Below are 57671 nucleotides of genomic sequence, written 5' to 3' on the forward strand. Positions count from 1 at the left end.
CCATCAATTGGCGATTTATAACGATAATTGGTTTCTGCAGGAGTTAGATATTCCAAAAACTGTCCGTCAATTTCTTCAATAAAACGAGACGGTTCACTATCAGTCAATTTTCCCCAGCGGTAACGAGACTGCGCATAAGTTAAATAAGCCTGATGCTCTGCACGAGTTAAAGCTACGTAAAATAAACGACGTTCTTCTTCTAATTCACTTCTGGTACTCATACTCATCGCACTCGGAAACAAATCTTCCTCCATACCCACAACAAAAACATGAGGAAACTCCAATCCTTTTGCTAAGTGAATCGTCATCAATGCAACACGATCTTCGTCAGTAGTATCTTTATCTAAATCAGTCGCCAGCGCAACATCTTCCATAAATTCAGCCAAAGCACCTCTCGCACCATCAATTTCTTTCTGCCCTTCGGTAAAATCTTTAATACCGTTTAAAAGCTCTTCAATATTCTGAATTTTTGCCATTCCCTCAGGAGTTGCATCTTTTTTCAATTCCTGAACCAGACCCGTTTTTTTAGCAACATGATCCGTTATATAAAAAGCATCCTGATTTTGATCAATAACCTGAAAACTCTGAATCATGGTTACAAAATCCTTCAGTTTATTCTTCGTTCCAGTATTCAGTTTCAAGTCAATTTTATCAATATTCACCATTACTTCCCAAATCGAGCGTTTGTAATGATTAGCAGCAATTGTCAGCTTTTCAACCGTTGTATCTCCAATTCCACGTGCCGGATAATTGATTACACGAATCAATGCTTCTTCGTCTTTTGGATTAATTACTAAACGCAAATAACACAAAACGTCTTTAATTTCCTTACGTTGATAGAATGACAATCCCCCATAAATTCTATACGGAATATCACGTTTTCTTAACGCATCCTCCATTGCACGCGATTGCGCATTCGTACGATATAAAATAGCGAAAGATCCGTTATGAAGCTGATGCTGCATTTTCTGTTCAAAAATCGTGCTCGCTACAAAACGGCCTTCTTCGGCATCTGTCAAACTTCTGTGCACCTTAATTCTAGGTCCAAAATCATTCGCAGTCCAAACCACTTTATCCAGTTTGGTCTTATTATGCTCCATTACCGTATTTGCTGCTTCCACAATATTTCGGGTCGAACGGTAATTTTGCTCTAAACGAAACATTATTACACCTTCATAATCCTTCTGGAAATTCAAAATATTGTTGATATTCGCTCCACGGAAAGCATAAATACTCTGTGCATCATCGCCAACCACACAAATATTCTGAAATCTATCAGATAAAGCTCTAACAATCAAATACTGAGAGTGATTTGTATCTTGGTACTCATCAACCAGAATATAGCGGAAACGATCCTGATATTTAGCTAAAACCTCAGGAAAACGAGTTAATAATTCATTGGTCTTCAACAACAAATCATCAAAATCCATTGCACCGGCTTTAAAACAGCGCTCTACATACTGCTGATAAATCTCACCCATTCTTGGTCGCTTTGCCATAGCATCGGCTTCAACCAATTCCGGATTATTGAAATACGCCTTTACCGTAATTAAACTGTTTTTATAATTAGATATACGTCCTAAAATCTGTTTTGGTTTGTAAACATCACGATCCAGTTGCATTTCTTTAATAATAGAAGAAATCAACCTCGCCGAATCCTGAGAATCATAAATAGTAAAATTAGAAGGATATCCCAAATGATCCGATTCTGAACGCAGAATACGCGCAAAAATCGAGTGAAAAGTTCCCATCCAAAGATTCTTTGCTTCAGATGCTCCCACAATATCCGAGATCCTGTGCTTCATTTCACGCGCCGCTTTATTGGTAAAAGTCAGCGATAAAATATTAAAGGCGTCAACGCCCTGAGCCATCAAATAAGCAATTCTAATAGTTAAAACACGGGTTTTTCCAGAACCTGCACCAGCAATAATAATCATTGGCCCGTCTTTTTTCAGAACGGGTTGTCGTTGCGCTTCATTGAGTTGATCAATGTACTTTTGCATGAAATTTTTCTCCATATGATGCAAAAATAAGAATTAAAAAAGAAAGTTCCTAAGATGCTGAGATGCTCAGATACTAAGTTTTTTTTGGAGCAGAACAATTGGCTTTTTATCAAACATAGTTCCCGCTTTCGGCTTTATCTCTCCTCCCGATAGCCATCGGGATACGAGGATACCGCCTCTATCGGGGCTAGGAAACAAACAATTGGTTTCTTTTGAGAAATTGGAAAGAAAAAACCAACGGCAATTCAAAATCTCAACATCTTAGAAACTTAGCATCTTAGAATCTCAGTCCCTTAGAACCTTATTTATAAAACACATCGTAAGCGAAGCGAATCAACGTTCCAACAACCACAACCAAAAAGAAAATCCTGATAAAACCATTTCCTTTATTAATAGCGAGTTTTGCACCAAGCCAGCCGCCGAGTCCGTTGCTTATTGCCATCGGAATTGCGATTGTCCAGATTATTTTTCCCTTTATCATAAACAAGCAGATCGAACCGAAATTCGTGGCCAGATTTACCATTTTGGCATTCGCGGAAGCGTGTAAAAAGTCAAAACCTAAAAGAGCAATAAAAGCCACAACGAAAAAACTACCAGTTCCTGGGCCTATAAAACCGTCATAAAAACCAACAATTACACTAATAACAACGGCATAAATTATTTGGGTTGTCTGCGAATGATCTTTGGCTACATGCTGTCCGAAATTCTTTTTTGCATAAGTATAAATAAACAATAAAGATAAAACCACAAGCAAAAGCGGTTTCATAAAATCATTGCTCACAAGAGTCAAAATAGTAGAACCCAAAAATGCCGACGGAACTGCTAAACACATCATAATCAAAAGCAATTTCCATTGAATAACCACTTTTTTGAGATACTGAAAAGCTGCAAAAGCAGTGCCGCTAAAAGCCGGAATTTTTAAAGTTCCCACGACTGTAGAAACCGGAAGATTAGGCAGTAAAATTAATCCCATTGGAGTTTGTATCAATCCGCCTCCGCCCACAATAGCATCAATAAATCCTGCAGCAAAAGCAGCCAGACAAAGAAAAAGTATAATGTATGAATCCATTAAAAGTGTATTTCAATAAAATTAAAAAACAAGTTGCAAAAGTACAGCTTCCATTTTGTTTATTGCGGTAAATTTAAAGTGGATTTCTCGTCAAAAAGTATATTTTTGCTAAAAAATTTAACCCAATGGATTTTACAAAAATTATAGAATTAGCCAGTTATACATTACCTGCAATTGTTACTGGATTTGTAGCTTACCGTTTTTTTGAACTTCATATTAAAAACAACGATAAGAAACGTGCTTTTTTATTAAATAGAGAATATCAAAAACAATCTCTTCCAATACGTTTGCAAGCCTATGAGCGTATGACTTTATTTTTAGAACGTATTAATTTGACTAAATTATTGATCAGAATTAGTCCAATTTCTCCAGATAAACACGATTACGAAAACTTTGTAATTGACCAAATCGAACAAGAATTCGAACACAATTTAACGCAGCAAATTTATATGTCTGACGAATGCTGGACTATTATCACAACTGCTAAAAACTCAACCATTCAAATAATTCGTAAAGCAGCCATGAGCGATCGTGTTGACAGTGCTGATAAACTTCGTGAAGTTATTTTAAACGATTTATTAGAAAAGCAGTCTCCAAGTAATGCTGCTTTGGGATATATTAAAAACGAAGTTGCTGAACTTTGGTAGAAAAATATTTTAGATTTTAGATTGCAGATTTTAGATTGATTCTCAAACTCTAAATTCTTCAATCTAAAATCTTAACTTACTTTATTGTCACTCATAACCTCAGATTTATTCTGAGCGTATTCATACCCCTGTTCCCACCAGACCTTCATTACCTCTTTATTAAAAATAAGCGCATTATCGGTTAGTTTTGTTGGTGTATAATATAAATTAAGCTTTACATCTTTGCTGTTTGCCATAAGTTTTCCTATAGCAATATCATGTTTTTCAACCTGATCTAAAGCAATTCTAAACAAATCAATCATCAGTGAAAATGGATTTTTACCAATAACCATTTTGCTGGTATTTACTTCGGTTTCCAGAATAATTACGTCGATTTCGGTTGCGCCTCGGTTAATAGCTTCACGAATTGGAACTAAACTCGAAAATCCGCCATCGCCGTATTCCGAATTATTTTTGGTAACCAAACTCATAAACGGAACATAATTACTGGAAATCCACGACCATTCGCAGAACTCTTCATAAGTACAATCTTTAACCGATTTATATTCTGATTCGTTTTTAGTAAAATTGGTTACGGTAATAACCACATCATTATCAAGCTTTTTAAGTTTATTAAAGTCTGAAATGGAAAAGTTATTCATAATATACTTTTTCAAACCTTTGCTTTCGCCAAAAGTTCGCTTTCCCTTAAAAAACTGACGCAGTACATTAAAGTGATTGATGGTTACAATATCAATTCCTTCTTTTACTTTTACCACAAACGGACAAATATTAAAAATACTTGCCATCGTGACGTTGGTATAAACCGAATGAATTTTTTTAATATGACCAAGAGCCAAATGCGGAATAAGCAGACTTCCCGTAGATGTTCCTATAAACAAATCGTACTCGTGTTTTTTCTCTTCTATTAAATATTGTGCAACTCCACCGGCAAATGCGCCTTTACTTCCTCCACCAGAAATAACTAATGCTCTCATAAATTGTAATGTGGTATTATTTTGTTTTTGGATATTTTTTAAGAAAATAGAATAAAGAATAAAGAGTATAGACTCTGTTTATTTTTAAATCTTTCTTCTAATATCTTTCTTCTATTCTCTTTCTTCTATTCTCTTGCTTCTATTCTCTTGCTTCTATTCTCTTTACTCTACTCTTTCAGCAAACGATTCAATTGAAACTGTTCATCGGGGTTCAAATTAGGTAAAATTCCATTAAATGCAGCACGCATTTCTGGATTTTTCAATAAAAGTCTAATTGTGTCTCTTCCAAACTTAGAAAACTGCCACATATGATGTGTTGTAGCGTTAACCAAATTAGTTAAAACATCGTCGTTTATAAACTTAAAAGCAATCAGTTTTTCTAAAGCATTCTGACGCGTTGTAGCTTCATATTTTGTAGTCGAAAAAGCAACTAATTCCTTAATTAATTCTTCCGGATTGTCGCCGTAATTCGGTGTAGACAAAGCAAGAGAAAGCCATAATGTACGCAGATTATAATCGTTAAAACCTATCCAGTTTTTCGATTTATCTAAATATTCTGTTCTGTGATTCGGGAAGTTTTTCCACAAATAAAACAAAGCGATTTCCTGGGTTTCATAAGATTTATCATCCAGCAAAGTTTCGTATTCTGTTCTAAAATCTTCTGGAATAACAGACAATGTTCCTGCAACCGTTTGACGAAGCTGCACATTATTTTGATGAAGCGCATTTAGTAATAACTCTTTTTTACTTTCGTATTTTTCTGTTTGTAACTGAGAAATAACAGCTTGTTTTACTGAATAATGAATATCTGAATCTAAAGTCTGTTTTAAGAAATCAATCTTTTCGCTTAAAGGTGTTTTCTTTAATTTATCTACTTCTAAACGAACTTTAATCGCGTTGTTTTTACTTAATAAAGCGTTAGCCGTTGGTGTATCAAAAGCAGTCGATTCCAGCCATGTTTTTTGAAACTGAACTAAATCAAAATCAGAAACTTTTTTAACTTCCTCGAAGAAATTCTGCGTGTTTACATTTTTAAAAGCATATTTATTCAGATAATTTTTTACGGCTTTTTTAAAGGCTTTATCTCCAATAGATTGATGCAGTACAAAAAGTGTCCAGGCTCCTTTTTCGTAAAAAGTAAGCGAACTCGCCTTTGCATTCAATACCGGAATGGCATCGGTTCTGGATGCAAATTTTATCTGCTGGGCTGTATCGTATAATTTAGCGTAAAAATAATCATCGCCAAAAATATCCCGTTCTGCCAGTAACGCATAATAAGTCGCAAAACCTTCCTGAAGCCAGTGATGCGTACTGCTTTCAGCTGTGATTAAATCTCCAAACCAGTGATGCGCCAGTTCATGTGCATCAACATTGGTATAATTTCTATCAATAAAAGCGACATCATCAACAACATAACGGGTTGTAAAAAGTGTCGTAGTTGTATTTTCCATTCCGGCATATAAAAAATCGCGAACTGGAATCTGTCTGAAAATTTTCCAAGGATATTTTACCCCGATTTCTTTCTCCAGAAAATCAAAAATGCGTTTAGAATGACGATACGTAGGCTCAAAACGCGCTGTATCTTTATTCTCTAAATAATATTCTAATGGAATTTTCGATTTAGACTTAAATTCTTTTTTATCGTATTTTCCAACAGAAAGTACTAACAAATAAGAACTCATTGGGTTTTCCATTTGGTACTGCCAATGAATCTGATCGTTATTTTCGGTTTTGCTTTTTAAAATTCCGTTTGAAACGACCTGATATCCTTTTTTAAACGAAACCCCGAGACTGAAAATGACTTTTTCGTTGACATCATCAAAACTCGGAAACCAATTACTGGTATATCTCCCCTGGCCTTGAGTCCAAATTTGCACATCATTATTCTCGATATCTACAAAATACAAGGCTTGCTTGGGTTTTACATTATAATTAAATGTGAGGTGATTATTTCCTATTTGAAATTTATTCAAAATCTGTAATTCCTTGCCAGTGTTTAAAAAATTAACATCTTTACCATCAATCTGAACATTAGTAAATTCCATATTTTTTCCGTCGATTCTAATGGTATCAATTGGCTGTAATACCTCAAAATCGTAATCGACATGTCCGGAAATCGTTTTATGTGAATCGTTTATGGTTAATTGCCCTGAAACCGATTTAAAATCAACATATTGGGTTTGCTGCGCAAAAACGAAGGAGGTTATAAAAAGAAAAATGTATTTCATTGAAAATTGGAATTTATGGAATCCGTCTCCCAAGACCCTGGATTGTTTTTAATGTAATTGTAAATCGTTTCAAATCTTTTATAATTCCTAACAACATGATCGTGATAGTTTTGCTGCCAAATTGATTCAAAACCATTTATCTGTTTAGTGGTAATCGATTTAAAAATAGCAACAAAAGATGAAATAGAATTGGTTTTACGAGATAATTTTGATTCGTTCGAGAATTTCGACATCGTTTGGTTCTGTAGAGGCGCACTGCAGTGCGTCTCCGCAACGTATATCGGCATGTTTTGAACATGTGGATTTTCCTTTGTGGATATGCCAGACGTAGACGCACTGCTGTGCGTCTCTACGATCTGCGTGTGGGAAATTTGGGTGTCTATTTTAGAATTATTTTCAAAATTCAGGTCAGATTGGCATTGTAGAGGCGCACTGCTGTGCGTCTCCGCAACGTATATCGACATGTTTTGCACATGTGGATTTTCCTTTGTGGATATACTGGACGTAGACGCACTGCTGTGCGTCTCTACAATTTGCGCGTGGGGAATCTGGTTTTCTATTTGTGTGTTTTTATTCTCTTTAATTTCAATCAATAAATGAACATGATTTGGCATAACAATCCAATTATGAAAAAACCAATTTTTACGAATCTTTATTGATTTTAAAAGTTCCGTCTCCACAATTTTTCCATTCTCATTTAAAATCATTTTTCCGTCTTCAATAGAGCCAAAAATACATTCTCTATTTCTTGTAACCAATGTAATAAAATAAACTGCCTCGCTAGAATAATCCCAATCCTTCAGTCTATTTGAATCAATTTTAAATTTATCTTTATATAATGTCATATTTAGGCATGTAAAAACCCAAAGTTACAAAGGTTTCATATACAAATCGAATGAAATTTGTAAGTTTACAATAGAAAAATAATCAAACGTGTCTACACCCAAAAAAGCCTTATTTAACTGGAGCAGCGGAAAAGATTCTGCTCTGACATTATATAAAATTCTCCAAAATTCTGATTTCAAAATTGAATATCTGCTTACGAGTATAAATCAGCAATATCAGCGGATTTCAATGCATGGCGTTCGTGTTGAATTATTACAAGAACAAGCTAAGAACATCGGAATTCCGTTAAAAATTATGGAAATTCCGGAAATGCCTACCATGGAAGTTTATGAAAATGTAATGACAGAAACCTTAACCGAATTAAAAAACCAAGGAATTACTCATTCTGTTTTTGGGGATATTTTTCTCGAAGATTTACGAAAATACCGAGAGGAACAATTGGCTAAAATAGGTTTTGAAGGTGTTTTCCCTATTTGGAAAATCCCAACTCACGATTTAATTCAGGAATTTTTATCGCTCGGATTTAAAACTATTGTGGTTTGTGTAAACGAACGTTACTTAGATAAAAGTTTTGTTGGAAGAATTATAGATCAGGACTTTATAAATGATTTACCTGATAATGTAGATGTTTGCGGAGAAAACGGCGAATTTCATACCTTTACTTTTGATGGTCCGATATTTTCTGAACCCGTAAATTTTGAAGTAGGCGAAATAGTGTATCGAAAATATGAAAATCCAAAAAATCAAGATTCGTCAAATACGGCCTGTGATACAAATTCGTCTGATGCTTTTGATTATGGATTTTGGTATTGTGATTTAATTAAAAACTAATTTGTATGTATTTAAAACAAAGTGAAGAATTAAAAAAGGTTTTAGGATTTCTTGATGAAATTGGCATTAATGTTATGGAAAAAGAAGTCGAAACAAGTTTTTTACCCGGACTAGAATTAGGATCAAACTGTATTTATATAGACTATGATAAATTATTATACCCGGGAGATATACTGCACGAAGCCGGGCATTTGGCAGTTACCGCTTCTGAAGAAAGAGAATTAGTTGGTACAGCTGAAATTTCTGCCGAATGGCCGACACAAGGCGAAGAAATAGCGGCAATTTTATGGTCTTATGCAGCCTTGAATCATTTAAAATTACCATTAGAGTTTGTGTTTCATCCAAATGGTTATAAAGGCCAGTCTGATTGGCTTATTTCAAATTTTACAAGCGGTACATATATTGGACTTCCTTTTCTGGAATGGATTGGTTTATCTTTTGGAAAGGAACGTGCAGAAAAAGAACAAAAAGCATCCTTTCCTGCAATGCAGAAATGGCTGCGTGATTAAGCTATTCTTCGTACATCTTGAGTAAATTCGTAACCGTATTCCAGTTTCGAATAGTAGATACTACATTTAGTTTTTTCTCTATGTATTTTTGATCAAATCTAGTTTTTCCTGCACCAACGGCGTATTTAATAAAAATTCGGTTACCGTCAATACTGGCTTCGTCTGGTTTAAACTGACTGATTTTTAAGTCGTTTATATTTTCTTTTTTCAAAGGAATCGAAACAAACGCAACGTACAATTTCTTGGTATCTAGATCTTTTTCTTTTAAAAAAGGACTGTTTTTAAAACACAATTCTAAATCTTCTTTTGTAATTACAATTGTTGGTACTTCGTGTCCAAAAACTTTAAAAATTTCCTGTTTGATCATGAAACCCACTTTTGCAGCATCTTCTTCGCTGTCTACAAAAACATTTCCGGATTGCAGATAGGTGCGAACATTCTGAAAACCAATATTTTCTAACATTGTTTTCAAAGCTTCCATCTTCATCATATTGTGACCAGAAACGTTAATGCCGCGTAAAAGAGCTAAATGTGTTGTCATTGCTTAAGTTTTGTTCAAAGATAAAAATTCATTTGATGATTATAGAACAACTATTCTTCATCTTCGCCAATTTCTATATCAAACTTGATAAGGAAATCATTTAATCGTTTTTTATATTTTGCTTTGGCTTGATTTACAATCTCGTCTGTTTCTTCGTTAGTTTCTATCGGATGAAGGTTAAATTCTGTTTTAACCCATTGCTGAAATTCTTCTTTATTTTCATTTTCTGAGTAATATTCCTCGTCTTTATAAAAATAAGCATTATCAAAATCAACTGAAATTTCTGTATCTAAAGTCAAAAGATGAATCAATTGACGTGTATTTTCAGCCACGACATGAATACCGCCTTCATCACCAAAAACAACTATAGGACAGTTATTTAAATCATTGTCTATTAACCAGTATGCATAAGAACTTCCAGAACCGTTTGCTCCAGCAAATTCAATAAAACTATTATAAAATTCTTCTTTTTCTGACCATGTTTTTATTCCCGTTTTTTCATTTGTAATGGTAAGTCCAAAACATTCAGAATACGTTTCTGCACTAAATTCCTGCTCAAATTCATATAGCTTTAATAAATCTTCCGGTAAGGCATAACTACCAAATTGAACTGAAAAATCTTCTAATGAAAAACTGCTGTCATACTCCGCATATTCTGTTTCATCCTCATATTCATCATCTTCTTCTTCAGAAGTTTCTGTAGTAAGTACTTCAAAAGCTTTAATTACAGCACATTTTACACAAAACATTTCAATTCCGGGAGCTGTTTCATTGTTAGCCCATTGGTATTTTGGATTTCCATCTTCGTATAAATATTCCAGTATAAGCGTGATTTCTTCATCATCATGACACCATAAAGCGCGTAATCTAATATTAAAATCATTTTGAATATCTTCAGAAATCTGACTGTATTTCTTTCCTTCATACTCAAACGGAATAAACGAATATTCGCTTCCTTCACTTTCTTTGCTAAATCTGCCTATATATTCGAGTTCAGACAAAACTTTGACCATTTCTATAAACTTATTGCGGAAATCAGCATACATATACTTTTCCGTTTTGTCGTAATCCAAAATCGAAAGTCCTTGTTTAAAGGCGTCTTCATAGTAATTGTTTCCTAAAATCTCGGTACCATAATCTGATAATTCGATAAAAGAATCGTGTACAATATCCGATAATTTATGGGTCGAAGGAAAGTAGTTTTCAATCGTAATTACTGCTCCATCCTGGTCCGTAACATTACTGCAGATTAATACATCAGGTCGGTTTACACTAATTACAGCCTGAACATCTGTAAAACGTTCAAAATGCATGAGCATATCATCGCTGTAAATTAACCAGGCTGTAACATCGCCTTTTACAAAAAGTTCACCATGATTGTATTCGCCTAAAAGCGCATCGCATTTTACACCGCCTCCCAAATAATGAACACTTCCAAACAAAGTAATATTTACACTTGTTGTTTCTCCCAATACAATTAAAGCTGGTGAATTATCTGTATCAAAAGAACTTATGAGTTTCGTAACCGACAGGCTTCCTTTAAAAATAAATCCTAGTATGAAAATATCCTGATGTTCTTCTGTACTAAAATCCATTTCAAACGAATCCATTTCTACATCGTCTTCTGCTAAAAGAAAAATTGGATTTTCTTCGTAATCAGGAAAACGCCAGGTATCTTCAAAAACATTGTAGATTTTCTGGTTGTTAAAATCAGTAAGATTTCCAATAATATCGTGAGCTGCGTGTCGGTTAATCACTTTAAATGTAATGCCGGCAAATTCTAAAGTTTCAAAAGGTACTTTTTCTTCGTTAATCATAATTAGGGGCTTATATCATTTTTAACAAATCTAAGAATTATCTTTATTTGTTAAAATACTTATCCAATTATTTCATGCTTTCAAATTTCCTAATTAAGAATTATATTCGCTGTCTGTAAAGTTTGAAAATTCCAAAACTCAAATTCCAAATCAACAATCTAAAATCTAAAATCCAAATTGTAAAATCCAAATTCCAAATCAACAATCAACAATCTAAACTCTAAAATCTAAAATCTAAAATTCCCTTCATGTCTAATAATCTCCTTGAAACTCCTATCGAATACTTAAAAGGTGTTGGCCCAAGTCGTGGTCAGCTGCTTCGTAAGGAATTAGGGATTCATAAATACGGAGATTTAGTGAACTTTTATCCCAATCGTTACATTGACAGAACGCGATATTATAAGATTAATGAACTTCAGAATACAGGAAGTGAAGTTCAGATTATTGGAAAAATCATCAACATAAAAACCGTTGAATTTGCTAAAAATAAAAAACGTTTGGTGGCCGCTTTCGTGGATGAAACGGGGCAGATTGATTTAAATTGGTTTCAGGGACATAAATGGATTAGAGAAAGTTTAAAGCTGAACGAACAGATTGTAATTTTTGGAAAATGCTCTTTGTACGGAAGTCAATTCAGTATGGCACATCCTGAAATTGAGTTGTTGAGCGAACACGAAAAAAGTCTTAGATCGGCTATGCAGCCCGTTTATCCTTCAACAGAAACACTGACAAACCGCGGCATTTCAAACAGAACCATTAATAAACTAATGGAACAATTGTTTATTGAAACCCAGGCTTTGTTTACCGAAACTTTTCCGCCTTATTTAATTGAAGAATTAAAGCTGATTCCGAAAAGAGCCGCCATATTCAACATACATTTTCCTAAGAGTGCCGATGCTCTGGCGAAAGCCCAATTCCGATTAAAATTTGAAGAATTGTTTTTTATTCAATTGCAGTTAATCACTAAAAATTTAATCAGAAAACATAAAATTAAAGGACATCCGTTTACAAAAGTGGGTGAACTTTTTAATGATTTTTATCAAAATCATCTTCCATTTGCACTGACCAATGCCCAAAAAAGGGTAATAAAAGAAATCCGTACTGATATGGGAAGCAACGCCCAAATGAACCGATTACTACAGGGAGACGTAGGTTCAGGAAAAACAATTGTGGCTTTTATGAGTATGCTTTTGGCTATAGATAATGGTTTTCAGGCTTGTTTGATGGCGCCGACAGAAATTCTGGCCAATCAGCATTTTATTGGATTATCTGAATTTGCCAATACATTAAATATCAATATTAAAATACTTACCGGCTCTACGAAAACTTCGGAAAGAAAAATTATTCATGAAGATTTAGAAAACGGAAGTCTGCAGATCTTAATAGGAACACACGCTTTATTAGAAGATAAGGTAAAGTTTAAAAATCTTGGTTTGGCCGTAATCGACGAACAGCACCGTTTTGGTGTAGAGCAAAGGTCAAAATTGTGGAAGAAAAATGAGATTCCGCCGCACGTTTTGGTGATGACGGCAACGCCAATTCCGAGGACTTTAGCCATGAGTTTATACGGCGATTTGGATATTTCTGTAATCGATGAATTACCGCCGGGAAGAAAACCTATCGAAACGGCGCATCGCTTTGATTCGAACCGATTGAAAGTCTGGAAATTCCTGCGTGATGAAATTGCGAAAGGAAGACAGATTTATATTGTATATCCGTTAATTCAGGAATCTGAAAAAATGGATTATAAAGATTTAATGGACGGTTACGAGAGTATTTCCAGAGATTTTCCGCTGCCTCAATATTCGATTTCTATTCTGCACGGAAAAATGAAACCGGCCGATAAAGATGCCGAAATGAAACGTTTCTCTGAAGGAAAAACCAATATCATGGTGGCTACAACCGTAATTGAAGTGGGTGTAAATGTACCCAACGCCAGCGTTATGATTATCGAAAGTGCGGAACGTTTTGGTTTATCGCAATTGCATCAGTTACGCGGACGTGTTGGCCGTGGCGCTGAACAGAGTTATTGTATTTTAATGACAAGCCACAAACTCAGCACCGACAGTAAAACGAGAATGGAGACGATGGTTCAAACCAACGACGGTTTCGAAATCGCCGAAGTCGATCTTAAACTTCGCGGTCCGGGAGATTTAATGGGAACACAGCAAAGCGGTGTTTTAAACCTTCAAATCGCTGATATCGTAAAAGACAGAGAAATTTTGTCTTTAGCCAGAAACTACGCCATGAAAATCTTAAAAGAAGATCCTCCTTTGCAAAAACCAGAACATGCCGTTCTAAAAATGGTGTTTTTAGAATTAACGAAGAAAAAGAATATTTGGAATTATATTTCTTAGAGGGGCTGAGGTACTGAGGTACTAAGATGCTAAGTTTTCTTTTTTGTGGGTGTATAAGCCTTCGGCTTTGCTCAGGATGACAATTTTTTTGAGAGGCTAAGTTGCTGAGATGCTAAGCTTCTGAGTTTTCTTTTTTGTGGGCGTATAAGCCTTCGGCTTCGAAGGATGACAACACTTTAAAGCGCCAGCTTTAAAACTAAAAAAACCTTAGCTCCTTAGTACCTCAGAACCTTAGCAGCTTAAAGAAAAAAAATACACTCCACTGCATCCAGCTTAAATTATAAGTTGTCATATTCAGGTGATTAGATTTGTTGGGGGCAAATTTTTTAGTGAATATTTGAGTGATACAATGAAGCATACTTAGTTTTTATTATTTCTTAGGCGGACTTTTTTTATCAAATATACCGCTGAATAAGCCTTTGCTTATTTTGTTTTTGTCATCTTTTCCGGTTGCGATCAAATGATCGATATATTCCATATACGTTTTCTTGCGTTCTTCTAAAAAACCAACCAGATATTCTTCAGAAGCTATAATGCCGCTTGCTTCTTCTATTTGCAGCAGTTTTTTGTATAAAGGCTCAATAAACTTTGTGATAATAGGTTCCGGAACTGATTTTCTGGTTCCGAAATACCCAACTATGTCGCCATCTCCGCTCGTATCGGCTATAATTTTAAAATCGGTTACAACCCAGTAATAACGTCCGGTTTTGGCCATGTTTTTTATAATGACATGAATATTCTCGCTGGATTTGATACTGTCCCACAAAAACTTGAAAATCACTTTTGGCATATCAGGATGCCTCACAATATTGTGAGGCTGTCCAATAAGTTCAAATTCATCGTATCCGGAAACATCTATAAAATCTTCATTGGCATACAGAATTGTTCCGTTTTTGTCTGTTTTACTAAGTAATACTTTATTTTTATTCCAGTCTACTTCTCGGTCTGAGGGAGTTGGGCGGGTAAATCTGGTATCCATAAATTTTCTATTAAAAATTAATAAATAATGGTAAGGCTGCGTGTAAAAATGTTTTTTTTGGAAGTTGGATTTTTACTGTTTAATTTCTTGTATTAGTCGATTTTACGTGAATATCATTCACTAAATCATCTATTTTCTTTGCGCTTTCTCTCATCATATCCAGATAAGTCAGAAGCTTGTCGTTGTCCGTATGCCCCTTAGAAACATCTATTAATTTTAAAACTGAATTTACCGGAAGTTTTAAATCTAAAGTCGTTCTGTGAATGAAGTCATTATACTCTTTTGTAGCCGACATTGAGCTGAATTTAGCCGAAGCCAGTTTCATGTTTTCTAGTTCATATTCATCCGAAATTTTAGAAATATGATTGTGGCTGTGCTCTTTAAAATAATATGCCCAATAGCCATTCATAAAAAATACAACTGCCGCCAGAACCGTATGAATAATAAGTGTTTCTAAATCAAAATTTACCTGAGAAAAATAAACCTGAAGACCATTTGCATCATTATAAACGAAATTTTGCAAATAAGCCAGACCAGCGTGATGAAGCACGACTAAAATTGTTAAAGGAATCTGCAGTTTCCAGTTTTGATAGATAATTAAAATAGTGCTGGCAATGAAAACCGTAAAATGCATTTCGAACAAACCATGCATTTGATAAATGTACTGCGCCATAAAAATCGCCAGTACAACCGACAAAACATACTGATAGAATTTAGAATTCTTCACAAAAAACTTTGCCGAATAATACGCCAACAGGTTCAGCGTTCCTACTCCTACTCCAATTTCGAAGGTATCGTATTTAAACGACAATCCGATCCCGAGAAGAAAATAAACGGCTAGAACATAATTAATAATCGTATCTGATTTTTGTGTCATAGTAGACATAAAACTGTGCAGATAATCTTGCTCATTTAAACTGGCTTTTGTTTTCATAGGTAAAAAAATTAAGTTAATGATAGATTTATTTAGTGCAATTTGGTAACGAACATCCGTAAGCTCTTAGAGCTAAAGCATTAAATGAGGGCGAATTATTTTGTTTTAACAGCGAGTCAATCGCCATTTGGGCGTAATTACTATCAGCATCTGTACAATATCTTGTTTTGTTGTAATTACCACGGTAATATAAATTATGCGAAGGATCTAAAAGAACGGCCTGCGGCGTCGAAATTACACCGCATTTTTTGGCAATTCCTTCATCAAAATAAACAGGAATTTCGGCGCCAAATTTCTTTTGGATTTCTGCTATAGAAAATGTCTTGTGTTTGTTTAAGACTACAATTTTAAAATTTATTTGATCTCCGTACTTTCTAATTAATTCGCTTACATGCGGTACATTGAATCGCGAACATGGACAATCCGGATTGAAGAAATGGAAGAAAACTGGCTTATTATCAAAAGCACAGCATTGAGACAAGTCTATTTTTGTTCCCATGGCTATACTATGATAGTTTTTAGGAATGGGGGTTGGCAGACTGTATTTAAATTCGTTCTGCCAAAAAAGAAAGCTTATTGAAGCCAATAATAAGGTAAACCATAAACATAGGAGTATTTTTTTCTTCATATAACATTTTTATTAATTAAGAACAGAAATTATAAACACTTGTTAACACAATTATCAATCAAATTCTTTAAAAAACGCAAAAAACTACACCAAGCCTACTATTTTAACAATTATTTTAAGAGTATTCTTCAATAAATACTAGCTAAACCATCATTTTGTTTAACATATCAATAATACAAATTAAATCGATAAACTGCAAAGAAAATCGGACAAAAACAAAAAATTTTACTAAAGTTTAGTAACCACAAGCTTTCGTATGGATTTATTCTAAAAAATGAAATAATTTTAATAAAGTAAAAACCAGTATCTACCTGATTTAAAACCAAATACCTTTCACCAAAAGAAAATAATCAAAAAAAAACAGTTTTATTTTTAAACCTTTTATCGAAAGTATAATCTAACAGCAAACTTTTTACGACTATGCACTGCTAAATACATGTTGAAATTATTGTGATCCAAATGTTAAATAAAAGCTAACGTCTTTCGGTTTCGGCACAAAAAGTTAAATTTGCTAGCTGCTAAAAACATACACCAAAATACACATTCACCTACATTTTATGAAATTAAAACATCTAATCTACGCCTTAATAATCATCATTTTAGGAGGATTTATCACTTATAGGATAATATCTAATAAAGGTAAAAACGACGAATCTAAAAAATTTGGCGACAAAGACGCACCAACAACTGTATCCGGAATTGTCGTAAAAACTTCGACATTTGATAATAATTTGTCGTTATCAGGTTCTATCGAAGCCAATGAACAAATTGAAATTCACAGTGAAGTTTCGGGCATTGTAGAAGGGATTTATTTTAATGAAGGAACTTATGTGAATAAAGGTCAGGTGCTTTTTAAAGTAAACGACATCGAACTTAAAGCACAATTGAGACAAGCCGTAACCAGAGAAGGTTTAGCTGCAGAAAACGAAAGAAGAGCCAAATTATTACTTCAAAAAGAGGCTATCAGTCAGGAAGAAGCAGATGTTGCAAGAGCAGATCACGCTTCGGCGCAAGCCCAAACTCAATTAATTAGAGCGCAAATTTCTAAAACATCCGTAAAAGCTCCTTTTTCAGGAAAAATAGGATTACGTTCTATTTCTCCGGGAACTTACATCACGCCAACTGTTTTAGTAGCAAAACTGGTTAATACAGGAAAATTAAAAATTACATTCTCAATTCCGGAGAAATATGCTTCACAGGTACAATCAGGATCTGTGATCGATTTTACCGTTTCCGGTTCAACAAAAACTTATTCAGCAAAAATATACGCCATTGAGCCAGAAATAGCAGTTGCAACCCGTACACTGCAAATTCGCGCCATTGCCGATAATACCGATGGTAAACTTTTCCCTGGAACTTTTGCCGACGTCAAATTGCCATTAAATATTATTAAAGACGCTATAGTGGTTCCTTCTCAGGCTATCATACCGATACAAGACGGTAAAAAAGTTTTTATTGCCGATATGGGAAAAGCAAAAGAAGTTATGGTTGATGCTACAACAAGAACCGACTCTTCTATTTTGATTTTATCAGGATTAAAAGCCGGAGATACTTTAATTACAAGCGGTGTCATGTCATTAAAAAACGAAGCACCAATTAAAGTTAAGGTAAAATAGTCGTAAAGTCAAAAGTCTTAAAGACTTGAATATAGATTTGAAGATAGCAGTAAGATTTAGCGATAAATCTGAAATCTAAAATCAACAATCTAAAATTTAAAATCACACATGAGTTTATCAACTACAAGTATAAAAAGACCTGTTTTAACCATTGTACTGAATTTATTAATCATATTATTCGGTTTTATTGGTTATACTTTTTTGGGCGTGCGAGAATTTCCTTCGATCGATCCTGCACAGGTTTCTATTCGAACAAACTATACCGGAGCCAATTCTGATATTATCGAATCGCAGATTACAGAACCTCTGGAAAAAGCCGTAAATGCAATTGACGGAATTAGAAACATCACTTCTTCGAGTAATCAGGGAAGCAGTAATATTACTATCGAGTTTAATCTGGATAAAGATTTAGAAGAAGCAGCAAACGACGTTCGTGACAAAGTTTCGCAAGCCATCAGGAGTTTACCGCAGGACATTGACGCACCGCCGGTTGTTTCTAAAGCAGATGCCGATAGTGACGCAATTATTTCGATGACCGTTCAAAGTGATACCCGAAACTCTTTAGAATTAAGTGATTATGCCGAGAATGTTATTTCGCAGCGATTGGAAACAATTCCGGGAGTAAGTGCAGTTCAAATTTGGGGACAAAAACGTTATGCCATGCGTCTATGGATCGATCCCGTAAAACTTACCGCTTACGGCTGTACAGTGGCCGAAGTCCGTGCTGCTTTAAATGCGCAAAATGTGGAACTTCCGTCAGGAAAACTAACTGGAAACAATACTGAATTAACGGTAAAAACAGTTGGAAACCTTTCTAAACCAGAAGAATTCAACAATATTATCATTCGTACCGATGGTGACAAAATCGTTCGTTTAAGCGATGTTGGAGGCGCCGAATTAGGACCGGAAAATCTGGAAACAAAATTAAGTCAGTCCGGACTTCCTTTAATTGGTTTGGCTATTGTGCCGATGCCTGGTGCCAATTACTTAGATATTTCGAAAGAATTCTACAAAAAATACGAAGCCTTAAAAAAGGATCTTCCAAAAGATATTAAACTGAATATCGCGCTTGATAATACCATATTCGTAAAAAAATCAGTACTTGAGGTTGCCGAAACTTTAGGGATTTCTATTGTTCTGGTAATCATTATTATTTATTTATTCTTTAGAGACTGGGCCATTGCTTTCAGACCTTTAATTGATATTCCGGTTTCGTTAATTGCTACTTTCTTTATCATGTGGCTTTTTGGGTTTTCTATTAATGTATTAACCTTATTAGCAATTGTTTTGGCAACCGGATTGGTTGTAGATGATGGAATTGTGGTAACCGAAAATATCTTTAAAAAGGTTGAAGAAGGAATGTCGCCAATTGAAGCTGCAATTAAAGGTTCAAATGAGATTTTCTATGCCGTAATTTCGATTTCAGTAACCTTGGCAGCGGTATTCTTACCTGTAATCTTCCTGGAAGGTTTCGTTGGCCGGCTATTTAGGGAATTTGGAGTCGTAATTGGAGCTGCCGTATTAATTTCGGCTTTTGTATCCTTGACATTAACACCAATGTTAAATGCTTATTTAATGAAAGGCGGCGAGCAGAAAAAATCTAAATTCTACATTAAAACAGAGCCATTTTTTGAAAAAATGAACAGCAGTTATGCCGAAGCGCTGACTAAATTCATGGATAGAAAATGGATTAGTTTCCCTATTTTAATTGCTTGTTTTGGATTGATTTATTTGTTTTTTACCATTCTTCCAAAAGAAACTGCTCCTTATGATGACAGAAGTTCTGTAACCATGCGTATGACAACTCCAGAAGGATCATCATACGAATATACAGATCGTTTTATGCAGGAAATCTCAAAGTTAATTGATGATTCTATTCCGGAGAAAAAAGTAAGTTTGGTTATTACCTCTCCAGGATTCAGCTCAAATTCAGTGAACAGCGGCTTGGTGAGACTTACTTTAAAAGATGTTGACGAAAGAAAAAAATCTCAAAAAGAAATTGCAGATAAATTAACCAAATGGACGAAGCAATATCCTAACGCCAAAACTTCGGTAACACAACAGCCTACAATTGCAGTAAACAGACGTGGCGGTTTACCGATTCAATACATTATTCAGGCTCCTAATTTTGATAAATTAAGAGAAAAAATCCCTGTTTTCATGAACGAAGTTGGTAAAAGTGATGTGTTTTCGACTACCGATGTGAATTTAAAATTCAATAAACCGGAAATTAACGTCAGCATTGACCGTGCGAAAGCCGAAAGTTTAGGAATTTCTATTATTGATATTGCACAGACTTTACAGCTTTCTTTAAGCGGACAGCGTTTTGGTTATTTCATTAAAAACGGAAAACAATATCAGGTTATTGGTCAGTTCGATCAAAAAGACAGATCGAAACCTTTAGATTTGACTTCGATGTTTGTAAAAAATAAACAAGGTCAATTAATCCAGATGGACAACGTTGTAAACGTGGCTGAGCAGAGTAATCCGCCGCAATTGTACCACAACAACCGTTATATGTCGGCTACAGTTTCTGCAGGTTTAGCACCGGGAAAAAGTATCAGCGACGGTATTCAGGAAATGGACAGAATTAAAGCTAAAGTGCTGGACGAAAGTTTTACAACCGATTTAAGTGGAGAATCCCGAGATTTTGTGGAAAGTTCTTCGAATACTTCTTTCGCTTTTGGACTGGCTTTATTATTAATCTTCCTGATTCTTGCGGCACAATTCGAGAGTTTTATCGATCCGTTTATTATCATTTTAACCGTACCAATGGCCGTTGCAGGAGCTTTATTCTCGCTTTGGTTATTCAATCAGACCTGGAACATTTTCAGCCAGATTGGAACCGTAATGCTTATTGGTCTGGTAACTAAAAATGGTATTTTGATTGTTGAATTTGCCAATCAGTTACGAGAACAGGGTAAATCCAAAATGGAAGCTATTCTCGAAGCTTCAGAGGCACGTTTGCGTCCAATTTTGATGACGAGTTTAGCCATTGCTTTAGGTGCATTGCCAATTGCAATGTCGCTTGGTGCTGCATCTACAAGTAGAATTGGTATGGGGGTTGTAATTGTGGGAGGAACTATTTTCTCTCTTGCACTGACTCTTTTTGTTATTCCGGCCATTTATTTTATGTGGTCAAGAGCCCGAAAACATTATCCGGAATTTGATCATATCGACGAATACGAAAAAGAAAGTAAATAAAAATTATTAGCCCTGAATTCACGAATTTTATCAAATAATTGGTGAATTCAAGGCAAAAGAAAAATAACATGAATAATAAAATTTTATTCCGCACTCTAATACTTCTTTTCTTCTGCATTTTCAAAGCAAATGCGCAAGAAGTTTTGACTATTGAAGAAGCGATGAAAATTGCTTTAGAGAATAATTTCGAAATTAAAATTGCCAAAAATAATTCGACAATAAGCGAAACAAACGTTACCGTAGGAAATGCTGGTATTCTGCCAACTGCAACAGCTAATATTGTAGATAACAACAGCGTTACCAACTCGACGCAGGTACGTCAGGACGGAACATCGACTACATTAAATAATGCCAAAAACAACAGTTTAACGTACGGAGTCAGCTTAGGCTGGACTGTTTTTGACGGAATGAGAATGTTTGCCAGATACGATCAGTTAAAAGAGCTTCAAAAATTAGGCGATGCTGAGCTGAAAAGAACCATTTTGGTTAAAATTGGTCAGGTAAATTCGGCTTATTATGATTTAGTGCAGCAACAGCATCAATTAGCGGCTTTAGATACTACAATTGTCATTTCTAAACAAAGGGTTCAATTAGCACAAAACCGTTTCACTATTGGTAAAGCTTCAAAATTAGAAGTTTTAAATGCGCAGGTTGATCTAAATACAGATCAGGTTACTTTATTAAGACAAAAAGAATCGTATGCCAATGCTAAAATAGTATTAAACCAATATTTAGCCCGTGATCCTAAAATTAACTTCACGGTAACTGATCTGGTTACAGTTGATAATAAATTGATTTTAGCCGATTTAATGGACTTGGCGCAAAAGCAAAATCCGGCTTTAGAATCGCAGATTATCAATAAACGTATTGCGGAATTACAGCTGAAACAAGTAAAAGCAAGCCGATACCCAACAGTAAATTTAACTTCAGGCTATAATTTCTCTGAAAGCCAGTCAAGTTTAGGATTTACAAGCGAAAACTCTTCAAAGGGTTTTACATACGGTTTTAATGCTTCTATGAATATTTTTGATGGATTTAATCAGCATCGAAATGAAAAGGTAGCGAAACTTCAAATTGAAAATTCTCAAATCGCAATCGAGCAGCAAAACATGATTTTGAATACGCAGTTAAGCACCGCATTTCAAACCTATTTAACCAATTTAGAATTAATTGATTTAGAAGAAGATAATGAAGCTATCGCCAAACAAAATCTTGATATAACGCTGGATAAATTTAGAATTGGAACCATTACAACGCTTGATTTTAGAACGGCTCAGCTCAATTATGTCAATGCAAAAGTACGTTACAGCAACGCACAATATGAGGCAAAATTATCTGAAATTGCACTTAAAGAATTAGCAGGAAATATTAATTTTTAAACTAAATTTGTTGTAAAACAAATTTAAATGATCACGTATAATACCAAAGATTGGTTTACTTTTATATTCCATTTTCATAAATCAGATACCGTTAGAAAATTATTTCCTGTAATGATTGCTATCGGAATTTATTCTGCTTTGGTTGGATATCTGGAACTTCATTATTTTAAAGTCAACAAAAACGATTACATACACAACATTCCTATCATGCACGGAATGCTTGGGTTTGTAATTTCGTTATTGCTTGTTTTTAGAACCAATACGGCTTATGACCGCTGGTGGGAAGGCCGTAAACTTTGGGGCGGTTTGGTAAACAACAGCCGTAATCTTGCTATTAAACTTTCGGCTATTTTAAAAGACGAAAACGATCGAAATTTCTTTAGAAAATTTATCCCGTTATATGCTGATATTCTGCACAAACATTTAAAAGATGAAGAAACCAGCAAACAACTTTTTGAAGATGTCGATTTAGAACTTGATCATCATAAACACAAGCCTAATCAGCTAAAAAGAATCATGTATCATAAAATCAATGATTTGTATGATGCAAAAAAAATTACAGGAGAACAGCTTATTACTTTAAATGACGAATTAGTCGCTTTTACAGATATTTGCGGTGCCTGCGAGCGAATTAAAAACACGCCTATTCCCTACTCTTACAGCGCTTTTATCAAAAAGTTCATCTTTTTTTATACGATGACACTTCCGTTTGGATATTCTGTAAGTTTAGGATATTTGGTTGCGCCTGTTGTGGTTTTCATCTTTTATGTTTTGGCAAGTTTAGAGCTTATTGCCGAAGAAATTGAAGATCCGTTTGGAGACGATGAAAACGATCTTCCAACTAAAAAAATTTCGGAAAATATCAAGAAACATGTCGAAGAACTGATTTAATAAAACGTTAAATCACAAATTGCTAAACATATTTTTATTAAATTTAGAGTTTCCACTCAAAAATTTAATGGCAATGCAAAATCAACGTGTTTTAATAAATCCGCCTCATTTATCCAATGAAAAATCGCTTAAAACTCTCGTTGAAAACAGGAGCGTGTATACGCTTAATCAATGCGAATTAAATCTATTTGAAACCTACGAGTCTTCTAATCTTGTGCCGTTAAAATTCAATGATTTTGTGGTAACAAGCATGCTTCGTGGTAAAAAAATAATGCATCTTTTTGACGAACCCGGTTTTGATTATCTTCCGGGTGAAACGGTTGTAATTCCGTCGAATATCGAAATGAAAATTGATTTTCCGGAAGCTTCTAAACTAAATCCTACTCAATGTCTGGCTTTAGCAATTGATAATTCTAAAATCAACGAAACCTTAAACTTCTTAAACGAACGTTATCCAAAAGAAGGCGACATAAACTGGCAGTTAAATTATCATAATTATTTCTTTTACAATAATGTAGATCTTGCTGCCACAATCAATAAATTGATAAAAGAATGCATGAGCACTTCTATTACAAAAGATGCTTTAGCCGATTTAACTTTACAAGAATTATTAATTAGAATTATACAGACTCAAACCGCAAAATCTATTGATGAAGGCATATCTATTCAGTCCAATAATCCCATTTTTGAAGTAACAGAATTCATCAAACACAATTTAAAAGAAAACATAAACCTAAAAAGTCTCAGCGAAAAAGCCTGCATGAGCACTACTTCATTCTATCGCTTCTTTAAAAGAGAATTAGGCATGAGTCCGATTGAGTATGTTTTAAGCGAAAAAATAAAACACGCCAAAAAACTGCTTAAAAACCCAGGAATCCAGATAAATGAAGTCTGTTACCTATCTGGTTTTGAAGATGCCAATTATTTCATCCGATTGTTTAAGAAACACGAGGGAATTACTCCGAAACAGTATCAGCTTTTATATGTTAATTAGTGAGGTTCTAAGGTACTGAGGAGCTAAGATTCTAAGGCTTTTTTTAAGGCTTTTCCGCAGGATTTGTCATTTCGACCGAAGGGAGAAATCACATTAGAAGCTCGACAAAGATTATCGACATACTATGCGGAGTTTCGTGTGCGATTTCTCGTTCCTCGAAATGACAAACGCTGCAGAAAAACCTCTGTCTCTTTGTCGCTCTGCCCCTCTGAACCTAAAAAACTCAGCCCCTTAGTATCTTAGAAACTTAGAAGCTTAAAGAAAAACCTTCACCTCCTCCAAATCCTTTTCCTCATCTTCAGTAAAAATTCGGTATTCAATTTGGAAAGTCTTTTTTAAAGGTGTTTCTAGAGAAAAACCACCTACGCCAAAAGCATCAATAACTTTGAGCGTAAAATGAGCATGTTTCCAATATTCGAATAAATCTTTATCGACCCAAAATTCGGTATCTTCAATCGTTCCAATACAAACGTCACCCATTCTCTGGTAATAACCGCCTTTTTCAAAACACTGCGGCTGTGTTCCTTCGCAGCATCCGCCAGCTTGATAAAACATCAAATCGCCATGTTTTTCTTTTAGAACATGGATTAATTCAATAGCCTCCTTTGTTGCATCTAATCTTTTTACCATGACGCTGTTAATTTAAAAAAGCAGTAAATTCATTCTCATAAATTTACTGCTTTTTAGTTTATAATTAAGCATTTGCAATATCAAGAACGACTCGTCCTTCGATCTGCCCTTTTTTCATCTGATCAAAAACCTCATTTATGTTTTCTAGTTTTGCCGGATTAACCGTGGCTTTTACTTTTCCTTCGGTAGCAAACTCGATGGCTTCTTTCATGTCTTTACGCGTTCCTACAATCGAACCGCGAATTGTAATTCGGTTTAAAACAGTATCAAAAATTGATAAATCAAAATTACCTGGAGGAAGTCCGTTTAATGCCATTGTACCTTTTCTCCTTAATGTTTCAAGACCCTGTTTGAAGGCTATAGGAGAAACTGCGGTTACCAATGCCCCATGCATTCCACCAACTTCTTTCTTTAAGAATTCTCCAGGATTTTGATTTTTTGCATTCACCACTAAATCGGCGCCTAGTTTTTTCGCTAAATTCAATTTTTCATCGGCAACATCAATAGCTGCGACATGCATTCCCATTGCTTTTGCATATTGCACGGCAACGTGTCCTAAACCTCCAATACCGGAAATTGCAACCCATTCTCCCGGTTTCACTTCTGTCTCTTTAAGCCCTTTGTAAACGGTAACACCTGCACAAAGAATTGGAGCCATTTCCATGAAATTCACATTCGAAGGTAAAATTCCAACATAACGTGCATCTGCAATTACAAATTCGGCAAAACCACCATCAACACTATAACCGCCATTTTGCTGACTGTCGCATAACGTTTCCCAGCCTGTAATACATTGATCACAGCCTCCGCATGCACTGTAAAGCCAAGGCACACCAACGGCATCACCTTCTTTTACATTTTTAACATCCTGTCCCACGGCGGCCACATAACCTACCGCTTCGTGTCCCGGAATCAATGGCATTTTAGGTTTTACCGGCCAATCGCCTTCAACAGCATGTAAATCAGTATGGCAAACACCACTTGCAATTACTTTTACAAGAATTTCATTTCTGCCTGGCCTTTTTACTTCAACTTCTTCAATTTTTAAAAGAGAACCAAATTCTCTAATAACAGCAGCTTTCATCGTTTTTGGTAACATAACAAAGAATGATTTAGCGAGCATAATAAGCTTACTAAAACTCATTATGCCCAGGTTTATATTTAATAGGGATATTACTTTTCTAGAAGAAACCCAGTTTCTTTTTATCGTAAGAAATCAACATGTTTTTGGTCTGGCGGTATTGTCCTAACATCATTTTGTGGTTTTCACGCCCAATTCCGGATTGTTTATAACCTCCAAATGGCGCACCTGCAGGATAAGAATGGTATTGGTTTATCCAGACACGACCGGATTGAATTGCTCTTGGAACCTGATAAATTTCGTGTGCATCACGCGTCCAGACTCCGGCACCTAAACCATACATGGTATCGTTGGCAATTTCAATAGCTTCTTCGGTGGTTTTAAAAGTCGTAACAGCCAAAACAGGCCCGAAGATTTCCTCTTGAAAAATTCTCATTTTGTTGTGCCCCTTAAACAAAGTCGGTTTAATATAATAACCGCCTTCAAGATCTCCGCCCAGATGATTTTCATCTCCTCCGGTCAGCAATTCTGCACCTTCTTCTTTTCCTAATTTAATATAGGACATGATTTTTTCTTTTTGAACCAGCGAAGTCTGCGCGCCAATCATAGTCGATTTGTCTAACGGATTTCCGGCAATAATGGCTTCTGTTCTTTCGATTACTTTAGCGATAAACTTGTCGTAAATATCTTCATGAATCAATAATCTTGACGGACAAGTACAAATTTCGCCTTGATTTAAAGCAAATAATACAGCGCCTTCAATTGCTTTATCGAAGAAATCATCGTCGTGATCTGCCACAGACGGGAAGAAAATATTCGGTGATTTTCCGCCTAATTCTAATGTTACCGGAATAATATTCTCAGTCGCATACTGCATGACCAAACGTCCTGTTGTAGTCGAACCTGTAAACGCGGCTTTAGCCACTTTCTTGTTTGTAACCAACGGACGCCCAAGTTCAGCACCAAAGCCGTTTACAATGTTTAAAACTCCCGGAGGAAGAATATCTCCTATTAATTCCATTAAAACCATTATCGAAATTGGCGTACTTTCGGCCGGTTTTAAAACGATGGTGTTTCCTGCTGCAAGAGCCGGAGCGATTTTCCAAACTGCCATCAGAATTGGAAAATTCCACGGAATAATCTGCGCTACAACACCTAATGGTTCGCTTAATGCAATTGTAACCGTTTGCGAATCAAGCTCGGCAATAGAACTTTCTTCGGCACGAATTACACCTGCAAAATATCTGAAATGATCAATGGCAAGCGGAATATCGGCTGCCAATGTTTCGCGTATTGGTTTTCCGTTATCGATCGTTTCTACGGTTGCGATATACTCCAGATTGTCTTCCATTTTCTGGGCAATCTTATTCAGTATAATACTTCTTTCTGTTACTGATGTTTTTCCCCATGTTTTAAAGGCTTCATGGGCTGCATCAACAGCTTTTTCAAGGTCTTCTTTTCTGGAATGAGCTGCTTTTGTAAATACTTTTCCATCTATTGGAGAAAGTACATCAAAATACTCCCCGCTTACTGGTGCCGTAAACTTTCCGTTAATATAATTGTCGTATTTTGCCTTGAAATCTGGTCTTTGTGTGGTCGTGCTCATAATTAGTAAATTTTTGGATTCATCCAAATTTACCTTCATAATCTGAAACAGAATAGCACTTTTCGTTCATCTAATAGCACAAAATTTACACAATTGCTTTTATAAGTTTATTTTAATGCTTTTTTATTAAAATATTAGTATTAAAAATAGAAAAAAGTTATTCTTGTAAGCTTTTTCAGCAATTAAATACAATGAGAAAAAACCAAATAATTTCTTTCTTACTACAATTCTCAATCCTTATATTTGTATCCTCATAAAAAGAATAAAACTAAAATGAAAATATCTTACAACTGGTTAAAACAATTCATTAAAACCGATTGGACATCCGAACAAACCTCAGAATTATTGACAGATTTAGGTCTTGAAGTTGAAGTTGTCGAGAAATATCAATCTATTAAAGGCGGATTAGAAGGGGTTGTTGTAGGACATGTACTTACTTGCGAAAAACACCCTGATGCCGACAGATTAAATGTTACTACCGTAAATATTGGTTTAGAAGCTCCTATACAAATTGTATGCGGTGCTGCAAACGTTGCTGCGGGACAAAAGGTTCCGGTTGCCACTATTGGAACTGTTTTATATGATAAAGATGGTGCTGAATTTACTATTAAAAAAGGTAAAATCCGCGGACAGGAAAGCCATGGTATGATCTGTGCCGAGGATGAATTAGGTCTTGGAACAGGCCACGACGGAATTATGGTTCTGGATGAAAATCTGGTTCCGGGAACTCCGGCTGCCGAAGTTTTTCAAATCACAAATGATGAAGTTTTCGAAATTGGATTGACACCTAACCGTGCCGATGCAATGAGCCATTTTGGAACTGCACGTGATTTAAGAGCCGGAATGCTGCAACGCGGTGTAAATATTGAATTGATTACACCATCTGTAAGTAATTTTAGAGTAGACATGCGTACGCTTAAAATTGATGTTAATGTTGAAGAACCAACTTTAGCACCAAGATATTGCGGTGTAACCATTTCCGGAATTTCTGTTCAGGAATCTCCTGCCTGGTTACAAGATCGTTTAAAAGCAATTGGTTTAACTCCAAAAAATAATATTGTTGACGTTACTAATTATGTTTTACATGAATTAGGACAGCCGCTTCATGCTTTTGATGCCGCAAAAATCAACGGAAAAGTAATTGTTAAAACATTACCTGCAGGAACTAAATTTACAACATTAGACGATGTTGAGAGAACGTTACATGCCGAAGATTTAATGATTTGCGACGAAAAAGGACCACTTTGTATTGCGGGTGTTTTTGGTGGAAAAAAATCTGGAGTTTCTGAAGGAACAACGACTATTTTCTTAGAAAGTGCTTATTTTGATGCTGTAAGCGTTCGTAAAACGGCTAAAAGACATCAATTGAATACGGATGCTTCTTTTAGATTTGAAAGAGGAATTGATCCAACGATTACAGAATATGCTTTAAAACGTGCAGCGCTTTTGATTCAGGAAGTGGCGGGCGGAAAAATTACTTCTGATGTAGTTGAAGTATATCCTAAAAAAGTAGAAGATTTCTCTGTTTTATTGAATTTCAGCCATGTTTCTAAAATCATCGGACAGGAAATCCCGAAAGATACGATCAAAAAAATATTGGTTTCTTTAGATATTAAAGTAAACAGCGTTTCAGATACTGGTTTAGGATTAACAATTCCTGCTTACCGTGTAGATGTACAGCGCGAAATTGATGTTATCGAAGAAATTCTAAGAGTTTATGGTTACAACAATATTGAGTTTTCTAAAAAATTCAATGCAACAGTCGCCAATTCTCCTAGAACAGAAGATTATAAAGTACAAAATGTTATCGCTTCTCAATTGAACTCGCAAGGGTTTCATGAAATGATGGCAAATTCTTTAACAACAGCCGCTTACGCTAAATTATCTACTGCGTTAAAAGAAGAGCACAACGTTACGATGTTAAATCCTTTAAGCAGTGATTTATCGACTATGCGTCAATCTTTATTGTTTTCTGCTTTAGAAGCAATTTCATATAATATCAACAGAAGAAATTCAGATTTAAAATTATTTGAATTCGGAAAATCCTATCATAAATACCTTAACGGTTACGAAGAACACAAACATTTGACTCTTTCTATTTCTGGAAACAGAAACAAAGAAAGCTGGACAAATCCGCAAAAAGGAACTGATTTCTTTTTATTAAAAGGATATGTAAAAGGTGTTTTAGCCCGTTTGGGAATTGAAAAAATTTCGAATGCTCCGGTTCAGTCTGATATTTTCTCAGAAGGAACTTCTATTTGCTACAACAATGATACATTAGTTGAAATGGGTGTGGTTAAAAAATCGATCTTAAAGCATTTCGGAATTAAACAAGATGTTTATTATGCTGATTTTAACTGGGATTTGGTTTTAAAAATCATTACCGGAAAAATTAAATATACTGAGATTCCTAAATATCCAGAAGTTCGTAGAGATTTAGCGTTATTAATCGACGATAAAGTAACTTACGAAAGTATCTTCAATTTGGCAAGACAAACTGAAAAAGCGCTTTTAAAAGACGTTAATTTATTTGATGTTTATCAGGGAAGCAAACTTCCGGAAGGAAAGAAATCGTATGCTTTAAGCTTTACCATTCAGGATAATACAAAAACGCTTACAGATGCTCAAATCGATAAAATCATGTCGAAATTACAGCAGACTTTTGAAACTGAATTGGGCGCAAGCTTAAGATAACGGTTATTTATATACATATTCAAACCCGACAGATTTTTAAAGCCTGTCGGGTTTTGTTTTGTTATACGTTTTTATTCTTATTTCAGGTTCCTTTGAACATAATTTTACCGCAAAGTTCGCAAAGAGTCCACGCAAAGATTCGCAAAGTTTTTTATAAGCTTTGTGTTCCCAGCGCGAAATCTTTGCGAACTTCGCGTTTAATTACCATTACAACAAACTTGAAACTTGAAACAAACAACTTCATTTAGAATATTTCAAATACGCACGCATTAACTTTTCGTCGTATTTATTGGTTTTGTAAATTGGGCCGTTGTATCGCAAGGCAAAAGCGGCCCAGTTTTTACTTCGCAGTGTTTCCAGCAGGTTATTCTTTTCTAAAAACATTCCAAAAGCTTTTAGATGTTCGCCTTCATTTTCGTTCATTTTAGCTACATATTCGCCTATACTTCCAAAACCAATGGGCACAGCATTGAATCCCATAATTTGAAAAAGTCCCCACGAAGCAGAGCAATTCGCGGCATCTCTAAAACTTTTATCTGCGCCTAAATTGGCCGCTTTTTCTAAACGATTGTATTCTTCGGCGCCGCCAACATAATATCTTCTATTAAAACTTTCAAATAAAATATTTTGGGTAGAAGCGTTAACATAGTTTCTTGGATTTATATTTCTTTTTTCGAGTTGTTTCCAAAAAATATGACCTTCGAACAGAATCTTTGGCCTTCCGTCAACCAAAAAACCTTTTCCGTTGCTTTCCACTTCATTGACCGCTTTTACAACGGCTAATTCCAGATTAAACTGATGCGAGAAATCGATCAGATTTTGCTCTGAAAGTAATTTTGAATTGGATGAAAATGAAGTTCGGTTTTTCTCCAAAAGTGCCGACCAGGTTTTTAACCCCACCACTCCATCTACGACCAGGTTATTTTTTAGCTGAAAATCCCTAATCGCTTTATCTGTCGCCACACCAAAATTATCCGAAACTATAACCGGATAACCTGATTTTGCTAAAAGCTCGTTTAAATAATAAACTTCGCTTGATTTTGTGCCTAATTTTATAGTTCTCATGACTTTTTGTTTATGATTATTTTTGCTGATGACAGGAAATCAAAAACTTCATTTCTGGTACTTGTCAGGTTATCATTTTTATCATAATAATTGACTTTATACGAAATCAAAGTATTACTGTTCAAGGTGTTTTTAACAATAAAATTGAACAGAACAGGAGTCGAAAATTCAGCTTTTAATCGTTCAAATAAAAATTTACTTCCGGTTTCCTGAACCGTTAATTCGATTGTGATTTTTGCCGTTGCAGCGCTTTGGCTTTTAATTTCAACCTGAATGTATCTGTTGTATGCCGTAGATTGCGACACTACCTGACTAAATTCTGAGCTTATATTTTCTATGTTTTCAAAATCAAAAAATACATTTTTCAGTTCGCCCGATGCTGTTGGATTAAGAGCGTTAAAATCTAAAAGTTTCGTATCACTGCTTACTAACTGCGGATAATTTTTAAAAAAAATACTGTTTAAATACGTTGCGTTTTGATTGTAAACCAATAAAATAGAATTGAGTTTGCAATTAGAAATAGACTGGTTGCTGATTTTGATTTGTTTGGCCTGATTGTCAATTAAAGCTTCGACGATTTCACCAACGGTTTCTTCGATATTCAATTCGATTACACTGGTATCTTTAATTTCTTTGTGTTTAAAATTGATGTTGGCGTATTGCGTAATCGTGTTGTTAAAAGCATTTATCATAATGCTGGCTTCAGACAAATTTTCTGTTGACAAATTAAATATAAAGTGCTTCCCATCTGATGTAACACTGGCTTGCTGCAGGAAATAATTCCCGTTTATATCATACTCTGCTTCAATATCATTAGGAAACAGAAATTGAACTTTATCAAAATAATCGCTCGTGTCTCCGTCTACAAAATTGTTTTGCAGTAAAGCAATTTTCAATTTCGCCAGATCATAATCTGAAAGATTTGGGCCAATGACAAACTGAAAACTGATTTTAGAAATTTCTTCAGATGTCCCGGCTCCTTCTTCATACGCATGAAAAATTGTGGTAACACAAGGCTTCATCGTATTTAAATCTTTTGATAAATTGTACACTTTAGAAATCAGTAAAAAGGTATTGGGCTGTACCATCGACTTATAAATCGAAAGTTTATTAAAATTATAACCGGAAACGAATATTTGCTTGAACTGCGAAAAATCTTCATTTAAATTGAAAGGATTGGTTATAAACGGACCATTAACATCCCGATACAAACTCGTTGCAAGGTTTGTTGGAGCTCCATATCCCAGTGTTTTATTTACTTTTAAGAGAAAAGTGCTTTTTACGTATTCCTCCTGATCATCAGCCTTAATATTATTATCACGCTGAATTTCGGATATCACGGCTTTTGGTGCAACTCTGGCTTCCATTGTCGATTTAACCATCAAAGGACTGCTTATAAGCATTGCTTTTGGCTGCAACGTCGATTTAGTAGTCAAATCCTTTTTCGTGAGATTCTGGCTTCTTAGGATAGAAATATCTCTCGCAAATAGAAAATTGCGTTTTAGTTTCGAATATCCTTTAAAATCAAAAAATAAATCGATATTGCATTTCATTTCATTAAAATTTGAAATAAGATTCAGAAAGGCAATTTTCACAGCTTCATCGATTAAATCAAACTGAATTTCTTGTGTAATTGTATTTATAACTCCGTTGATTTTTATGATATCGCGATTTACTTTTAAATTCAAAATTGCTTCTCTTAGGTTTAATGCAATACTTTTTTGGTTTGTTTGCAACGGCTTACTTTTTACGCTGTATTTAAGGGTTACTTTTCCCAGCAAACCACTTTTATTCCCTAGTTTATCTGTTACATTTTCATAATAAAAAACAGTTCCGTTATTGGGTTCTATATCAACTTGAGGAAAGAATAACGTGATTTCATTTTTAAAATAATCCTTAAAGGAAGCGTTCTCTGTAATGGCGTTATCATCTTCTATTAAAGGAAAATAGCTTTCAAATATTGGAAAACCTATAATTATAGGAGTTGGTTTTATTTCTATCGAATGAATTATAGGATGCTCTATAACTCTAAAATCAGTTTCTTTTTTAACCGCAGCTGCCGCTGAAAACGAAGTACTGGGTTTTGCAGGCTCAAGATTGAACCTGTTTACAGGAACCAATTTTGTTCCTTCGAGCTTAAAGGTATTTAAATCTGGCATGATGTTTAGGTTTAATGATTAGTGACTTTTGAGAAAACAAAAGGGACATGAAGTCCCTTTTGCAAAATGTCTCAGAAAAATTATTCCATAAATGGAGCTCTGATCTTTTCAATATCAGCATTTTGAGCTGCAGTTCCTGTTGGAATTTCGAATAAAACATCGCCTTCCAAATAATCGATTTTTATGTAATCTGTTGAGATTGAAACTTTTTTAGCTTTCTTACCAATTTTACCGCTGCAAGTATATTTTACTTTATACTCTGTTGGTTTAATGGCATAATCTAATTCATACCAGGCTCTGTACGGAATCGCATCTTCGAAATTATCAACGGTAAACTTGAATTTTTTAGACGACATTTTGTCGACTTTTAAAGTTACCTCCAACGTATCGCAATCGTAAAGTTCTTCTGTAGATAAGGTGTAATTGATCATGTTTTGAATTGGAAGCGGCACGAATATTTTAGTTCCTTCAAATTCAAACTCTCTTGTTGTGTCTTTCAACTTGATTCTCTTATCTTTTTCGTACATTACCTCTTGTCTTACTTTAATTTTAGTAGAACCGTTGTTTTTTACGAAATCAAATACAAAAGCATTTTTTTCTTTCGATTTATCGTTCCATGTTGCAGGAAAAATAGCATCGATTTCTTTACCAGATTTGCTGGTATTTTTCACATAAGGAGTTCCCTCTGGAGCGATCATTCTTCCAGAACTTTTCCAGATTAATTTGCCCTTAGAATCCGGATACCCTACTTCAATAGAAACCTGGCTTACCGGGCTATCATTCACAATATCACTGTCTTTGTCCAATTTAATTAAACCTCCGTTTAAAGAAGCAATTACCTGAACTTTTGAAAAATCTTCGTCTAACTGAATTTCAGTGATGTATTTTTTCAATTCGGTTTTTGCTTCCGGCCCAGATTTTAAAGTCAAAGGAGTTAAGTTCCCGCTGATTTTAGAATCTAAAACTTCGATGGCAGAGAATTTAATTTCATCTGTAAATTTTACTTCTCTAATCTGCGTTCCTGATTTTAAGCTTACGCCAACGCTTCCAATTCCGAAAAGGATTCTAAAAAATCCTCCTGGTTTTTCTGGAGTCGATGCTGGTGTAAATTGTTTTTCGGGCGCGTCAAAAATTTGTTTTTGCACCATTTGAAAAGCAAAATCTCTTTGTTTGGTAAAAAGCGCTTCTTCTACTTTTTTTCTTTCTTCGTTAGAGAATTGATTGTCAGTGATAATTTCGCTTACAATACCTCCCTGAGTCAGGATTTTCTCGTATTCGCTTTCCCAGTTAACATCAACAAAAGACCAGCTTACATTGGCTTTCGCCGAAAAATAAGTGTGTACTTTTTTTACATCGACAGTAGTTTTAATTGTAGTTGTGGGCATATAGCCTTTGTACTTAATGTTGTTTTCGACTACCAAATTATTGGCGCCGCTTTCGAGTGCATTTTTTACCAACGAAGCACTGTTGCGCCCCATAAGTACAGAAAGTGCATTATCGCCAAGGCCAAATGTAGTTCCTGCGCCTTCTCCCTGAATGTTGAAAGTCCACGGATTGGCACCTCCAAACGGATTATTTGGTGATTTTTCGCCCACAACATGCATGGCAATTTTGTTTTCTGTCAATTGAATTGGACGCACGTTTGTTTCATTAAAATCTCTATCGACTCCTTTTAAAAAAGAGAACAAACCAAACAATTTTGATTGTCTCTGATTGTTGTAATTAGTGTGCAGCGTCGTTTTTAATTTATCAATCGCTTTTTTCAATAAAGCTTCCGGCAAATCGATCGTACTAGTTAAGGTAGTATAAGCTCCGGCTTCTTCTTCCAAGCCTTCTGCTCCAATTACGGTAGACGAATCTCCTTCTGATTTAAATACCTGCATTGCAAATTTGAATCTTCCGTCAGGATGTTTTGCCAGTCTTGGGGCTTTTGGATAGTAGTAAAACTGCATTGGTAATCCGGCATCTCTTAACAACATATTGTTAGGATCTGGCGAAAAAAGTACTGCATAATCTGCTCCATCTTCTTTCTCTAAAAGAATTTCTACTGTTCCGGCTCCTGCGTGAGGATAACCTAGGGGTGTTGGTTGTGACATAATTTAAAAAATTTAGTTATTACTTATTAATGGTTACTCATTTTGAGCGCCGCTTTTAATGCATAAAATCGACGATGTAAAATTGTTTCATTATAAAATATTATGAAACAGCACTTTAACCCATTTTTTTAAATAATTTTACCCAACTAAAAAAGGGTATATTTCCCCTTGTGGTGTTTTTAGGTTTGAAATAATTTTGTCCAGGCAACAATTAAAAAATGCTATGAACTAACCAGTAAACCAATTAAATTCTAAATAATTATGAAAAATCCACCCGCAAAACCTAGTCAGTTAATAACTAAAGAATTTGCAAAGCAGTTAAATGTTAATTACAACAGTAAAAAAGCAGCATCCTTAACAACAGGAAAGGCCGCTAAAAAGGAAGATGCAAATGCAATATGGTATTCGCTTGAAGCATTAGAAAGTTATATCTATTACATTAAAACTAATGGTGCAAAAGACGGATATAATGTAGACGGAATACGTTTTTATTTTGGTGTATATCCAGACGATGAAAAACACGGCGAAAAAGCCGGATTAACAACCCTATTCTTGGTTCCTACCGGAAAAAAAATCGAAAATAATACCGCAAAAATTCAAGGTTTTACTATGCTTCAGGAGGCACAGTCATCAGACATTCAAAGTCTTGAACCAATGAATTACGGAAACATCGGTAGACCGCCAAGTTTAATATATTAATTTAAATTATGTTTGAATTTTTAAGATCTTATATCATTTATTTAGCTTTATTATCAGGCTGCATCGGATTAATTTCGATGCATAAACTGCCTGGTAAGAAAGCTAAATTTTTAGTAATTTTAATCTGGTTTTCTGTAGCAATAGAATTAGTAGGATACTATTTTACCTATTGGACGGGCTTATTAAATTATTATGTATATAATTTTTATATGTTCGTTAGCTTTTCAGCCTATATACTACTTCTGCGCAGTCTTCTGTTAAAAATAAATTACAGAATGACCGCTGTTTATTTTTTGATTCTATTTGTTGTTTCTTTCTTTTTAAATATTATGTATTTTAAAGAAGATGCAAATCGTTCCTTTACATACAGTTTTGCTATTGGAGTACTTCTGGTATTAATATTATCGTGCTTATATTTGGTAGAGATTTTTAATTCAGACAAAATTTTAAATTTTAAACGATCTGTTTTTTTCTGGTACATTATGGGAATATTGGTTTTCCATGTTCCTTTTACGCCCTTTATGCTGGCTATCAATTGGTTTCTTATTAAACAAGACGATTCCGTTTTCAGCCTGGTATTATTCATATTAAATTTTCTGGCCCACAGTTGTTTTATAATCGGATTTTTATGGAGCGAAAAGAAATACAATTATTAGTCATTTCATTAGGTATTGTTTTTTTAACTTTACTCGTCATAGTATTGGTTCTTTTCTTTTATTTTCTAAAGAAGAAAAACAATTATCTGGTCGAAAAAATGGAAGCTGAATTGTACTTTCAATCGGAATTGGTCAAAACCAGAATCGAAATTAAAGATCAGACCCTTTCAGAAATCAGCAAAGAACTTCATGACAACATAGGACAGATTATTTCTGTTGGAATTATGCAGCTTAATATGTCTATAAGCAGCAAAAGTATTCAGGTAAAAGAACTAAAAGACCTTAAAGAAGTGCTGGCAAAAGCACTGGACGAACTCAGGATTTTATCGCGCATTATCAATAAAGATAATTTACTGCAAAGCAACTTCATAGAAGCTATAAAGCAAGATCTGGAACGCGTAAAAAAACTTAAAAAAATTCATTATCGCTATAATTTAACCGGAGAAATTCCGAAAATAAGCGAAGAACATGATTTGTTTATTTACCGAATTTTTCAGGAAGCACTTCACAATAGCTTAAAACACTCTCACAGCGATTTATACGAAGTAAATATTGTAACAACTGAAACACTTTTTCAGTTAAAATTAAAGGATTTCGGGATTGGCTACGATACCAATAAAGCAAATTCTGGACAAGGATTAACCAACATGAAACTGCGGGCCAAATTGATTGGCGCTCAATTAATCATGGAATCGAATGCATCAGGAACAACCGTAACTTTAGAATATCCATTAACTACCACCAATGAAACCGAACACTAAAAGTAAAATTATTATTGTTGACGATCATCAGCTTTTTTCTCAATCCTTAGAACTTTTAATTAAAAGTTTTGGCGACTATGACGTAATCGACCGATTTGAAAACGGAAAAGTATTTATATCCTATCTTCAGGAAAACCTCGATACCGATATTGACTTAGTATTATTAGATGTAAATATGCCTGTTTTAGATGGTTTAAGCACCATGAAATGGATTAAAGAAAACAGACCTGACTTAAGAGTAATTGCACTTTCTGTAAATGACGACGAAGAAATTATCATAAAAATGATTACCAACGGAGCAAAAGGTTATCTGCTAAAAGATACTTCGCCGGAGATCTTCAAAGAAGCCATAGAATGTGTAATTGAAAAAGGTTTTTACTTTACCGAATTAGTTTCGGGAATGCTGGTTAATAAAGTCAACAGCGACAATAAAAAAGTCAGTTTAAAAGAAAAAGAACTGGTTTTTATAAAACATGCCTGTACCGAGATGACTTACAAGGAAATCGCATCGCAAATGTGCCTGAGCCCTAAAACCATCGACGGATACAGAGAATGTTTATTTGATAAATTAGAGATAAAAACCAGAATAGGTTTGGTCTTATACGCGGTTAAACACAAAATTGTGTTTGTTTAATTAATAAGTCAGCGCTGCAAAGATTGGAAACTCTTTGATTTTTTCTCTTCCGTTCAGAAAACTTAATTCCATTAAGAAATTACATTGTACAATTTCGCCTCCTAGTTTCTCTACCAGCTCGCAAACAGCTTTTGCAGTTCCGCCAGTTGCCAGAACATCGTCGTGAATTAAAATGCGATCTCCTTTTTTGATAGCATCGGTATGCATTTCAAGGCTGTCGGTTCCGTATTCAAGCTCGTATGAAGCCGAAATGGTTTCGTAAGGAAGCTTTTTAGGTTTTCTAACCGGAACAAAACCTGCATTTAGTTCCTGTGCTAACAACATCCCAAAGAAAAAGCCCCGACTTTCTGCTCCTACTACTTTATCAATTTTTTGTCCTTTTAAAGAATTTACCAAAATCGATAGGCATTCTTGTCTCGCTTGGACGTCATTTAGCAGCGGAGTGATATCTTTAAACAAAATTCCTTCTTTTGGAAAGTCTTGAATATCACGCACATAATTTTCAATCTTCATTTTTTTTTATTTTTATGTTATTTTATGCTTGTTTATGTCACATTTATGTCTATCTTTGCACCCGCAATAAGCAATCAACAAAGCTACAAAAAATTAGCTAATTGATAACAAAAAGGCCTCGTGGCGCAACTGAATAGCGCATCTGATTACGGCTCAGAAGGTTACTGGTTTGAATCCAGTCGAGGTCACTACTCGGGACAAAAGAAAAATATCATCTTTTGTCCCGTTTTTTTTTGCCCGTAATCTATTGTTTACCAGATAGATACAATTAACCATTTCATTGACTCGGGCGGTGCGGATTTTGTTTTCTGAAAATGTAAAATTTTCCGGAAAAATTAAACCAATTATCTCCCTGGAATCAGCTAAAGTACCACCATCAAAGGCTTCACCAAGCTTTAAAAGGTTTTCCAATCCAGTCGTGGTTAGGTGCTCTATACTGACCCTGTCGTCTTCTACATTTCCAATATCTTTTTCCAGCTTACTGATAAGTGCATTGTACTCAATTTTCATAAGATTGTAATCTTCAGCATCGATTTTCTCGGCAACTAATAAATTTCTGGCTACTGATAATTTCTTTTCATAAACTGCAATCTGCTCAAGGGACTTCTTTTTTTCGCCAGCTATTACTCCAGTATGTTCCCTGTAACCTTCAAGCAGAACTGCGGTATATAATTTCTTAACTTCTTCTAAAGGTTTGAATTTATTTAAATGGTCTTTAAAAACCTTGTTAGCTATTTCGGAATTCACTCTCCATTTACAAACTTTATCACAGTGATAATAATAGTAATATTTATTTCTTCCTTTACATTTACTTCCTGTTAACTTCTGACCGCACTTTGGACAAAGAAAAAAACCTCTCAAAGGAAAATTCTCAATAGTCTTAATTTTAGGCCTATATGTCCGTGCTTTACTGTCAAGAACATCCTGTACCCGATAAAACAATCCCTCACTGATAATTGGCTCATGCTGTCCATTGACCCATTTCTCTTCTTCATCTTTGTACTTAGGTATAAATCTTTTCTCAAAAGCAATACTTGAAATCGCTTAAAAAAACAATTAAGAGCTTATCTTGCCACAACGAAAAAGAAACTTGTTAAATGTCTATTTAGATTTTGAGATTTTTTCTCATCATACTGCAGGTCTGCAGATCATCTGCTAATTTGAAGATATGTTGATCGATTGTAAAAAATCATTTTTGAGTTAAACTAAAAGCTCAAGGATTGTTCTCCCAGACTTTAAGTCAAAGGAAGTCCTATATTATATATTTGCGTTATTTGTATGGAGTAGTCATATGACAGCTGTCCTGCACTAGCTGCTTTTTTTATTTGAAGATTTTCCTCTATTTTTATTTATTGCTTATTTTTTAATCTCATAGACAAAATTCAATTTCGATTTTTCACCAAAATATGCCACTTCCTCTTCTGCGATTTTCTCAGCTCCTAATCTTGATATTGCTATTTGTGAACGAATATTCTCTGCCCCGATATGGAATTTTACTTTTGAAACATATTGAAAAAGGTAATCCAGCATTGTCATTTTCACGCTATGATTAAAGCCTTTTCCCCAGGACGATACAGTATAGAAAGTATATCCAATAAAAATACTATGGTCTTCTTTATTGAAGTCATAAAATCTTGTACTGCCAATAATTTTTCCATTTTGCTTCTCAGTAATTTTAAAAGCTCCTTTACTTTTGATGGCGCCTTCAAAAAAAATTTCGAAGACTTCTTTTTTCCATCTGTCTTTATTGGGATGCTGCAGCCAGATTTCAGGATCTGAAGCCGCTTGATATAAAGCATCAAAATCATTTTGCTCTAAAGGATATAAAATACAGAGATTATTTTCTAAAATGGGCTGCAAGTTTAAAGTCATTACCTGATCTTTTTATTTTAAATTAATATACATACTGAATTAAAGTATCCATTCATAGTTTAGCCATTCTTTATTTTCATTTGCTCCGAGCCTTTCATAAAACTTTTTGCCTGCTTCATTCCAAGGTGCTACTGTCCACTTAATTTGACAGCAGTTGTGCACCTTAGCTTCTGTATGCAAAGCATTCATTAATTTTTCGCCAACCTTTTTTCCTCTATGCTTTTGATCAACATACAGTTCTTTTAAAAAAACAGCTGGTTTATTCATAGCCGTATATGGCAAGAAATAATACACTAGGATTCCCGCAATTTCTCCAGCGTTATCTGCTAAAATACAATAAAAATCAGGCGGCTCTTTTCTGAAGCCACTCTCTCGTACAACTTCCGGAGTAACAGCAAAAACATCTATATATTGTTCGAATACAGCCAGATCTCTCATTAAAACCCAAATTTTTTCACTGTCTGCTTCAACTGCTTTTCTAATAACCACAGCATTTTCATTCATAAGTATTTGTTTTATAAATCAAAATTAAGAAGATATTGGACTATATTTGTAGTCCAATATAATAAAAATGAATAGTCCTATTTTTGAAATAATATTTAGAAATGAGCAGCCTGATAATACAATAGATAAACCAGTTTATATTCAACTGGCAGAAATTATATTATTTTCAATTAAAAATGGAAATCTAAAAAAAGGCCAAAAACTACCTTCTTCCAGAGATTTTGCAGTTTTTCTGGGCATTAACCGAATTACCGTTTCTAAATCTTTTGAAGAATTACAAAATCAAGGCTGGCTTGAAAGTTTTACCGGAAAAGGTACATTTGTTTCTTCTCATATACCAGAATTTAATCCTGAAAAACTTAAAAATGTATCTGTCAAAATTCATAAAAATGCGGGTTTTACAATCAATAAACCAAAATATTTAGAAAATTCATATTTTGTTCCTAATGCAAATTTTCATTTAGATGATGGTTTTCCAGATCCAAAACTGGCACCATTAAAAGAGCTTTACAGAGCATACCGAAATCAATTAACCCGCAGCGGGCTCTACGAAAAATTTGGAAGTTACGGTAATCCAGACGGACCAGAATATTATAGAAATGCTATATCACAATATTTAAATGAAACTCGAGGCTTAAAAACGACCTTAAAAAACATATTATCTGTAAGAGGAACAGTTATGGGGCTTAATTTGGTTTGCAACTCACTTATACAACCCGGCGATATTATTGTTTCTGGAGTTCCCGGATGGCGTCGTGCCGAAAATAACTTTCTGCATGCAAAAGCCAGACATATTGAAATTCCAATTGATGAGCATGGTTTGGTTGTAGAAAACTTGAAAAAAATCTGCCAGCATAATAAGGTAAGAATGGTCTATATTACGCCTCATCATCATTACCCTACAACGGTTTCTCTTCGAATTGACCGCAGATTGGAATTATTACAACTCGCCAGCGAATATGGTTTTATAATTTTCGAGGATGATTACGACTTTGATTTCCATTACAACAATCGTCCTTTGCTTCCACTAGCAAGTGCTGATGAAAACGGAATGGTTATTTATTGCGGATCGTTCAGTAAAAGTTTTTCGCCTGCTTTCCGGATGGGCTATCTGGCAGCTTCTGAAAATGTAATCGAGCATCTTACAAATGTCCGGGTACTTTTAGACCGTCAGGGCGATCATATTTTAGACAATGCAATGGGTGAAATTATAAATGACGGCACAGTACAGCGCTATTTGCGAAAATCGTTAAGTATATATAAGGATAAGAGAAATTTTTTCTGTAATTTGTTAGAAAATAAACTAGGTAATACTGTTGACTTTTCTATTCCCAATGGCGGGATGACGGTTTGGACTAAGTTTGATAAATGCATTAATCTTCAAAAATTGGCTCAAGAGGCTTATAAAAAAGGGTTATATTTCTCTGATGGAAAAGCACATCAATATGCAGGTTATAACGAAAACAGCACCAGACTTGGCTTTGCTTCTTCTTCTATAGAGGATTTGTCTAAAGGAATTGAAATATTAAAATCTGTCATAGATAATAAACATATCAAGTAAAGAAAAATCAATTAGGCAAATTAAGGTTCTATCACATCTGTCAGAATCAAATATAAGACTTTAAATAATTTAAAGTTAGTCTACCAATTTAAGTTTTGTGGCAGAATCATGGTGGAGTGGATACCTTTTTTGCCACAGAAACTTAAGGCGGTTTTGTAAAAAAGAAGCTCACATAAAAAACTATTAAATTGAATAATTCCGCTTTAATCAAAAATTATGGTTGAATCTCCTTTTCCCATGATAACTTTACTTGTCAGACCGATAAATATTCCATGTCCAACAATTCCATTAATATCATTTAACTTTTTAGATAAAGAAGCAGGATCAGAAATGATGCCAAAATCAGCATCTATAATATTGTTTGCCTGATCTGTTTTAAATGGTCTATCTCCTTCCATCCTAATTTTTCCAATACCATTTAATATTTTAATTTGACTTAAAATATAATTTGAAGCAAATGGAATTACTTCAATTGGGACTTTGAATTTTCCTATTTGTTTTACTTCTTTTGATGAATCCGCTATTATAATTTCTTGTTTTGTTAATGAGGCTACAATTTTTTCTCTAAGCAATGCACCCCCACCGCCTTTGATTAAAATTAAGTCAGAGGTAAATTCATCTGCTCCATCAATTGTAATATCTATTGAATTTATCAAATTAATATCAATCAAAGGAATATTTAAAGCCTCAGCAAGTTCTTTAGTTTTATTAGAAGTTGGTACCGCTTTTATTTTTAGGCCATTGCTGACAAGTTTTGCAATTTCTCTTATTGCATAAACAGAGCTTGAACCTGTACCTAATCCCACAATCATATTATCAGTTAGTAATTTAACTGCTTCTTTTGCCGCAAACTCTTTTTCTTGTTCTAAATTCATGGTTTATAAAATTTGTGAATCTTCAATTAAAAGTAGTAGTAAATTCTATTACAAATTTATTTTTTTAATAAATTCTGTTCTTATCCAATACACTAATATTAATTTATGTTTCCAATTTGTCATTAAAAAATACTGGAGTTTTTTAACCTAAAAACTACTTAAAAGGACACCTTCTTCATTTCAACGATTGATTTTGCCTATTTACCTAAAATCATACCTTTCAAGGAAGTTTTCTAAAGACCTTTACATAATAAAACAAAGCATTACTGCTTATAACTTAAAAACTTGAAATTATGAAAGCAACCATTGGCCTTACAGAAAAAAACACAAACGCTGTTTCTAATGAATTAGCAAAACTGTTAGCAGATGAATTTGTACTTTACACCAAAACCAGAAATGCACACTGGAATGTTACAGGCGATAATTTTCATGCGAATCACATCTTCTTTGAAAATCAGTACAAACAACTAGATGAAATCATTGACAGCGTTGCTGAACGTATGCGCAAAATTGGCCACTACGCACCCGCAACCTTAAAATCTTATCTTGAATTGACGCATCTTACAGAATACAGTGAAAGAACAAACGATGGTTTAGGATTTATGAAAGATCTATTGCAAGACCATGAAAGCATCATTGAATTTATTCGTGGCAACATTACTCCTTTTGCCGATGATTACAAAGATTATGGTTCAAGCGATTTTATTACTGGTTTAATAGAAATTCATGAAGAAATGGCATGGATGATACGCTCTTACTTTAGATAAAATAACAAGGAATAAGTATATTTGTCTAAACCAAAAACCAAATACCATGAAAGCGTTAATTGTTGATGACAATGATATTGCAAGAACTACTTTATCTCATTTGGCAAAACAAATTCCGAATCTTACTGTTGTAAATGAATATTCTAACGCAATTGAAGCGTACCATCATTTACAGGCAAATGAGGTAGATCTAATTTTTTTGGATATTGAAATGCCTGAGATGACAGGAATTGAGCTGACAAAAAATCTCGCAGGGAAAGATATCATCATCATTTTTACCTCTTCTAAAAAGGAATACGCGCTTGAGGCATTTGAATTGAATATTGCAGATTATATTCTAAAACCTGTTACTCCTACCCGATTTTTACAGGCAGTGAGTAAAGCACAGTCTATCATTGAGAGCAGAAAAGAGAATATACAATTTGGTAAAGAAGAATTTTTATTCGTTAGAGATTCTAATATTACCAGACGACTAAAACTAGATGATATTTTTTATGCTGAAGCAATGGGAGATTATGTAAAGTTTTACACCAAAGAAAAAATGTTTGCCATTCACGGCAAAATGAAAACTGCCGAAGAACGTCTGCCAAAAGATGATTTCATTAGAGTACATCGTTCTTATATTGTTTCTATTGGTAAAATTGACACTTTACAAGACGGAGGTATTATGATTAACAAAAAATTTATTCCTGTTGCAGATGCCTACAGAAAAGCACTTAACACTAGGATGAATGTTTTCTAAATGTCATTTTATTTTTTCTGCTGCGTAATCTAGAATGCTATCTTATTGAATTAAGATCATACAATTTCATTTACACTTATTTATATGATAAATACGTCTACCGTAATGGGTAACAAACGCTTTAGTTATTTTATAATTAGCAGTTTTATTTTATGCAGTATATTATTGATTGCTGTACAAATTAATTCGGCTCAAAATACTAAAGAACTCATACGAAATAATAATACCCTTTTAAACGAATTGCGTTCCAGCAATCATTTAAGAGAAATTGACCGCGATATTTTGGGTGTCGAAAGCAGAATTCGAGCTTCGATCGCTACTAATGACACTACACATTTAGAAGGAATCGATCAAAAGATCAGGCAGATTAGAAATTTTCTCGATTCCCTTTCTGTGGATAATGCCGATCCTGAAGAGGAAAAGTTAATACAAAGACTCGGAGTTTTGGCTCAGGATAAAATGGTCACAAAAGGAAAACTCCTGCATCGTTTTGATTCTTTAGGAAATATGGATGATGATAGCTCGATTGCTAATCCTAGAGCCAGAATAATTTCTAATGAGATTACCGATATTACAGCAAAGATTTACCATAAGCGTCAATTGCGCATGGTAGAGTTGCGAAATCTAAGTCTGGAAATGGGTCGAAGAGCAAAACTTTACGACATCTCCTTATTAGTTTTACTAGTTTTGAGTGGTGCCGTTATAGGATATCATATTATGCGCCAATTTAGAAGACAACATTTTCTGATCAAAGAATTGGATATTGCAGAAAAAAAAGCATCGATCGCTGCTCAGACTAAAGAAAATTTTCTGGCTAATATGAGTCATGAAATCAGAACGCCGCTTAGTGGTATTTTAGGTTTCACCAATTTATTACAAAAAAGGCCTTTGGATGAAACTTCCGCAGAATTTGTGAATTCTATTCAGCGTTCGGGCGAAAATTTAATGACCATTATTAATGACATACTCGATTTATCTAAAATTGAGGCTGGAATGATGCGTATTACGCCCGGAATATTCAGCATCAACGGATTATTGGATTCGGTTGAAACGCTTTTTTCAGAACGTGTAAAAGAAAAAAAATTAACCATCTCCAGTAAAGTCGATACTTCGATCCCTGATACTTTAATTGGTGATGCCACGAGATTAACTCAAATATTGGTAAACCTCATTGGAAATGCCATAAAATTTACCCATCAGGGATCTGTAAGCATTGAGGTCTATAACAAACTACAACATGAAGACAAGGTCATTGTAGGCTTTAAAATTACGGACACGGGAATTGGAATTGATAAAGAAAAACTAAATGAAGTCTTTGAAAGATTCAATCAAGGTGAAGACTCTACCACTCGAAATTACGGTGGGACTGGTCTGGGATTATCAATAGTAAAAAAACTGATTTTATTGCAAAACGGTGATATTCAAGTAAAAAGTGAACAAGGAAAAGGAACAACCTTTAGCTTTTATATTCCGTATGATATTGCTAAAGAACAGCTCAATTCTAAACCTATTGCCAATATTAACCACTTTAAAGATATCTCAAATACCGCTTTGAGAGTTTTAGTTGTAGATGACAACGCGATCAATCAAAGTTTAATGAAACATTTGCTTTCTCAATGGAATGTTGATTTTGAAATGGCTTCTAACGGTTTCGAAGCAGTAGAATATTTAAGCAAAAAAGATTGTGATCTTGTATTAATGGATTTACAGATGCCTCAAATGGATGGATATACGGCTGTGCAGCAAATTAGAGAAATCTTAAAACTGGATATTCCCATAATTGCCATGACAGCACATGCCCTGCCTGGCGAAAGAGAAAGATGTTTGAGCCGTGGAATGAACGAATACATTTCAAAACCTATAAAAGAGGAAGAACTTTTTAAACTGATTGCTGCTTTTGGACTGAAAGAATCAAATTCCGAAGAAACAAACATTATACAATCTGATCCTGTTTTTCAACATATTGATCTTTCGTATATGCAATCGGTAAGCGGCGGTAATAAAGCGTTTGAACAAACTGTGACCAAACAGTTTATTGACAATGTCCCGCTACATTTAGAACAGCTTATCACGGCTTATCAAAATCAAGATTTTAAGATGGTGAAACTTAGAGCACATGACTTACAATCAAGTGCTGCTATAATGGGATTATTGCCACTTTTAGAAGAAAAACTCGATATTCTTGAATTGGCTACAGAACAAAATGCAACTTTACAGCAGATTTTAAATGATCTCGAAAAGATTCTGAACTCGTCACTCTTAGAGGCTAAAGTTTTTTTAGAATCACTGTGAAATAAATAAGACAATAGCTCGTTTTAAATTCAAGAAAAAACCATCTTACTATATATTATTCAATAGAAAGACTGTCTGTAAAAGGCGGTCTTTTTTTTGTTCTTTGCGTTCCAGTGCTTATGTTTTCTCAGATTGAGATAATTTGTTATAGAATAATTCTGATTTAATAATAAAACATGATCTTCTTTGTGTTCCAGTGATTGAAACCACTGGTTATGTTTTCTCAGATTGTGATAATTTTATTGTATTCATTCCAAACTTCAAAACAACAAACGATTGATTTCGCTCTTTAAACGAGTGTTTTTGCCCATTCGATGAATAGTGGAATGCTACACGAATGTAAGGCGGTAAATTTACTTCAGTTAAACATTTAAAACCAAGAAATCATGGAAATCATCCAAACCAAAGAAAACGCATTATCACATTCAGCAGTAACTGCAGTTATTAATGCTCCTATTGAAAAAGTAAATATTGCAGACTGGCTTTTAAACCTTCCTGATGCAGAATACCAACGTTGTTCTACTCAGCATATTGGTGCGGGAATTACCAGCACCTATGAAGGAGAACCCATGTCTATTAACGTAGAAACAATTGGCGATGCTTTAATGGTGCAGCATTATGTGGCAACAGTTCATCGTCCAGATTATTGCCGTATGTTGTCTATCTCAGATTCTATTACTAAAAACGGACGTACTAAAGTCCAGGTTTTATGGGAACTTAAAGTAACTAAAATTGATGAAAATACTTGCCTTTACACCAATGAGATTCATGCAACTGCAACACCAGAAATGTTTGAATACTTAAAAGAACACGGAGTAGATCTAGCTGGCGCTGCTGCTTCAAGACAAGCTGCTTCTGATGCACACAATCATGAAGAAACTCCAAATTTTGCTAAAAGCATAGAAAACAAAGCATTAACTGGCAAATACAATCAGCCTTTTTAATAGTATAGAAATCGAGCGCACCAATGTGCGCTCTTATTATTTTGAGTATTATGAAAAATAAATTGTTTGAAATACTAATCGGCTCTTGGACATTAGTTGAATTGATTGAAGTACCTTTAGGGGAAGGAAAAATTACAAATCCGATGGGAACCAAACCAAAAGGCATTATTATTTATAACAGTGACGGCTATATGTCGGCACAAATAATGAATACTGATTTTGAACATTCTGATACAAAAGACAGTCCTCCTTATCTCGCCTATTCTGGTCCCTTCAAAACTGATGATGAAAAACAAATAGTCAGCCATACTATGTCTGTTTCACTTTTTGAAAATTGGAGAAATGAGACACAAAACAGAAAAGTTCTTTTTAAAGATGGATTGCTTCATTTAGAAACAGAGAAACCATTTATAAGCAATTCACGTTTGGTCATTCATAAACTTACTTGGAAAAGAATAGAACAATTAAACAAAAAATATTAATCGCAAACCAAATGAAAGCAGTAGTTATAACTCAATTTGGAGCTCCAGATGTACTGAAACTGCAGGAATATCCAACTCCAGAAGTAAGTGGAGACAAAGTGTTAATAGAAGTTAAAGCAGCAGGTTTAAACCGCTCTGATATCTTTCAGCGTGAAGGTAATTATCCTGCACCAGCTGGAGTTTCATCTGAAATTCCTGGTTTGGAAGTTTCAGGAATTGTAGTTGAATGCGGACCAGATGTTACCGATTTAAAAATTGGTGATAAAGTCTGTGCTATTCTCGCTGGCAGTGGTTATGCAGAATATGTAAGCGTTCGGGAAGGTCAATGTCTGCCAATTCCAGCTGGACTGACTTTTGCTGAAGCAGCAAGTTTGCCTGAAACGGTTTTTACCGTATGGTCAAATGTTTTTCAGAGAGGAAACCTAAAATCTGGAGAAACTCTTTTGATTCACGGCGGTAACAGTGGCATTGGCATTACAGGAATTCAAATTGCTCATTCTCTAGGCATTCGTGTAATTGTAACAGTAGGATCTGATGAAAAAGGTCAAAAATGTCTCGATCTTGGCGCTGCTTCTTACATCAATTACAAAACCCAAGATTTTGAAACCGTTTTGCAGGAAGAAGGAGTCGATGTCATCTTAGATATGATTGGCGGTAATTACCTGAGTAAAAATGTAAACATCCTAAAACCCGAAGGCAGATTAGTTCATATTAATGCCGTAAGCGGCAGCCATGTAGATCTTGACATTTGGAAAGTAATGATGAAACGTTTAACAATTACTGGAAGCACTTTAAGAAGCCGAGACTATGATTTTAAAAAACAGCTAGCCAAAGAAGTGCAGAAAAACGTTTGGCCATTAATCGAGTCAAAACAATTCAAACCGATTATTTTCAAAACCTTTCCTTTCACCGAAGCTCCTGATGCACATCGATTATTAGAAAATGGCAGTCATACGGGCAAAATTATTTTAGTTCGATAATTAGTCCGAATAAAACTTAAACCTCAACCAAAAATAAATAGTAATATGGAAAATCAAGGCGCATCTGTTGTTATTACGCACCATATTTTGGATGGAAAAGAACAGGAATATGAAAAATGGCTGGATGAAATTGTTCCCATTACCAAACACTCCAATGGTTTTATCGATTTGCAGATCGTACGGCCAATTCCGCATTTAACGTTTGTTTACACGGTTATCATTCGATTTGACACTATTGAAAACCTTAAATACTGGATGGAATCGGAAGACCGCAAAATGCTCATTAAAAAAGCAAATCCATTATTCAGAAAAAATGACAACTACCAGATAAAATCAGGTTTGGATTTTCTTTTTAATGCAGAAAACGAAGGAAACAAAGTTCCTGTTCGCTGGAAACAATTTCTTGTAACATGGTCTGCTATTTATCCATTGTCCCTTTTAATTCCTTTATTGGCAATCCCCTTTTTGAGATTTTTGAAAGTACCGTCAAATCATTATTTTGATGGATTAATAATTTCGGGCATTATAGTCTTTTTAATGGTATTTGTTGTAATGCCTAATTATACCAAACTGATCAAAAAATGGCTTTATAAATAATTAAAAATTCCCTCATTATAAAATCAAAAATCACTGTAGTTTGCAGTGATTTTTTTTGCTTTAAACTCTAAAAAAACAAATCCTCCATAATCAGAAAGCTTCAAATTATTCCTAAAGTTTCTCTTACTAAATTCAACGACTGATTTTGCCCATCTAACGAATTCAAACTATACTCAGCATATATCTTCAATAGCTTTACAATAGAATTAAAAACCAATACAATTAATCATCAAAAAGCTATTATTATGACTACCGAATTATTAAGTTTCAAATACGAACTAGAAAAAAAAGAACCACGCACCAATGACGGCGGTACAACAAGAGGAGCTTCTGTTAAAGATTTTCCAGCTTCTATTGGCATCGCAGGAGTTTCAATGCGACTACAGCCGGGAAGTATGCGAGAATTACACTGGCACGCAAATGCAGCAGAATGGGCTTATGTTATTTCAGGAACGGTTCGCACCACGATTATTCATCCAAATGGTAAAAGCTACACTGATAATTTTGAACCAGGCGATGTTTGGTATTTTCCAAAAGGATACGGACATTCAATTCAAGCAACAGGAACAGAAGAATGCCATTTTATTTTAATTTTTGATAATGGTAATTTTTCCGAAGATCATACTTTCAGCGTGACTGATTTTGTATCGAGCATGCCACCAGAAATTGTTGCTCAAAATTTGGGAATTACTTTAGAAGAAGTGGCATCATTACCTCAAAAAGAAGCCTATTTTGCAGCCGGAATTGTTCCTGACGAATTATCGTTTACTGCCGCTTCCCGACCTGAAGAATCAGATATTGAATTAACCAATTTACATCGTTATCCCTTGCATTCTCAACAGCCTAGAATAATTCCCGGTGGCGGTTTGCAAAGATTGGTAACAAGCAAAGAATTCCCTATCAGTACCACAATGGCCGGATCTATTATAGAATTACAGCCAGGCGCTTTAAGAGAAATGCATTGGCATCCCAATGCTGATGAATGGCAGTATTATATTTCTGGTCAAGCCGAAATGTCTGTTTTCTTAGCAGAAAGTACAGTCGTTACCGAACAATTCAACGCTGGAGATGTCGGTTATGTGCCAATGGGTGCGGGACATTATATTAAAAACACTGGAAATACAGTTTGCAAAATCTTAATTGGGTTTAACAGTGGCACTTATCAATCTATTGATTTAAGCGAATGGCTTGCAGGAAATCCAAAAGATGTGGTGGTAACCAATTTTGGTTTGGAAGAAGGCGAAATAGAAAAATTTCCTAAAAGCAAACTGTTTATTCAACCTTAATCACAAATATTGTGGATGCCAAAACACAGTTCATAGATTCGTCTGAACAAGCTAGATCGCAGGAGAAACTTGCCATATTTTTAGCCTTTATTGCAGGCTTTCTTGATGCTGCTGGTTTCCTAAAATGGAAAGTATATGTCTCTTTTATAAGCGGAAACAGCACACAATTGGGAATCGCATTATCCAGCGGCAAACTCAATGTACTTCTTTCGTCTTTAACGGTAATTGGCTGTTTTGTCTTCGGAATATATGCTGGAACCTGCATTTCGTTGTGGAGAGAATCCAAAATTCAGACACTGCCATTTTATATTGTTTCAGTAATATTGATTGGCTATACAATGGCATCCAATTATTATACTATAAACAACGGATTGTCGATACCTATCATTCTATTTTCAACTGGTGTTATGAACACTATTGTAACGTCTGTTGGAAGTCAAAAAATAAATACCGATTTCGTTACTGGAACGTTGAATAGTTTGGCTAGAAATACAGCCATGTTAAGTCTCTCTCGCAATAAAAACAGTCGGAAGTTTTATAAACTCAATGCTCTTCGGCTTTTACTATTATGGATTGGCTTTTTGTTAGGGGCATCTGTTGTGCCGCTTATACTTCCGTTATTCAAAAATTGGACACTTATTCTGCCTGCTGCATTACTACTTGCTTGCGCATTTTTGCTGCCGATTACTGACTTTAACCTTAAAAATAAATCTTATGCTGAAGAAAAATGACGTTGCACCAGATTTTACCTTATTTGCAACACCAGATCAAAAAATCACTTTATCAGAATTTAAAGGAAAAAACGTGATATTAGCTTTTTATCCTGCAGACTGGAGTCCGGTTTGCAGCGATCAAATGGCACTTTACAACGAAATGCTGAAGTACTTCAAGAAATATGATGCTGCAATTTTCGGTATTTCTGTAGATAGTAAATGGTGTCACATGGCCTTTTCTCAATCTAGAAATCTGCATTTTCCTTTACTGGCTGATTTCGAACCAAAAGGAGACACTTCAAAAAAATATGGCGTATACAATGAGAAAGAAGGCGAATGCAATCGTGCCCTTTTTGTAATTGACAAAGAAGGAATTATACAATGGAGTTATCTCTCGCCAATGGCTATAAACCCAGGAGCAGATGGTATTTTGGAAGCTTTAGAAAAACTATAAAACTAATTAATTATGTCACTAAAACCAGCGGTCAGTAAAACTGATCATATACAAGGAAAAAAAGATGCTAGTATAGTAATCGTAGAATACGGAGATTATCAATGTCCCTATTGCGGTTCAGCTTATCCTATTCTTAAAGAAATGATGCAGAAATACGGCAAACAGATAAAATTTGTTTTTAGAAATTTTCCGTTATCAGAAATGCATCAATACGCCCGTCCTGCAGCAATTGTAGCAGAAGCCGCAGCTTTGCAGGGAAAGTTCTGGGAAATGCATGACGCTATCTACGAAAATCAGAGAATTCTAAGTGAACCTTTTTTATTAGAATTAGTAGAGAAATTGGAGCTAGATCCACATCAATTCAATGTCGATATTAAAAAATCTGAACTTGCCGCAAAAGTAGATTCTGATTTTGAAAATGGCATTTTAAGCGGTGTAAATGGCACACCTTCTTTTTTTGTCAATGGTAGAAAATTTAACGCAGGCGCAGAAGATCTCTTGCAACTGATGAGTGAAATCGTGAAATAAATAGTTCGAAAATTAAATATAAAAATCGAATAGTATGCTCTCAATTAATGAATGAAAGTATATTTTTTGAACCAATTTTTAATTAAATTTACGTAACAACTGCAATTACAACATCATGGAAATAAATTATACGGAATTAGTTTCCATCAAACACGTAAGTGTCCAAAGAATAGAAAATAACGGAACCTCATCGTTTTTAGATACACTTTCTGTTGAAGAACCTCTTGAAATCAGGCTTTCTTACGGTTCTAATTCAGAGAGAATCCAAAAGAACATTTCGGTTACCATGCGAACTCCGGGCAATGATATTGATTTGGCGATTGGTTTTCTGTTTACAGAAGGAATTATTGCTTCTTTTGAAGATATTCAAGATGCTTTTTCATTAAAAATGAATTGCTTATCACAAAAACAAAACATTGTTCAGGTTGATCTTAAAGAAGGTTTTACTCCAAATTTGATGCAGACAGATCGAAATTTCTATACGACTTCAAGTTGCGGCGTATGCGGAAAAAGTTCGATTCAATCTATAAAAACGGTAAGCCCATTTGGAAATTTAATAAGACCTCAAATCCAGATTCATGCATCTGTTTTTTATCAATTACCCGAAAAATTAAGAATTGCTCAAAGCGATTTTGAATCCACTGGCGGTCTTCATGCCTCAGGGCTGTTTAATATTCAGGGCGATTTGATTCTTTTAACTGAAGATGTTGGAAGGCATAATGCATTAGATAAATTAATTGGAAGATCTCTTGCTGATCAATCACTGCCACTAAATGAACATATTTTGCTTCTAAGCGGAAGAGCAAGTTTTGAGCTAATCCAAAAAGCAGCAATGGCGGGAATTTCTATTATTGCTTCTATTGGCGCTCCATCCAGTTTGGCCGTAGAACTTGCGGCAGAGTTTAATATTACACTTTTAGGATTTCTAAAAGAAAATCGATTGAATATATACAACTCATCGGAACAAACCGTAATCGTCATACAATAGCCATTAAACCACAATACAATGAAGAAAGATCCACAACAAAAAACAGATGATTTAACTCATAAATTACCTGAAGCAGAAAATCCGTACCAGCTTTCGAAACTTAAACTAACAAAAGTAGAAAAATGGGCTGCCGGCGTTCCTGCGGTTATGGCTGCGGTAAGCGATCTTATAGAAGATAAAACGATTCTAAGAGGCGGAAAAGCTTTATTTAAAATGAATCAAATGGGCGGTTTTGACTGTTCCAGCTGCGCATGGCCGGATCCTGATGACGATCGATCTCCTTTGGGCGAATATTGTGAAAACGGAGCAAAAGCCTTAGCTGAAGAAGCTACAACCAAAAAAGTTGATGCTGCTTTCTTTAAAGAAAACTCTGTTTACAGTCTTTCAAAATTAGACGATTATCAAATTGGAAAAATGGGAAGATTGACCGAGCCGATGTATTTACCTGCTGGCGGCACACATTATCAACCCATAAGTTGGAATGAAGCTTTTACAAAAATTGCTTCACATTTAAATGCACTTGAATCTCCAAATGAAGCGGCTTTTTATACTTCCGGAAGAACCAGTAATGAAGCTTCCTTTCTTTATCAGCTTTTTGCAAAAGAATTTGGAACCAACAATATGCCAGATTGTTCCAATATGTGCCACGAAACTTCTGGAACAGCTTTGAAAACTACAATCGGAATTGGAAAAGGAACGGTTACTTTAGAAGATTTTTATGACACCGATGTGATTGTGATAATTGGACAGAATCCGGGAACTAATGCTCCGAGAATGCTAAGCGCTTTAGAAAAGGGCAAAAAAAATGGTGCAAAAATTATTGCCGTTAATCCGTTACCCGAAGCTGGCTTAATGGGATTCCATAATCCGCAAGCTATAAAAGGGATAATTGGATCAGGCGGAAAACTTACCGATCTTTTTCTTCCGATAAAAATAAATGGTGATATGGCACTTTTAAAAGCTATTGAACTTTTGCTAATTGAATTGGAAAAGAAAAACCCAGGTGAAGTTTTTGATCATGAATTCATTAAAAACAAAACAACTGGTTTTGAAAATTTTGAGAAACAGTTTGAAAATTTAGACTTGGATCATCTTGCCTTTCTATCTGGAGTTCCCAAAAATCTAATTATAGAAGCGGCAGAAATACTGGCTTTCAAAAAAAGAATTATTGTTTGCTGGGGAATGGGACTTACCCAGCAGCCAAATGGTGTTGATATGATCCGAGAGATTGTCAATATTTTATTGATTAAAGGAAGTATTGGTAAACCCGGCGCAGGAGTCTGTCCCGTTCGCGGACACAGTAATGTTCAAGGAAACAGAACCATGCTTATTGATGAAAAACCTACCAATGAACAATTAGATCGTCTTCAAAATTATTTCGGATTTAGTCCGCCGAGAAATCACGGTTATGATGTGGTTGGAACGATAAAAGCGATTCATGAAGAGAAAGTAAAATTTATGTTCTGTATGGGCGGTAATTTTCTATCGGCTGCACCAGATACGACTTATACCGCAGAAGCATTTCGAAAACTGAAACTGCTGGTATGCGTCTCAACAAAACTCAACAGAGGCCATTTGGTACATGGAAAAGAATCACTTATCCTTCCTACGCTTTCCCGAAGTGATATGGATATCGTTAACGGAGAAGTGCAGATTATTAGTACAGAAAATTCTATGGGCGTGGTGCAGTCTTCAAAAGGCGTGCTTAAACCTATCTCAAATCAATTGATAAACGAAACTCAAATTGTCTGCCGAATGGCAATGGCGGTTCTTGGAGATAAATCAGTTATCGACTGGAAGCGATACCACGACAGTTATAATGATGTGAGAGAAGCTATTGAAAATTGCATTCCAGGTTTTGAAAATTACAATAGTAGAGTTCGCGAAAAAGGCGGTTTTTATTTGCCTAATGCTCCTCGTCATGGTCAATTTACTGCTAAAGAATCAGCTGATCGTGCGGCATTTACTTTAACAGAAATTCCGGATAATGAATTGGAACCAGATGAATACATGATGGCCACAACTCGTACGCATGACCAGTTTAATACTACTATTTATGGTATGGATGATCGTTATAGAGGAATAAAAAATGAACGCCGTGTTATTTTCATGAATCAAAATGATATTGATAAAGCAGGATTTAAAGCGGGAGACAAAGTAGATCTCTTTAATTATAATGATGGCATTGAAAGAATTGCGCCTTTATTCCTTATCGTATCTTATCAAATTCCAGAGCGAAATACGGTCACTTATTTTCCTGAAACCAATGTTTTGGTTTCTGTAAATAATGTGGTGAAAGAAAGCAATATGCCAGCTTCTAAATACGTAAAAATAAAAGTAAAAAAACACGATCCTGCCATTTACGAAAAGATAAAACACATGTAATTCTTTTCAAATAAAAATAAGTTAGCGAAGACTTTTGAGGCATTTATCTAGATTAAAATAGTAATAGCGCTGTTACAATTCATTACTTAATCTAGGTTAATCGACTGCTCTACTCTTCCTCTATAAATTTGTCAAAGAAATCTAAGTCAAATAAAAAATGATAAAAACTTAGAATTTAACGACAATACCAAAATTAGGATACTCTTAATTTTATTTAATCTTAAAACCAAAAAAATGAGCACAATTACAGTAAAAGACGGAACTGAAATTTATTATAAAGATTGGGGAACAGGACAACCTATCGTTTTTCACCACGGATGGCCTTTATCAGCAGACGACTGGGATGCGCAAATGATGTTTTTCTTAAAACAAGGATATAGAGTTATTGCTCACGACAGACGCGGACACGGTCGTTCTGGTCAAAGTTCTGAAGGCAACAATATGGAAACCTATGCTGCAGACGTAGCAGAATTGACCGCAGCACTAGACTTAAAAGATGCGATTCATATTGGCCACTCAACTGGCGGAGGGGAAGTAATTCGTTACGCAGCAAAATATGGAAAAGGACGTGTTTCCAAAGCCATTATTATTAGTGCTGTTACACCAATCATGATCAAAAATGAGGCAAATCCTGATGGTGTCCCATTGTCTGTTTTT

50 protein-coding genes and 1 tRNA gene (2 of these 51 only partly in view) are annotated in these 57671 nt (G+C 34.8%); 29 read left to right on the forward strand and 22 right to left on the reverse strand.

Annotated elements, in window-relative coordinates; all coding sequences use genetic code 11:
- Together AC1RRQ_RS10695 and AC1RRQ_RS10700 are read right to left on the reverse strand one after the other, a co-directional pair.
- A protein-coding gene (locus tag AC1RRQ_RS10695) for an ATP-dependent helicase (protein WP_493023010.1) crosses the window boundary here: on the reverse strand, nt 1-2003 show its 5' portion. It extends 334 nt beyond the left edge of the window; only the first 2003 of its 2337 coding nucleotides appear in the window; it begins with the start codon at nt 2001-2003; its stop codon lies beyond the left edge, outside the window.
- 301 nt (nt 2004-2304) lie between these two features.
- Nucleotides 2305-3072 (reverse strand): sulfite exporter TauE/SafE family protein, encoded by a 768-nt coding sequence (locus AC1RRQ_RS10700; protein ID WP_493023011.1) that lies wholly within the window; start codon nt 3070-3072, stop codon nt 2305-2307.
- A 125-nt stretch (nt 3073-3197) separates the two neighbouring features.
- Between AC1RRQ_RS10700 and AC1RRQ_RS10705 the strand changes: the two genes are divergently transcribed.
- On the forward strand, nt 3198-3719 hold the full coding sequence (locus AC1RRQ_RS10705; RefSeq protein WP_493023012.1) for a DUF7935 family protein: 522 nt from the start codon (nt 3198-3200) through the stop codon (nt 3717-3719).
- Nucleotides 3720-3790: 71 nt separating this feature from the next.
- On the opposite strand, the gene AC1RRQ_RS10710 is transcribed toward AC1RRQ_RS10705, so the two are convergent.
- The 3 genes from AC1RRQ_RS10710 to AC1RRQ_RS10720 form a co-directional block, all read right to left on the reverse strand.
- A complete protein-coding gene (locus tag AC1RRQ_RS10710) occupies nt 3791-4696 on the reverse strand; it encodes a patatin-like phospholipase family protein (RefSeq protein ID WP_493023013.1) in 906 nt (301 codons plus the stop codon).
- 167 nt (nt 4697-4863) lie between these two features.
- The gene (locus tag AC1RRQ_RS10715) at nt 4864-6924 is read right to left on the reverse strand and encodes a M1 family metallopeptidase (protein ID WP_493023014.1); all 2061 of its coding nucleotides are present in this window, start codon (nt 6922-6924) and stop codon (nt 4864-4866) included.
- The gene (locus AC1RRQ_RS10720; protein WP_493023015.1) at nt 6921-7769 is read right to left on the reverse strand and encodes a transposase; all 849 of its coding nucleotides are present in this window, start codon (nt 7767-7769) and stop codon (nt 6921-6923) included. The genes AC1RRQ_RS10715 and AC1RRQ_RS10720 overlap by 4 nt, the downstream gene beginning before the upstream one ends.
- 88 nt (nt 7770-7857) lie before the next feature.
- Here AC1RRQ_RS10720 and AC1RRQ_RS10725 point away from each other — a divergent pair, with 88 nt between their 5' ends.
- Together AC1RRQ_RS10725 and AC1RRQ_RS10730 are read left to right on the forward strand one after the other, a co-directional pair.
- The gene (locus AC1RRQ_RS10725; protein WP_493023016.1) at nt 7858-8601 is read left to right on the forward strand and encodes a Dph6-related ATP pyrophosphatase; all 744 of its coding nucleotides are present in this window, start codon (nt 7858-7860) and stop codon (nt 8599-8601) included.
- A 5-nt stretch (nt 8602-8606) separates the two neighbouring features.
- Nucleotides 8607-9110, forward strand: coding sequence for a hypothetical protein (locus AC1RRQ_RS10730; protein ID WP_493023017.1), 504 nt, complete (start codon nt 8607-8609; stop codon nt 9108-9110).
- A 1-nt stretch (nt 9111) separates the two neighbouring features.
- Here AC1RRQ_RS10730 and AC1RRQ_RS10735 read toward each other — a convergent pair whose 3' ends face one another.
- Together AC1RRQ_RS10735 and AC1RRQ_RS10740 are read right to left on the reverse strand one after the other, a co-directional pair.
- Nucleotides 9112-9651 (reverse strand): DUF1697 domain-containing protein, encoded by a 540-nt coding sequence (locus AC1RRQ_RS10735; protein ID WP_493023018.1) that lies wholly within the window; start codon nt 9649-9651, stop codon nt 9112-9114.
- Nucleotides 9652-9701: 50 nt separating this feature from the next.
- Nucleotides 9702-11468 carry a hypothetical protein gene (locus tag AC1RRQ_RS10740; RefSeq protein WP_493023019.1) on the reverse strand — a complete coding sequence of 589 codons (1767 nt, stop codon included), beginning with the start codon at nt 11466-11468 and terminating at the stop codon, nt 9702-9704.
- A gap of 248 nt (nt 11469-11716) precedes the next feature.
- Here AC1RRQ_RS10740 and recG point away from each other — a divergent pair, with 248 nt between their 5' ends.
- Nucleotides 11717-13825 (forward strand): ATP-dependent DNA helicase RecG, encoded by a 2109-nt coding sequence (gene recG, locus AC1RRQ_RS10745; protein ID WP_493023020.1) that lies wholly within the window; start codon nt 11717-11719, stop codon nt 13823-13825.
- A 370-nt stretch (nt 13826-14195) separates the two neighbouring features.
- Here recG and AC1RRQ_RS10750 read toward each other — a convergent pair whose 3' ends face one another.
- The 3 genes from AC1RRQ_RS10750 to AC1RRQ_RS10760 all read right to left on the reverse strand — a co-directional run bounded on the left by AC1RRQ_RS10750 (nt 14196) and on the right by AC1RRQ_RS10760 (nt 16366).
- Nucleotides 14196-14804: a PAS domain-containing protein gene (locus AC1RRQ_RS10750; protein WP_493023021.1), complete on the reverse strand. Its 609-nt coding sequence runs from the start codon at nt 14802-14804 to the stop codon at nt 14196-14198.
- Nucleotides 14805-14883: 79 nt separating this feature from the next.
- Nucleotides 14884-15738, reverse strand: a complete 855-nt coding sequence (locus AC1RRQ_RS10755) for a hypothetical protein (protein ID WP_493023022.1) — start codon at nt 15736-15738, stop codon at nt 14884-14886.
- A gap of 28 nt (nt 15739-15766) precedes the next feature.
- Nucleotides 15767-16366 carry a peroxiredoxin family protein gene (locus tag AC1RRQ_RS10760; RefSeq protein ID WP_493023023.1) on the reverse strand — a complete coding sequence of 200 codons (600 nt, stop codon included), beginning with the start codon at nt 16364-16366 and terminating at the stop codon, nt 15767-15769.
- Between the two features lie 557 nt (nt 16367-16923).
- Here AC1RRQ_RS10760 and AC1RRQ_RS10765 point away from each other — a divergent pair.
- The 5 genes from AC1RRQ_RS10765 to AC1RRQ_RS10785 all read left to right on the forward strand — a co-directional run bounded on the left by AC1RRQ_RS10765 (nt 16924) and on the right by AC1RRQ_RS10785 (nt 24450).
- Complete coding sequence (locus AC1RRQ_RS10765; protein ID WP_493023024.1) at nt 16924-17982, forward strand: efflux RND transporter periplasmic adaptor subunit; 1059 nt, start codon at nt 16924-16926, stop codon at nt 17980-17982.
- A 108-nt stretch (nt 17983-18090) separates the two neighbouring features.
- The gene (locus AC1RRQ_RS10770) at nt 18091-21186 is read left to right on the forward strand and encodes an efflux RND transporter permease subunit (protein ID WP_493023025.1); all 3096 of its coding nucleotides are present in this window, start codon (nt 18091-18093) and stop codon (nt 21184-21186) included.
- A 68-nt stretch (nt 21187-21254) separates the two neighbouring features.
- Complete coding sequence (locus tag AC1RRQ_RS10775) at nt 21255-22565, forward strand: TolC family protein (RefSeq protein WP_493023026.1); 1311 nt, start codon at nt 21255-21257, stop codon at nt 22563-22565.
- Between the two features lie 27 nt (nt 22566-22592).
- Entirely contained in the window at nt 22593-23456 is an 864-nt protein-coding gene (locus tag AC1RRQ_RS10780) for a bestrophin family protein (RefSeq protein ID WP_493023027.1), read from the forward strand.
- Between the two features lie 73 nt (nt 23457-23529).
- Nucleotides 23530-24450 (forward strand): AraC family transcriptional regulator, encoded by a 921-nt coding sequence (locus AC1RRQ_RS10785; protein ID WP_493023028.1) that lies wholly within the window; start codon nt 23530-23532, stop codon nt 24448-24450.
- A 255-nt stretch (nt 24451-24705) separates the two neighbouring features.
- Here the strand turns inward: AC1RRQ_RS10785 and AC1RRQ_RS10790 are convergent, their stop codons facing one another.
- From AC1RRQ_RS10790 to AC1RRQ_RS10800, 3 genes are all read right to left on the reverse strand, one after another.
- Nucleotides 24706-25080, reverse strand: a complete 375-nt coding sequence (locus tag AC1RRQ_RS10790) for a DUF779 domain-containing protein (RefSeq protein WP_493023029.1) — start codon at nt 25078-25080, stop codon at nt 24706-24708.
- A 64-nt stretch (nt 25081-25144) separates the two neighbouring features.
- Nucleotides 25145-26179 (reverse strand): alcohol dehydrogenase AdhP, encoded by a 1035-nt coding sequence (gene adhP / locus AC1RRQ_RS10795; protein WP_493023030.1) that lies wholly within the window; start codon nt 26177-26179, stop codon nt 25145-25147.
- An 82-nt stretch (nt 26180-26261) separates the two neighbouring features.
- The gene (locus AC1RRQ_RS10800; protein ID WP_493023031.1) at nt 26262-27767 is read right to left on the reverse strand and encodes an aldehyde dehydrogenase family protein; all 1506 of its coding nucleotides are present in this window, start codon (nt 27765-27767) and stop codon (nt 26262-26264) included.
- Nucleotides 27768-28040: 273 nt separating this feature from the next.
- Between AC1RRQ_RS10800 and pheT the strand changes: the two genes are divergently transcribed.
- The gene (gene pheT / locus AC1RRQ_RS10805; protein WP_493023032.1) at nt 28041-30461 is read left to right on the forward strand and encodes a phenylalanine--tRNA ligase subunit beta; all 2421 of its coding nucleotides are present in this window, start codon (nt 28041-28043) and stop codon (nt 30459-30461) included.
- A 240-nt stretch (nt 30462-30701) separates the two neighbouring features.
- Here the strand turns inward: pheT and AC1RRQ_RS10810 are convergent, their stop codons facing one another.
- The 3 genes from AC1RRQ_RS10810 to AC1RRQ_RS10820 all read right to left on the reverse strand — a co-directional run bounded on the left by AC1RRQ_RS10810 (nt 30702) and on the right by AC1RRQ_RS10820 (nt 35781).
- Nucleotides 30702-31526 (reverse strand): N-acetylmuramidase domain-containing protein, encoded by an 825-nt coding sequence (locus AC1RRQ_RS10810; protein WP_493023033.1) that lies wholly within the window; start codon nt 31524-31526, stop codon nt 30702-30704.
- A complete protein-coding gene (locus AC1RRQ_RS10815; RefSeq protein WP_493023034.1) occupies nt 31523-33685 on the reverse strand; it encodes a hypothetical protein in 2163 nt (720 codons plus the stop codon). The genes AC1RRQ_RS10810 and AC1RRQ_RS10815 overlap by 4 nt, the downstream gene beginning before the upstream one ends.
- An 80-nt stretch (nt 33686-33765) precedes the next feature.
- The gene (locus AC1RRQ_RS10820; RefSeq protein WP_493023035.1) at nt 33766-35781 is read right to left on the reverse strand and encodes a hypothetical protein; all 2016 of its coding nucleotides are present in this window, start codon (nt 35779-35781) and stop codon (nt 33766-33768) included.
- Between the two features lie 261 nt (nt 35782-36042).
- Here AC1RRQ_RS10820 and AC1RRQ_RS10825 point away from each other — a divergent pair, with 261 nt between their 5' ends.
- Nucleotides 36043-36480: a hypothetical protein gene (locus AC1RRQ_RS10825; protein ID WP_493023036.1), complete on the forward strand. Its 438-nt coding sequence runs from the start codon at nt 36043-36045 to the stop codon at nt 36478-36480.
- A 286-nt stretch (nt 36481-36766) separates the two neighbouring features.
- Here AC1RRQ_RS10825 and AC1RRQ_RS10830 read toward each other — a convergent pair whose 3' ends face one another.
- On the reverse strand, nt 36767-37066 hold the full coding sequence (locus AC1RRQ_RS10830) for a hypothetical protein (protein WP_493023037.1): 300 nt from the start codon (nt 37064-37066) through the stop codon (nt 36767-36769).
- A 42-nt stretch (nt 37067-37108) separates the two neighbouring features.
- Between AC1RRQ_RS10830 and AC1RRQ_RS10835 the strand changes: the two genes are divergently transcribed.
- Together AC1RRQ_RS10835 and AC1RRQ_RS10840 are read left to right on the forward strand one after the other, a co-directional pair.
- Nucleotides 37109-37897 (forward strand): sensor histidine kinase, encoded by a 789-nt coding sequence (locus AC1RRQ_RS10835; RefSeq protein WP_493023038.1) that lies wholly within the window; start codon nt 37109-37111, stop codon nt 37895-37897.
- A complete protein-coding gene (locus AC1RRQ_RS10840) occupies nt 37881-38531 on the forward strand; it encodes a response regulator (protein ID WP_493023039.1) in 651 nt (216 codons plus the stop codon). The genes AC1RRQ_RS10835 and AC1RRQ_RS10840 overlap by 17 nt, the downstream gene beginning before the upstream one ends.
- Here AC1RRQ_RS10840 and AC1RRQ_RS10845 read toward each other — a convergent pair whose 3' ends face one another.
- Entirely contained in the window at nt 38532-39044 is a 513-nt protein-coding gene (locus AC1RRQ_RS10845) for an adenine phosphoribosyltransferase (protein WP_493023040.1), read from the reverse strand.
- A gap of 114 nt (nt 39045-39158) precedes the next feature.
- Between AC1RRQ_RS10845 and AC1RRQ_RS10850 the strand changes: the two genes are divergently transcribed.
- Nucleotides 39159-39232, forward strand: a tRNA-Arg gene (locus tag AC1RRQ_RS10850).
- Here the strand turns inward: AC1RRQ_RS10850 and AC1RRQ_RS10855 are convergent.
- The 3 genes from AC1RRQ_RS10855 to AC1RRQ_RS10865 all read right to left on the reverse strand — a co-directional run bounded on the left by AC1RRQ_RS10855 (nt 39198) and on the right by AC1RRQ_RS10865 (nt 41420).
- Nucleotides 39198-39791, reverse strand: a complete 594-nt coding sequence (locus AC1RRQ_RS10855) for a hypothetical protein (protein WP_493023041.1) — start codon at nt 39789-39791, stop codon at nt 39198-39200. The two genes, AC1RRQ_RS10850 and AC1RRQ_RS10855, sit on opposite strands and share 35 nt — an antisense overlap.
- Before the next feature lie 609 nt (nt 39792-40400).
- Nucleotides 40401-40916 carry a GNAT family N-acetyltransferase gene (locus tag AC1RRQ_RS10860; RefSeq protein ID WP_493023042.1) on the reverse strand — a complete coding sequence of 172 codons (516 nt, stop codon included), beginning with the start codon at nt 40914-40916 and terminating at the stop codon, nt 40401-40403.
- 39 nt (nt 40917-40955) lie between these two features.
- Nucleotides 40956-41420 (reverse strand): GNAT family N-acetyltransferase, encoded by a 465-nt coding sequence (locus AC1RRQ_RS10865; RefSeq protein ID WP_493023043.1) that lies wholly within the window; start codon nt 41418-41420, stop codon nt 40956-40958.
- A 67-nt stretch (nt 41421-41487) separates the two neighbouring features.
- Between AC1RRQ_RS10865 and AC1RRQ_RS10870 the strand changes: the two genes are divergently transcribed.
- Nucleotides 41488-42981: an aminotransferase-like domain-containing protein gene (locus AC1RRQ_RS10870; protein WP_493023044.1), complete on the forward strand. Its 1494-nt coding sequence runs from the start codon at nt 41488-41490 to the stop codon at nt 42979-42981.
- A gap of 203 nt (nt 42982-43184) precedes the next feature.
- Here AC1RRQ_RS10870 and rpiA read toward each other — a convergent pair whose 3' ends face one another.
- Nucleotides 43185-43856, reverse strand: a complete 672-nt coding sequence (rpiA, locus tag AC1RRQ_RS10875; protein WP_035644100.1) for a ribose-5-phosphate isomerase RpiA — start codon at nt 43854-43856, stop codon at nt 43185-43187.
- 293 nt (nt 43857-44149) lie between these two features.
- On the opposite strand from rpiA, the gene AC1RRQ_RS10880 reads away from it, so the two are divergent.
- The 14 genes from AC1RRQ_RS10880 to AC1RRQ_RS10945 form a co-directional block, all read left to right on the forward strand.
- Nucleotides 44150-44623 carry a Dps family protein gene (locus AC1RRQ_RS10880; RefSeq protein ID WP_493023045.1) on the forward strand — a complete coding sequence of 158 codons (474 nt, stop codon included), beginning with the start codon at nt 44150-44152 and terminating at the stop codon, nt 44621-44623.
- A gap of 46 nt (nt 44624-44669) precedes the next feature.
- A complete protein-coding gene (locus tag AC1RRQ_RS10885; protein WP_493023046.1) occupies nt 44670-45365 on the forward strand; it encodes a LytR/AlgR family response regulator transcription factor in 696 nt (231 codons plus the stop codon).
- An 84-nt stretch (nt 45366-45449) separates the two neighbouring features.
- Nucleotides 45450-47657: an ATP-binding protein gene (locus tag AC1RRQ_RS10890; RefSeq protein WP_493023047.1), complete on the forward strand. Its 2208-nt coding sequence runs from the start codon at nt 45450-45452 to the stop codon at nt 47655-47657.
- A gap of 386 nt (nt 47658-48043) precedes the next feature.
- Entirely contained in the window at nt 48044-48601 is a 558-nt protein-coding gene (locus AC1RRQ_RS10895; RefSeq protein ID WP_111289319.1) for a hypothetical protein, read from the forward strand.
- Nucleotides 48602-48663: 62 nt separating this feature from the next.
- Nucleotides 48664-49083: a lipocalin-like domain-containing protein gene (locus tag AC1RRQ_RS10900; protein ID WP_493023048.1), complete on the forward strand. Its 420-nt coding sequence runs from the start codon at nt 48664-48666 to the stop codon at nt 49081-49083.
- An 11-nt stretch (nt 49084-49094) separates the two neighbouring features.
- Complete coding sequence (locus AC1RRQ_RS10905) at nt 49095-50063, forward strand: NAD(P)H-quinone oxidoreductase (RefSeq protein WP_493023049.1); 969 nt, start codon at nt 49095-49097, stop codon at nt 50061-50063.
- A gap of 45 nt (nt 50064-50108) precedes the next feature.
- The gene (locus AC1RRQ_RS10910) at nt 50109-50660 is read left to right on the forward strand and encodes an antibiotic biosynthesis monooxygenase (protein ID WP_493023050.1); all 552 of its coding nucleotides are present in this window, start codon (nt 50109-50111) and stop codon (nt 50658-50660) included.
- Nucleotides 50661-50905: 245 nt separating this feature from the next.
- Nucleotides 50906-51946 carry a cupin domain-containing protein gene (locus AC1RRQ_RS10915; RefSeq protein ID WP_493023051.1) on the forward strand — a complete coding sequence of 347 codons (1041 nt, stop codon included), beginning with the start codon at nt 50906-50908 and terminating at the stop codon, nt 51944-51946.
- A gap of 11 nt (nt 51947-51957) precedes the next feature.
- Nucleotides 51958-52677: a YoaK family protein gene (locus tag AC1RRQ_RS10920; RefSeq protein ID WP_493023052.1), complete on the forward strand. Its 720-nt coding sequence runs from the start codon at nt 51958-51960 to the stop codon at nt 52675-52677.
- Nucleotides 52661-53113, forward strand: a complete 453-nt coding sequence (locus AC1RRQ_RS10925) for a redoxin domain-containing protein (RefSeq protein ID WP_493023053.1) — start codon at nt 52661-52663, stop codon at nt 53111-53113. Before AC1RRQ_RS10920 ends, AC1RRQ_RS10925 begins: the two co-directional genes overlap by 17 nt.
- Before the next feature lie 12 nt (nt 53114-53125).
- Nucleotides 53126-53641 carry a DsbA family protein gene (locus tag AC1RRQ_RS10930; protein ID WP_493023054.1) on the forward strand — a complete coding sequence of 172 codons (516 nt, stop codon included), beginning with the start codon at nt 53126-53128 and terminating at the stop codon, nt 53639-53641.
- 115 nt (nt 53642-53756) lie between these two features.
- Entirely contained in the window at nt 53757-54629 is an 873-nt protein-coding gene (gene fdhD, locus AC1RRQ_RS10935; protein ID WP_493023055.1) for a formate dehydrogenase accessory sulfurtransferase FdhD, read from the forward strand.
- Between the two features lie 18 nt (nt 54630-54647).
- Nucleotides 54648-57014, forward strand: coding sequence for an FdhF/YdeP family oxidoreductase (locus AC1RRQ_RS10940; RefSeq protein WP_493023056.1), 2367 nt, complete (start codon nt 54648-54650; stop codon nt 57012-57014).
- 234 nt (nt 57015-57248) lie between these two features.
- Nucleotides 57249-57671, forward strand: partial view of an alpha/beta fold hydrolase gene (locus tag AC1RRQ_RS10945; RefSeq protein WP_493023057.1) — the 5' portion only. 396 nt of this gene lie beyond the right edge of the window; the window shows 423 of its 819 coding nt (coding positions 1-423); the start codon lies at nt 57249-57251; its stop codon lies beyond the right edge, outside the window.

The organism is Flavobacterium sp. GW821-FHT12A05 (genome assembly GCF_058807735.1).

Bases quoted from the DNA above. Each gene is read 5' to 3' on its own strand.
- AC1RRQ_RS10785 (WP_493023028.1), top strand. From the start codon at position 23,530: ATGCAAAATCAACGTGTTTTAATAAATCCGCCTCATTTATCCAATGAA.
- AC1RRQ_RS10865 (WP_493023043.1), bottom strand. From the start codon at position 41,420: ATGAATGAAAATGCTGTGGTTATTAGAAAAGCAGTTGAAGCAGACAGT.
- AC1RRQ_RS10880 (WP_493023045.1), top strand. From the start codon at position 44,150: ATGAAAGCAACCATTGGCCTTACAGAAAAAAACACAAACGCTGTTTCT.
- AC1RRQ_RS10915 (WP_493023051.1), top strand. From the start codon at position 50,906: ATGACTACCGAATTATTAAGTTTCAAATACGAACTAGAAAAAAAAGAA.
- AC1RRQ_RS10910 (WP_493023050.1), top strand. From the start codon at position 50,109: ATGGAAAATCAAGGCGCATCTGTTGTTATTACGCACCATATTTTGGAT.
- AC1RRQ_RS10940 (WP_493023056.1), top strand. From the start codon at position 54,648: ATGAAGAAAGATCCACAACAAAAAACAGATGATTTAACTCATAAATTA.
- AC1RRQ_RS10825 (WP_493023036.1), top strand. From the start codon at position 36,043: ATGAAAAATCCACCCGCAAAACCTAGTCAGTTAATAACTAAAGAATTT.
- AC1RRQ_RS10790 (WP_493023029.1), bottom strand. From the start codon at position 25,080: ATGGTAAAAAGATTAGATGCAACAAAGGAGGCTATTGAATTAATCCAT.
- AC1RRQ_RS10775 (WP_493023026.1), top strand. From the start codon at position 21,255: ATGAATAATAAAATTTTATTCCGCACTCTAATACTTCTTTTCTTCTGC.
- AC1RRQ_RS10770 (WP_493023025.1), top strand. From the start codon at position 18,091: ATGAGTTTATCAACTACAAGTATAAAAAGACCTGTTTTAACCATTGTA.
- fdhD (WP_493023055.1), top strand. From the start codon at position 53,757: ATGGAAATAAATTATACGGAATTAGTTTCCATCAAACACGTAAGTGTC.
- AC1RRQ_RS10815 (WP_493023034.1), bottom strand. From the start codon at position 33,685: ATGCCAGATTTAAATACCTTTAAGCTCGAAGGAACAAAATTGGTTCCT.
- AC1RRQ_RS10800 (WP_493023031.1), bottom strand. From the start codon at position 27,767: ATGAGCACGACCACACAAAGACCAGATTTCAAGGCAAAATACGACAAT.
- AC1RRQ_RS10885 (WP_493023046.1), top strand. From the start codon at position 44,670: ATGAAAGCGTTAATTGTTGATGACAATGATATTGCAAGAACTACTTTA.
- AC1RRQ_RS10755 (WP_493023022.1), bottom strand. From the start codon at position 15,738: ATGAAAACAAAAGCCAGTTTAAATGAGCAAGATTATCTGCACAGTTTT.
- AC1RRQ_RS10735 (WP_493023018.1), bottom strand. From the start codon at position 9,651: ATGACAACACATTTAGCTCTTTTACGCGGCATTAACGTTTCTGGTCAC.
- AC1RRQ_RS10930 (WP_493023054.1), top strand. From the start codon at position 53,126: ATGTCACTAAAACCAGCGGTCAGTAAAACTGATCATATACAAGGAAAA.
- AC1RRQ_RS10925 (WP_493023053.1), top strand. From the start codon at position 52,661: ATGCTGAAGAAAAATGACGTTGCACCAGATTTTACCTTATTTGCAACA.
- AC1RRQ_RS10895 (WP_111289319.1), top strand. From the start codon at position 48,044: ATGGAAATCATCCAAACCAAAGAAAACGCATTATCACATTCAGCAGTA.
- AC1RRQ_RS10835 (WP_493023038.1), top strand. From the start codon at position 37,109: ATGGAGCGAAAAGAAATACAATTATTAGTCATTTCATTAGGTATTGTT.
- adhP (WP_493023030.1), bottom strand. From the start codon at position 26,179: ATGTTACCAAAAACGATGAAAGCTGCTGTTATTAGAGAATTTGGTTCT.
- AC1RRQ_RS10705 (WP_493023012.1), top strand. From the start codon at position 3,198: ATGGATTTTACAAAAATTATAGAATTAGCCAGTTATACATTACCTGCA.
- rpiA (WP_035644100.1), bottom strand. From the start codon at position 43,856: ATGAATTTAGAACAAGAAAAAGAGTTTGCGGCAAAAGAAGCAGTTAAA.
- AC1RRQ_RS10840 (WP_493023039.1), top strand. From the start codon at position 37,881: ATGAAACCGAACACTAAAAGTAAAATTATTATTGTTGACGATCATCAG.
- AC1RRQ_RS10750 (WP_493023021.1), bottom strand. From the start codon at position 14,804: ATGGATACCAGATTTACCCGCCCAACTCCCTCAGACCGAGAAGTAGAC.
- AC1RRQ_RS10700 (WP_493023011.1), bottom strand. From the start codon at position 3,072: ATGGATTCATACATTATACTTTTTCTTTGTCTGGCTGCTTTTGCTGCA.
- pheT (WP_493023032.1), top strand. From the start codon at position 28,041: ATGAAAATATCTTACAACTGGTTAAAACAATTCATTAAAACCGATTGG.
- AC1RRQ_RS10830 (WP_493023037.1), bottom strand. From the start codon at position 37,066: ATGAATAATACCAGGCTGAAAACGGAATCGTCTTGTTTAATAAGAAAC.
- AC1RRQ_RS10760 (WP_493023023.1), bottom strand. From the start codon at position 16,366: ATGAAGAAAAAAATACTCCTATGTTTATGGTTTACCTTATTATTGGCT.
- AC1RRQ_RS10890 (WP_493023047.1), top strand. From the start codon at position 45,450: ATGATAAATACGTCTACCGTAATGGGTAACAAACGCTTTAGTTATTTT.
- AC1RRQ_RS10780 (WP_493023027.1), top strand. From the start codon at position 22,593: ATGATCACGTATAATACCAAAGATTGGTTTACTTTTATATTCCATTTT.
- AC1RRQ_RS10905 (WP_493023049.1), top strand. From the start codon at position 49,095: ATGAAAGCAGTAGTTATAACTCAATTTGGAGCTCCAGATGTACTGAAA.
- AC1RRQ_RS10820 (WP_493023035.1), bottom strand. From the start codon at position 35,781: ATGTCACAACCAACACCCCTAGGTTATCCTCACGCAGGAGCCGGAACA.
- AC1RRQ_RS10870 (WP_493023044.1), top strand. From the start codon at position 41,488: ATGAATAGTCCTATTTTTGAAATAATATTTAGAAATGAGCAGCCTGAT.
- AC1RRQ_RS10740 (WP_493023019.1), bottom strand. From the start codon at position 11,468: ATGATTAACGAAGAAAAAGTACCTTTTGAAACTTTAGAATTTGCCGGC.
- AC1RRQ_RS10720 (WP_493023015.1), bottom strand. From the start codon at position 7,769: ATGACATTATATAAAGATAAATTTAAAATTGATTCAAATAGACTGAAG.
- AC1RRQ_RS10860 (WP_493023042.1), bottom strand. From the start codon at position 40,916: ATGACTTTAAACTTGCAGCCCATTTTAGAAAATAATCTCTGTATTTTA.
- AC1RRQ_RS10710 (WP_493023013.1), bottom strand. From the start codon at position 4,696: ATGAGAGCATTAGTTATTTCTGGTGGAGGAAGTAAAGGCGCATTTGCC.
- recG (WP_493023020.1), top strand. From the start codon at position 11,717: ATGTCTAATAATCTCCTTGAAACTCCTATCGAATACTTAAAAGGTGTT.
- AC1RRQ_RS10715 (WP_493023014.1), bottom strand. From the start codon at position 6,924: ATGAAATACATTTTTCTTTTTATAACCTCCTTCGTTTTTGCGCAGCAA.
- AC1RRQ_RS10810 (WP_493023033.1), bottom strand. From the start codon at position 31,526: ATGAGAACTATAAAATTAGGCACAAAATCAAGCGAAGTTTATTATTTA.
- AC1RRQ_RS10730 (WP_493023017.1), top strand. From the start codon at position 8,607: ATGTATTTAAAACAAAGTGAAGAATTAAAAAAGGTTTTAGGATTTCTT.
- AC1RRQ_RS10845 (WP_493023040.1), bottom strand. From the start codon at position 39,044: ATGAAGATTGAAAATTATGTGCGTGATATTCAAGACTTTCCAAAAGAA.
- AC1RRQ_RS10765 (WP_493023024.1), top strand. From the start codon at position 16,924: ATGAAATTAAAACATCTAATCTACGCCTTAATAATCATCATTTTAGGA.